General features: G+C 66.9%; 57 protein-coding genes (2 of these 57 only partly in view). 34 read left to right on the top strand and 23 right to left on the bottom strand.

Features of this window, described 5'->3' with window-relative positions; genetic code table 11:
• The 11 genes from TSB10GB4_RS11465 to TSB10GB4_RS11420 all read left to right on the top strand — a co-directional run.
• Positions 1–993, top strand: the final stretch of a protein-coding gene (locus tag TSB10GB4_RS11465) for a TonB-dependent receptor domain-containing protein (protein ID WP_186395852.1). Its footprint begins 1,065 nt before the window's first position; only the last 993 of its 2,058 coding nucleotides appear in the window; its start codon lies beyond the left edge, outside the window; it ends in the stop codon at positions 991–993.
• 18 nt (positions 994–1,011) lie between these two features.
• On the top strand, positions 1,012–1,467 hold the full coding sequence (locus tag TSB10GB4_RS11460; RefSeq protein ID WP_186395851.1) for a hypothetical protein: 456 nt from the start codon (positions 1,012–1,014) through the stop codon (positions 1,465–1,467).
• A gap of 18 nt (positions 1,468–1,485) precedes the next feature.
• The gene (locus TSB10GB4_RS11455) at positions 1,486–2,199 is read left to right on the top strand and encodes a MotA/TolQ/ExbB proton channel family protein (protein WP_186395850.1); all 714 of its coding nucleotides are present in this window, start codon (positions 1,486–1,488) and stop codon (positions 2,197–2,199) included.
• Positions 2,189–2,578, top strand: coding sequence for a biopolymer transporter ExbD (locus TSB10GB4_RS11450; protein WP_186395849.1), 390 nt, complete (start codon positions 2,189–2,191; stop codon positions 2,576–2,578). Before TSB10GB4_RS11455 ends, TSB10GB4_RS11450 begins: the two co-directional genes overlap by 11 nt.
• On the top strand, positions 2,575–2,994 hold the full coding sequence (locus TSB10GB4_RS11445; RefSeq protein ID WP_186395848.1) for a biopolymer transporter ExbD: 420 nt from the start codon (positions 2,575–2,577) through the stop codon (positions 2,992–2,994). Before TSB10GB4_RS11450 ends, TSB10GB4_RS11445 begins: the two co-directional genes overlap by 4 nt.
• Entirely contained in the window at positions 2,991–4,094 is a 1,104-nt protein-coding gene (locus TSB10GB4_RS11440) for an energy transducer TonB (RefSeq protein ID WP_186395847.1), read from the top strand. The genes TSB10GB4_RS11445 and TSB10GB4_RS11440 overlap by 4 nt, the downstream gene beginning before the upstream one ends.
• A gap of 344 nt (positions 4,095–4,438) precedes the next feature.
• The gene (locus TSB10GB4_RS11435; RefSeq protein WP_186395846.1) at positions 4,439–5,215 is read left to right on the top strand and encodes an extensin family protein; all 777 of its coding nucleotides are present in this window, start codon (positions 4,439–4,441) and stop codon (positions 5,213–5,215) included.
• Between the two features lie 253 nt (positions 5,216–5,468).
• Complete coding sequence (locus tag TSB10GB4_RS11430) at positions 5,469–7,253, top strand: alpha/beta hydrolase (RefSeq protein ID WP_186395845.1); 1,785 nt, start codon at positions 5,469–5,471, stop codon at positions 7,251–7,253.
• 126 nt (positions 7,254–7,379) lie between these two features.
• Entirely contained in the window at positions 7,380–8,396 is a 1,017-nt protein-coding gene (locus TSB10GB4_RS23820) for an ABC transporter substrate-binding protein (protein ID WP_244293194.1), read from the top strand.
• Positions 8,393–9,427, top strand: a complete 1,035-nt coding sequence (locus tag TSB10GB4_RS11425) for an iron ABC transporter permease (RefSeq protein ID WP_244293193.1) — start codon at positions 8,393–8,395, stop codon at positions 9,425–9,427. Before TSB10GB4_RS23820 ends, TSB10GB4_RS11425 begins: the two co-directional genes overlap by 4 nt.
• On the top strand, positions 9,424–10,182 hold the full coding sequence (locus TSB10GB4_RS11420) for an ABC transporter ATP-binding protein (RefSeq protein WP_186395844.1): 759 nt from the start codon (positions 9,424–9,426) through the stop codon (positions 10,180–10,182). The genes TSB10GB4_RS11425 and TSB10GB4_RS11420 overlap by 4 nt, the downstream gene beginning before the upstream one ends.
• A 65-nt stretch (positions 10,183–10,247) precedes the next feature.
• On the opposite strand, the gene TSB10GB4_RS11415 is transcribed toward TSB10GB4_RS11420, so the two are convergent.
• The 3 genes from TSB10GB4_RS11415 to TSB10GB4_RS11405 form a co-directional block, all read right to left on the bottom strand.
• On the bottom strand, positions 10,248–11,474 hold the full coding sequence (locus TSB10GB4_RS11415; RefSeq protein ID WP_186395843.1) for an MFS transporter: 1,227 nt from the start codon (positions 11,472–11,474) through the stop codon (positions 10,248–10,250).
• 183 nt (positions 11,475–11,657) lie between these two features.
• Complete coding sequence (locus TSB10GB4_RS11410) at positions 11,658–14,150, bottom strand: cadherin-like beta sandwich domain-containing protein (protein ID WP_186395842.1); 2,493 nt, start codon at positions 14,148–14,150, stop codon at positions 11,658–11,660.
• 835 nt (positions 14,151–14,985) lie between these two features.
• Positions 14,986–15,813, bottom strand: a complete 828-nt coding sequence (locus TSB10GB4_RS11405) for a phage tail protein (RefSeq protein ID WP_186395841.1) — start codon at positions 15,811–15,813, stop codon at positions 14,986–14,988.
• 377 nt (positions 15,814–16,190) lie between these two features.
• Between TSB10GB4_RS11405 and dusA the strand changes: the two genes are divergently transcribed.
• Positions 16,191–17,210, top strand: a complete 1,020-nt coding sequence (gene dusA / locus TSB10GB4_RS11400; protein ID WP_186395840.1) for a tRNA dihydrouridine(20/20a) synthase DusA — start codon at positions 16,191–16,193, stop codon at positions 17,208–17,210.
• Positions 17,211–17,278: 68 nt separating this feature from the next.
• Entirely contained in the window at positions 17,279–18,109 is an 831-nt protein-coding gene (locus TSB10GB4_RS11395) for a sulfite exporter TauE/SafE family protein (protein ID WP_186395839.1), read from the top strand.
• A gap of 4 nt (positions 18,110–18,113) precedes the next feature.
• On the opposite strand, the gene TSB10GB4_RS11390 is transcribed toward TSB10GB4_RS11395, so the two are convergent.
• From TSB10GB4_RS11390 to cobS, 4 genes are all read right to left on the bottom strand, one after another.
• A complete protein-coding gene (locus tag TSB10GB4_RS11390; RefSeq protein WP_186395838.1) occupies positions 18,114–18,830 on the bottom strand; it encodes a TIGR02281 family clan AA aspartic protease in 717 nt (238 codons plus the stop codon).
• Entirely contained in the window at positions 18,830–19,012 is a 183-nt protein-coding gene (locus tag TSB10GB4_RS11385; RefSeq protein WP_186389640.1) for a DUF1289 domain-containing protein, read from the bottom strand. The genes TSB10GB4_RS11390 and TSB10GB4_RS11385 overlap by 1 nt, the downstream gene beginning before the upstream one ends.
• A gap of 51 nt (positions 19,013–19,063) precedes the next feature.
• Positions 19,064–20,215, bottom strand: coding sequence for an alpha/beta hydrolase (locus tag TSB10GB4_RS11380; RefSeq protein ID WP_186395837.1), 1,152 nt, complete (start codon positions 20,213–20,215; stop codon positions 19,064–19,066).
• A 127-nt stretch (positions 20,216–20,342) separates the two neighbouring features.
• Positions 20,343–21,170 carry an adenosylcobinamide-GDP ribazoletransferase gene (cobS, locus tag TSB10GB4_RS11375; protein WP_186395836.1) on the bottom strand — a complete coding sequence of 276 codons (828 nt, stop codon included), beginning with the start codon at positions 21,168–21,170 and terminating at the stop codon, positions 20,343–20,345.
• A gap of 107 nt (positions 21,171–21,277) precedes the next feature.
• On the opposite strand from cobS, the gene cobT reads away from it, so the two are divergent.
• Positions 21,278–22,306, top strand: a complete 1,029-nt coding sequence (cobT, locus tag TSB10GB4_RS11370) for a nicotinate-nucleotide--dimethylbenzimidazole phosphoribosyltransferase (RefSeq protein ID WP_186395835.1) — start codon at positions 21,278–21,280, stop codon at positions 22,304–22,306.
• A gap of 13 nt (positions 22,307–22,319) precedes the next feature.
• On the opposite strand, the gene TSB10GB4_RS11365 is transcribed toward cobT, so the two are convergent.
• Positions 22,320–23,369, bottom strand: a complete 1,050-nt coding sequence (locus TSB10GB4_RS11365) for a helix-turn-helix domain-containing protein (protein ID WP_186395834.1) — start codon at positions 23,367–23,369, stop codon at positions 22,320–22,322.
• 148 nt (positions 23,370–23,517) lie between these two features.
• On the opposite strand from TSB10GB4_RS11365, the gene TSB10GB4_RS11360 reads away from it, so the two are divergent.
• On the top strand, positions 23,518–24,570 hold the full coding sequence (locus tag TSB10GB4_RS11360; protein ID WP_186395833.1) for a hypothetical protein: 1,053 nt from the start codon (positions 23,518–23,520) through the stop codon (positions 24,568–24,570).
• Positions 24,571–24,610: 40 nt separating this feature from the next.
• Here the strand turns inward: TSB10GB4_RS11360 and TSB10GB4_RS11355 are convergent, their stop codons facing one another.
• Positions 24,611–26,179 (bottom strand): HAMP domain-containing sensor histidine kinase, encoded by a 1,569-nt coding sequence (locus TSB10GB4_RS11355; RefSeq protein ID WP_186395832.1) that lies wholly within the window; start codon positions 26,177–26,179, stop codon positions 24,611–24,613.
• A 159-nt stretch (positions 26,180–26,338) separates the two neighbouring features.
• Here TSB10GB4_RS11355 and TSB10GB4_RS11350 point away from each other — a divergent pair, with 159 nt between their 5' ends.
• The 3 genes from TSB10GB4_RS11350 (at position 26,339) to TSB10GB4_RS11340 (ending at position 28,220) form a co-directional block, all read left to right on the top strand.
• Positions 26,339–26,977, top strand: a complete 639-nt coding sequence (locus tag TSB10GB4_RS11350; RefSeq protein WP_186395831.1) for a uracil-DNA glycosylase family protein — start codon at positions 26,339–26,341, stop codon at positions 26,975–26,977.
• A gap of 223 nt (positions 26,978–27,200) precedes the next feature.
• Positions 27,201–27,695 (top strand): Lrp/AsnC family transcriptional regulator, encoded by a 495-nt coding sequence (locus tag TSB10GB4_RS11345; protein ID WP_186390083.1) that lies wholly within the window; start codon positions 27,201–27,203, stop codon positions 27,693–27,695.
• Positions 27,696–27,719: 24 nt separating this feature from the next.
• Complete coding sequence (locus TSB10GB4_RS11340; RefSeq protein ID WP_186395830.1) at positions 27,720–28,220, top strand: DUF302 domain-containing protein; 501 nt, start codon at positions 27,720–27,722, stop codon at positions 28,218–28,220.
• Between the two features lie 61 nt (positions 28,221–28,281).
• On the opposite strand, the gene TSB10GB4_RS11335 is transcribed toward TSB10GB4_RS11340, so the two are convergent.
• The 4 genes from TSB10GB4_RS11335 to TSB10GB4_RS11320 all read right to left on the bottom strand — a co-directional run bounded on the left by TSB10GB4_RS11335 (position 28,282) and on the right by TSB10GB4_RS11320 (position 30,987).
• Entirely contained in the window at positions 28,282–28,701 is a 420-nt protein-coding gene (locus TSB10GB4_RS11335; protein WP_186395829.1) for a VOC family protein, read from the bottom strand.
• A gap of 71 nt (positions 28,702–28,772) precedes the next feature.
• Positions 28,773–29,624, bottom strand: coding sequence for an AraC family transcriptional regulator (locus tag TSB10GB4_RS11330; RefSeq protein ID WP_186395828.1), 852 nt, complete (start codon positions 29,622–29,624; stop codon positions 28,773–28,775).
• Between the two features lie 205 nt (positions 29,625–29,829).
• The gene (locus TSB10GB4_RS11325) at positions 29,830–30,714 is read right to left on the bottom strand and encodes an NAD(P)-dependent oxidoreductase (protein ID WP_186389631.1); all 885 of its coding nucleotides are present in this window, start codon (positions 30,712–30,714) and stop codon (positions 29,830–29,832) included.
• A gap of 129 nt (positions 30,715–30,843) precedes the next feature.
• Positions 30,844–30,987, bottom strand: coding sequence for a hypothetical protein (locus tag TSB10GB4_RS11320; protein WP_186395827.1), 144 nt, complete (start codon positions 30,985–30,987; stop codon positions 30,844–30,846).
• A 115-nt stretch (positions 30,988–31,102) separates the two neighbouring features.
• On the opposite strand from TSB10GB4_RS11320, the gene TSB10GB4_RS11315 reads away from it, so the two are divergent.
• Positions 31,103–31,978, top strand: a complete 876-nt coding sequence (locus tag TSB10GB4_RS11315; RefSeq protein WP_208984697.1) for a LysR family transcriptional regulator — start codon at positions 31,103–31,105, stop codon at positions 31,976–31,978.
• Here TSB10GB4_RS11315 and TSB10GB4_RS11310 read toward each other — a convergent pair.
• The 10 genes from TSB10GB4_RS11310 to TSB10GB4_RS11265 all read right to left on the bottom strand — a co-directional run bounded on the left by TSB10GB4_RS11310 (position 31,975) and on the right by TSB10GB4_RS11265 (position 40,359).
• A complete protein-coding gene (locus TSB10GB4_RS11310) occupies positions 31,975–33,138 on the bottom strand; it encodes a PLP-dependent aspartate aminotransferase family protein (protein WP_186395825.1) in 1,164 nt (387 codons plus the stop codon). The two genes, TSB10GB4_RS11315 and TSB10GB4_RS11310, sit on opposite strands and share 4 nt — an antisense overlap.
• 92 nt (positions 33,139–33,230) lie before the next feature.
• Positions 33,231–34,067 (bottom strand): ABC transporter permease, encoded by an 837-nt coding sequence (locus TSB10GB4_RS11305; protein WP_186395824.1) that lies wholly within the window; start codon positions 34,065–34,067, stop codon positions 33,231–33,233.
• Positions 34,064–34,777, bottom strand: coding sequence for an ABC transporter permease (locus TSB10GB4_RS11300; protein WP_186395823.1), 714 nt, complete (start codon positions 34,775–34,777; stop codon positions 34,064–34,066). The genes TSB10GB4_RS11305 and TSB10GB4_RS11300 overlap by 4 nt, the downstream gene beginning before the upstream one ends.
• Before the next feature lie 64 nt (positions 34,778–34,841).
• On the bottom strand, positions 34,842–35,618 hold the full coding sequence (locus TSB10GB4_RS11295) for an ABC transporter substrate-binding protein (protein WP_186389626.1): 777 nt from the start codon (positions 35,616–35,618) through the stop codon (positions 34,842–34,844).
• A 205-nt stretch (positions 35,619–35,823) separates the two neighbouring features.
• Positions 35,824–37,113, bottom strand: a complete 1,290-nt coding sequence (gene glp, locus TSB10GB4_RS11290) for a gephyrin-like molybdotransferase Glp (RefSeq protein ID WP_186395822.1) — start codon at positions 37,111–37,113, stop codon at positions 35,824–35,826.
• Positions 37,088–37,630 carry a molybdopterin-guanine dinucleotide biosynthesis protein B gene (gene mobB, locus TSB10GB4_RS11285; protein ID WP_186395873.1) on the bottom strand — a complete coding sequence of 181 codons (543 nt, stop codon included), beginning with the start codon at positions 37,628–37,630 and terminating at the stop codon, positions 37,088–37,090. Before mobB ends, glp begins: the two co-directional genes overlap by 26 nt.
• 5 nt (positions 37,631–37,635) lie before the next feature.
• Positions 37,636–38,262, bottom strand: coding sequence for a molybdenum cofactor guanylyltransferase MobA (gene mobA / locus TSB10GB4_RS11280; RefSeq protein WP_186395821.1), 627 nt, complete (start codon positions 38,260–38,262; stop codon positions 37,636–37,638).
• Positions 38,259–39,080 carry a formate dehydrogenase accessory sulfurtransferase FdhD gene (gene fdhD / locus TSB10GB4_RS11275; RefSeq protein ID WP_244570890.1) on the bottom strand — a complete coding sequence of 274 codons (822 nt, stop codon included), beginning with the start codon at positions 39,078–39,080 and terminating at the stop codon, positions 38,259–38,261. The genes mobA and fdhD overlap by 4 nt, the downstream gene beginning before the upstream one ends.
• Positions 39,081–39,320: 240 nt before the next feature.
• Positions 39,321–39,779 (bottom strand): BLUF domain-containing protein, encoded by a 459-nt coding sequence (locus tag TSB10GB4_RS11270; protein ID WP_186395819.1) that lies wholly within the window; start codon positions 39,777–39,779, stop codon positions 39,321–39,323.
• A 133-nt stretch (positions 39,780–39,912) separates the two neighbouring features.
• The gene (locus tag TSB10GB4_RS11265; protein ID WP_186395818.1) at positions 39,913–40,359 is read right to left on the bottom strand and encodes a BLUF domain-containing protein; all 447 of its coding nucleotides are present in this window, start codon (positions 40,357–40,359) and stop codon (positions 39,913–39,915) included.
• A gap of 260 nt (positions 40,360–40,619) precedes the next feature.
• On the opposite strand from TSB10GB4_RS11265, the gene TSB10GB4_RS11260 reads away from it, so the two are divergent.
• From TSB10GB4_RS11260 to TSB10GB4_RS11190, 15 genes are all read left to right on the top strand, one after another.
• On the top strand, positions 40,620–41,801 hold the full coding sequence (locus TSB10GB4_RS11260) for an Mrp/NBP35 family ATP-binding protein (RefSeq protein ID WP_186389619.1): 1,182 nt from the start codon (positions 40,620–40,622) through the stop codon (positions 41,799–41,801).
• Positions 41,802–42,282: 481 nt separating this feature from the next.
• Complete coding sequence (locus TSB10GB4_RS11255; RefSeq protein WP_208984695.1) at positions 42,283–42,957, top strand: molecular chaperone; 675 nt, start codon at positions 42,283–42,285, stop codon at positions 42,955–42,957.
• Positions 42,958–43,080: 123 nt separating this feature from the next.
• On the top strand, positions 43,081–43,272 hold the full coding sequence (locus TSB10GB4_RS11250) for a twin-arginine translocation signal domain-containing protein (RefSeq protein WP_186395817.1): 192 nt from the start codon (positions 43,081–43,083) through the stop codon (positions 43,270–43,272).
• 135 nt (positions 43,273–43,407) lie between these two features.
• Positions 43,408–46,305, top strand: a complete 2,898-nt coding sequence (locus TSB10GB4_RS11245; RefSeq protein ID WP_186395816.1) for a formate dehydrogenase subunit alpha — start codon at positions 43,408–43,410, stop codon at positions 46,303–46,305.
• 12 nt (positions 46,306–46,317) lie between these two features.
• Entirely contained in the window at positions 46,318–46,917 is a 600-nt protein-coding gene (fdh3B, locus tag TSB10GB4_RS11240) for a formate dehydrogenase FDH3 subunit beta (RefSeq protein WP_186389616.1), read from the top strand.
• A 263-nt stretch (positions 46,918–47,180) separates the two neighbouring features.
• A complete protein-coding gene (locus tag TSB10GB4_RS11235; RefSeq protein ID WP_186389615.1) occupies positions 47,181–47,378 on the top strand; it encodes a hypothetical protein in 198 nt (65 codons plus the stop codon).
• A 54-nt stretch (positions 47,379–47,432) separates the two neighbouring features.
• Positions 47,433–48,590, top strand: a complete 1,158-nt coding sequence (locus TSB10GB4_RS11230) for a formate dehydrogenase subunit gamma (protein ID WP_208984693.1) — start codon at positions 47,433–47,435, stop codon at positions 48,588–48,590.
• Between the two features lie 13 nt (positions 48,591–48,603).
• Positions 48,604–49,992: a c-type cytochrome gene (locus TSB10GB4_RS11225; RefSeq protein WP_208984691.1), complete on the top strand. Its 1,389-nt coding sequence runs from the start codon at positions 48,604–48,606 to the stop codon at positions 49,990–49,992.
• Positions 49,989–50,153, top strand: coding sequence for a hypothetical protein (locus TSB10GB4_RS11220; RefSeq protein WP_186395815.1), 165 nt, complete (start codon positions 49,989–49,991; stop codon positions 50,151–50,153). The genes TSB10GB4_RS11225 and TSB10GB4_RS11220 overlap by 4 nt, the downstream gene beginning before the upstream one ends.
• The gene (locus tag TSB10GB4_RS11215; RefSeq protein WP_186395814.1) at positions 50,150–51,103 is read left to right on the top strand and encodes a S1C family serine protease; all 954 of its coding nucleotides are present in this window, start codon (positions 50,150–50,152) and stop codon (positions 51,101–51,103) included. The genes TSB10GB4_RS11220 and TSB10GB4_RS11215 overlap by 4 nt, the downstream gene beginning before the upstream one ends.
• A gap of 115 nt (positions 51,104–51,218) precedes the next feature.
• Positions 51,219–51,410: a DUF6494 family protein gene (locus tag TSB10GB4_RS11210; RefSeq protein WP_186389612.1), complete on the top strand. Its 192-nt coding sequence runs from the start codon at positions 51,219–51,221 to the stop codon at positions 51,408–51,410.
• A gap of 58 nt (positions 51,411–51,468) precedes the next feature.
• Positions 51,469–52,290, top strand: a complete 822-nt coding sequence (locus TSB10GB4_RS11205) for a biotin/lipoate--protein ligase family protein (RefSeq protein WP_186395813.1) — start codon at positions 51,469–51,471, stop codon at positions 52,288–52,290.
• Positions 52,287–52,772, top strand: a complete 486-nt coding sequence (locus TSB10GB4_RS11200; protein WP_186395812.1) for a DUF6505 family protein — start codon at positions 52,287–52,289, stop codon at positions 52,770–52,772. The genes TSB10GB4_RS11205 and TSB10GB4_RS11200 overlap by 4 nt, the downstream gene beginning before the upstream one ends.
• Positions 52,772–53,788, top strand: coding sequence for a DUF6352 family protein (locus TSB10GB4_RS11195; RefSeq protein ID WP_186395811.1), 1,017 nt, complete (start codon positions 52,772–52,774; stop codon positions 53,786–53,788). Before TSB10GB4_RS11200 ends, TSB10GB4_RS11195 begins: the two co-directional genes overlap by 1 nt.
• Positions 53,789–53,835: 47 nt before the next feature.
• Positions 53,836–54,590, top strand: the 5' portion of a protein-coding gene (locus TSB10GB4_RS11190) for a DMT family transporter (protein WP_186395810.1). Its footprint extends 148 nt past the window's final position; 755 of the gene's 903 nt are visible here — the first part of the coding sequence; its start codon is at positions 53,836–53,838; its stop codon lies off the right edge, out of view.

Raw genomic sequence — 54,590 nt, 5'->3', positions numbered from 1 at the left:
TATTTCACCTTCGGCACCCAGGTCAGCTACCAGGAGCGCATCGCCACCACCCGCTTCGGCGACGTCACCTTCCATCCGGAAGGCACGGACACCAAGTTCGGCTTCTTCGCCCAGAACGAATTCGTCTGGAACGACCGGCTGACCCTCATTCCCGGCGTGCGCGTCGACTTCGTCCAGCTCGATCCGGCGGCCGCCGTCATCGGCGGCAGGAAGCAGAACGAGACCGCCTTCTCACCGAAGATCGCGGTGATGTACAAGCTGAACGACACGTTCTCGCTGTTCGGCTCGCTCGCCCATACCGAGCGCGTCCCGACGCTGGACGAGCTCTATTCGACCAATCCGGCGGACGGCAACTATCCGGGCGGGCGCACCGTCAGCCTCGGGCTGACCAAGGAGAGCTCGAACAGCGTCGAGGTCGGCTTCGCCGTGTCGACCTTCGACCTTTTCGCGAAGAACGACAGCCTGCAGATCAAGACCACGGGCTTCTACAACGATCTGAAGGACATGATCGTCGCCAACCCGGCGCGCGGCCTGCCGACGCCGGTCCCCTACTATACCAACGTCACCCATGCGGAGATCATGGGCGTCGAGGTCGAGGCGGCCTATGATTCGGAGTATGTCTTCGGCAGCCTCGCCTTCAGCCATGTCCACGGCACGAACAAGGACACCGGCGCGACGCTCAACACCATTCCGGCCGACACGCTGGCGGTGACGCTCGGCGGCCGACTGCCGGACTACGACCTGTCCTTCGGCTGGCGCGGCCTGTTCGCCGGGTCGATGAGCACCGGTGCCACCGCCAACCGCACCTATGGCGGCTATTCGGTGCACGGTCTCTTCGTCGACTGGAAGCCGGGCGAGGGGCAGTTGGCCGGGTTCGAGCTGCGCGGCTCGGTGGAGAACTTGTTCGACAAGCAATATCGTAACAACCTCGCCGGCGACGATGCCAAGGGGCGCACGTTCAAGTTGACGCTCGCCAAGACCCTCGGCTGGTAGGCTGATCGGGAGTAGCGAATGGGACTGAGACTTGAAATCGCGGCGGCGGCGGCCTTGACCGCCGTCGCCCTGTGGGGCGGCCCGGCACGGGCCGCCGGGGACGCTCCGGCTGACGGGGCGGCCCCGGCCGCGCTTCACATCGAGCTGAACCGCGCCGTCGACAACGGCGCGGGCGGGTGCCGGCTCACCTTCGTGGTGCGCAATGCGACCGGGGCCGAGCTGCCGCAGCCGCGATTCGAGTTCGTGCTGTTCGACAGCGACGGGCTGGTCGACCGGCTGACCACGTTCGACTTCGGCGCGCTGCCGGAGGACAAAACCTCGGTGCGCCAATTCGACCTGGCCGGCGCGCCCTGCGACAAGCTCGGCCGCCTGCTCGTCAACGGGCCGGCCCAGTGCGGCGAGGCGGGCGCGGCGGCGCATTGCCGGGCGGCGCTGTCGCTGTCGAGCCGCACCGAGATAGCTCTGATCCGATAACCCTGCTGGGAACCGACCATGTCCTTTGCCGATATCCTGCGCCCCGTCACCGACTTCCTGGAGCTTGGCGGCCCCGTCGTCGCCCTGCTCGCGGCGCTCTCCGTCGTCGCGCTGGCAGTGGTGATCCTCAAGCTCGCCCAGTTCTGGCTGGAGCGGGTCGGCCGGCCGGGCCGGGCCGAGGCCGCCGTGCGCCTGTGGGGTCATGGCCGCCACCGCGAGGCCTGGCAGGCGCTCGGCGACATCCGCAGTGCCTCCGAGGAGGCGGTCGCCATCGCCTTGCAGGCGGGCGAGGCCGGTACTGTCGACAAGGCGCTGGTCGAGGAGGAGATCGCCCGGGCGGCGACCCGCCGCCTGCACGGGTTCAATCGCGGTATGAAGGCGCTCGACGCCATCGCCCAGATCGCGCCGCTGCTCGGCCTGTTCGGCACCGTGCTCGGCATGATCGAGGCCTTCCAGAAGCTGCAGGAGGCCGGCAACGCCGTCGATCCGTCGCTGCTCGCCGGCGGCATCTGGGTGGCGCTGCTGACGACCGCCGCCGGTCTCGCCGTCGCCATGCCGGTCTCCCTCGTCGTCACCTTCCTGGAAAGCCGCATCGAGGACGAGAAGGTCGCCATCGAGACGCTGGCCTCGGCCGTGCTGCTGCAACAGGCGCGGGGCGCGCGCGCCGCCGCCGCCGACCCGCTCGCGGACACTGAGGCGGGGGGCTTTGAGCGGGTCGCCAATGCGCATTGACTTTGCCAGCCCGCGCCGCCGCCGCCTGTCGCTGACGTCGCTGATCGACGTCATCTTCCTGTTGCTGCTGTTCTTCATGCTGTCGTCGACCTTCACGCGCTTCGCGCAGGTCGATCTGGCGGCGCCGGGCGGCGGCACCGGCGGCGCGGCCGCGCGGCCGGACATCTTCGCCACGGTCGATGCGGACGGGCTCACCGTGAACGGCACCCTCATTGATCCGCGAGCGCCGGGCACCGCCATTTCCGCGCTGATCGAGGCTGGCGCGAAGACCGCGCTGCTGGTCCCGCGCGAGGGCGCGCGCGCCCAGGATCTGGTGAGCGCGCTGGAGCTGCTGCGCGGCGGCAACGCGCTCAAGGTGATCGTCGCGAGGCCGAAATGATCCGGATCCGGCAGAAACCGCCGAAGCGCCAGGCGGAGAGCACCATTTCCCTGATCAACATCGTCTTCCTGATGCTGATCTTCTTCCTCATCGCCGGCCAGCTCGCGCCGCCGGTCGAGCCGTCGGTGACGCTGGCCGAGACCGTCGAGGCGCCGCCGCTGGCCCCGCCCGACGCCCTGTTCGTCGACAAGGACGGCGCGCTCACCTATCGCGGCCAGCCGGCCGACATTGCCGCCTATCTTGCGGCATTGTCCGGGGGACGTGCGGGTGAGGGGAGTGACGACGAGGGCGGGCCGTCGGTCATGCTCGCCGTCGACCGCGACCTTGGCGCGGCCCGCGTCCTGGAAATCGCCGAGGACCTCTACCGGGCCGGTGCCGGCGGCGTGTCGCTCGTCACCAGCGGGGTGGAGCGATGAAGCTGCGACCGCATCATGTCGTCGCCGCCCTGGCGATTTCCACCGTGGTTCATGCCGCCGCCATCGCCGTGTTGGCGGGCGGCGAGCCGGGGCTGGAGCTGGAGGGCGGCAGCGCCTTTCTCTCAGCCGAACTGGGCCAGGGCTTTTATGACGCCTTGCAGGCCGGCAGCGAGGGCGAGATGACCGAGGCCGTCAGCGAGACCACCGAGGTGGTGACGCCGGTCGATGCCCCGGAAGGGGTGAAGGCGGTGGAGCATGCGACCGCGCTGGTGGAGAGCGTTAGCGAGGCGGAGGCGGCGCCCGAGGCGCCGACCAGCGAGGCGCTGCCGCCGGACGAGCTTGTCGAGGCGGTCGAGCCGCCGACGGAACCTGTGACGGCCGAGCCGGTCACGGCCGACGCCGTAACGCCCGAAGCCGTGACATCCGAGGCGGTGCCGATGGAGATCGCGGCGCTGGCGCCCGGCCTTGCCGCGACCGCCGTTCCCACCGCCGTCGAACGGCCGGACGAGACGCCGCCGGAGACCGCGCCCGTGACCGCGCCCGTGCAGGCCAGCGTCGCGCCGCAGGAGGCCGAGCCCGTGCCCTCGACAGAGCGGCTCGAGGCGACCGTCGCCGTACCGGTGCCGCAAGCCCGCCCAGCCGACCTCGAGGTCGCCGAGACCCGCCAGCCGGCGCCGGCCCGCAAGGCCGACACGGTCAAGCGGCAGACGGAGAAGCCGGCCCGCGCCCCGAAGGCGGCAAGCACCAGCGGCGCCGGCGGCCAGTCGAACGCCACCGCCAAGGCCGGCGGTTCCGAGCGGGTCGGCACGTCCAGCGAGTTCGGCAATGCCGAGGCTTCGAACTACATGGGCCAGATCTACCGCAAGGTGAACCGGGCGAAGCGGCGCGGCAGCGTCGGCCGCCAGCGCGGCGAGGCGCTGATCGCCTTCGTCGTCGCCAGCAATGGCAGCCTTTCTGGCGTGCGGGTGGCGCGCAGCTCCGGCAACGAGGCGATCGACCGGGAGGCGGTCAATACGGTGCAGCGGGCGCAGCCTTTCCCCCCGATCCCGCCGCAGGCCCGGCGCAACACCTGGACTTTCACGGTGCCGATCGCCTTTTGAGCGGGTTTGCGCGGCGAAACGCAATTTCGGGCCGATTTGAGAGGGAATTTTGCAAAATTCCTCTCAATTTTTTGCAAGCGTACCCGCGCGATTTTCCGGCCGGAAATCCCCGCGCGATGGTCGGCCCGCCATCCGGCGATCCGGCCCTCGGTTGCGCCTCCGGATCGCGCCCGCTGCGCGGCCGGCGTCTGCCCGGCGCGGGGAAAGCCCGCCGGTTGGCGGTCGGTTGGCGGCGGGAAAACCCTGTGCCGGGAGACAGATTGCCGAACGGGTGCCATGATTTGCGGCCAGTCTTGCGGGGAACGCCGGGCCGATCGCGCCGCAGGCGGAGCGTGGACAGGCCCTTGCACACCTCCTCATTCTCCAGGATCGCGTTTGCCGCGTGGCTCCGCCCGCCGCTCGTGCTCCTGACCGGTCTTGTCCTCGCGGGCACGGCGGTGGCGGCGCCGCCCCTGCCGCAACCGCGACCCGAGGTCGAGATCGCCTCGCGGCCGCAGGACGGTGGGGACAACCCGGTTTCGACGCCCCGCGCCAAGCCGCCGCTATCCCCGGTGGAGGCGCCGGCGGCCGCGGGGATCGCGCCTGCGGCCAGCCCCTGCGCGCAGGCTCTTTCCCGCCTCGGCGCTCGGTTCGAGCCGCTGCCGGAGATCGAGGCGCCCGGCGCCTGCGGCATCGAGGATCCGGTGTCGCTGTCGCGGGTGGGCGCCATGGCCCTGGTGCCGCCGGCCGTGCTGTCCTGCGACACGGCGCTGGTGGCGGCACGCTTCGCCGCCGGGGTGATCCACCCGCTCACCCGCTCCACCCTGGGTGCGGATGTGGCCGAAATCCGGGTCGCGGCCTCCTATCATTGCCGCGGGCGCAACCGGGTGGCCGGCGCAAGGCTCAGCGAACATTCCTTCGGCCGGGCGATAGATATCCGCGGGCTGGTGCTGGAGGACGGCCGGGAATTCGCCGTCGCCCCGCGCCCGACCGGCGACGAGCCCGCCGATTTTCTGCAAAAATCGCTGCGGACAGCCGCCTGCGGGCCATTTACCACCGTTCTCGGGCCCGGATCGGATGCCCATCACGACGATCATTTGCACCTCGATACCAAGCCGCGCCGCGCGCCCTGGTGCCAGTAGTGCTCCGGCCTCGGCACCTTTATTCCCGTTCCGCAGGGCTGAAAGGGTCGGAAGACTGACCCAGATCAAGGAAAGTCCGACCATCTTGCGGAATACTGTCCCCGTGGCCGTCTCCTCGACCTGTCCGTACCCCCCCCAACCGAACGCCGAGGCCGTCGTGACCAAGCGCCAGAAAACCAAAGCCGGACCGGGTTCCGGCACCGCCACTATTCCCGCCAGGGCCGCATCCGCGTCGTTGCCCGTGCCGGTCCCCATGCCCGCGCGCGTCCCGGCGCCGGCAAGCCCGGCCGAAAGCCGGGTTCCGAGCCCGCCGGAGCCTGCCCGCCACCTGCACGAGAACATGGACCGCAGCGTCCGCGCGGCGGTTGCCCGGCTGACCGGAGGCGTTTCTCCCCACGCCTTTCTCGGCGCCTGGGGCGACTGGATGCTGCATTTGTCCCGCGCGCCTGGACGCCAGCTCGATCTTGTCGAGCGAGCGCGCGACAATGCGATGAAGCTCGCCGCCTACACGCTGTCCGGCGACGGCGAGCAGGCGCCGGCGCCGTTTACCCCGAAGAGTTTCGATCACCGGTTCGGCCATCCCGGCTGGCAGAAGGCGCCCTATCGCATCTGGCAGCAGAGCTTTCTGGCGGTGCAGGACTGGTGGGATTACGCGACCGAACCGCTGCGCGGGCTGGAGCAGCAGGACGCGGATCGCACCCGCTTCATGGCGCGGCAGGCGCTCGACCTTGTCTCGCCGTCGAACTTCCCCTGGAGCAATCCCGAGATCCTGGAAGAGACCGCCCGTCAGGGCGGGCGCAACCTGATCGAGGGCGCCGCGCATTTCGCGGAGGACTTCATCAAGACCGTGACGCAGCGCCACGATCCGGCGCCGAAGGGCTATGAGATCGGCAAGGATCTTGCCTGCACGCCGGGAACGGTCGTCTATCGCAACGACATCTTCGAGCTGATCCAATATACACCGCAAACCGACAAGGTTCAGGCGGAGCCTATCCTGATCGTTCCGGCCTGGATCATGAAATACTACATTCTCGATCTGTCGCCGCACACGTCGATGGTGAAATATCTTGTCGACCAGGGCTTCACCGTCTTCATGATTTCCTGGGTGAACCCGACGGCGGAGCAGGCCGGACTGTCGCTGGAGGACTACCGCAAGCGCGGCGTGATGGCGGCCATGGACGCGGTGTCGGCCATCGTTCCGAACGAGCGCATCCATGCGGTGGGCTATTGCCTGGGCGGCACCATGCTGGCGATCGCGGCGGCGACGATGGCGCGCGATCATGACGACCGCCTGGCCTCGATCACGCTGATGGCGGCGCAGGTGGATTTCGTCGAGGCGGGGGAATTGCTGCTGTTCCTCGACGAGAGCCAGGTGGCGTTCCTGGAAGACATGATGTGGGACCAGGGCTATCTCGACCGGCCGCAGATGGCGCGCACCTTCGCCGCCATTCGCGCCGAGGACCTGATCTACAGCCGCGCCGTGCGCCGCTACATGCTCGGCCAGCAGGATCTGCCGACCGATATCGGCGTGTGGAACGGGGACACCACCCGGATGCCGGCGCGCATGCATTCGCAATACCTGCGCGGCCTGTTCCTGGAGAACCGCCTGACTGCCGGCCGATTCGCCGTCGAGGGGCGGGTGATCGCGCTGAAGGATATTTCCGCGCCGATGTTCGTCGTCGCCACGGAGACCGACCATATCGCGCCGTGGAAGTCAGTCTACAAGACCCAGCTTTTCACCGACAACGACCTGACCTTCGTGCTGACCAAGGGCGGCCACAATGGCGGCATCGTCAGCGAGCCCGGCCATCCCCGGCGCCACTACCGCCTGTCGCACCGCCCGGCCGGCGCCCACTATTCCGGTCCCGACGGCTGGCCGGAGCGGCATCCGGCCCGGCCCGGCTCGTGGTGGCCGGAATGGGCGGCCTGGCTGGCGGCCCGCAGCGGCGGCACCACGCCGCCGCCGCGGATCGGTGCCCCCGAGCAGGGCCTGCTGCCGCTTGGCCCAGCGCCGGGCAGCTATGTCCATCTGGTGTGAACCGGTGCCGGCGGGGGGAGGGGGAGAGATGTGGAAGGATAAAAACATGAGTGAAATACTCTTGAATTCGCGCCCCCTTCAGGGTAGCTCTCGCGCATCCTCCCTCAGATGCGCGGACAGGTTTCCATGTCTTCCAGGTTCCCCCTTGCCGTTGCCGCCCTTGCGCTGGCGACCGTCGCTCTTTCTCCGGCCCGAGCCGAGCCGACCAGCTACCCGCTGACCCTCGACAATTGCGGCGTCGAGGTCACCTTCACCGCCGCCCCCCAGCGCGCGGTGGCGCTCGGCCAGAACAGCGCCGAGATCCTGCTGCTGCTCGGGCTGGAGGATCGCCTTGCCGCCTCCGCCTTCTGGCCGACCAAGGTGCTGCCCGAACTCGCCGAGGCGAACGAGAAGGTGAAGCTGCTCACCGTCGAGCAGCCGACGCTGGAATCGATCCTGGCCGAGGAGCCCGATTTCGTCGTCGCGCAGCTTCCGCTGCTGCTCGGTGCCGACAGCAAGGTGGCCAAGCGTGAGGATTTCGCCGCACTCGGAATTCCGAGCTACTTGTCTCCGGGTATTTGTACCACGCGCAGGGACACCGGGGATATTTACGGCAGCCGCCAGCAGCTCTGGAACATGGATCTCCTGTTCCAGGAGATCGACGAACTCGCCCGCATCTTCGATGTGGCGGATCGCGGGGCGCAACTGATTGCCGACTTCAAGCGGCGCGAGGCCGACCTGCGCGCCCGCCTCGGCAGCAACCCGGATCTCAGCTTCCTGTTCTGGTTCTCCAGCCCGTCGGTCGCGGACGATGCCTATCTGGGGGGCAAGAACGGCGCCTCCGGCTTCATCGCCGACGTGCTGGGCGGGCGCAACGCCATCACCACCGAGGCCGAATGGCCGACGGTCGGCTGGGAAGGCATCATCGCCGCCGATCCGACCGTGATCGTCGCCGCCTCTCTCGACCGCAACCGCTGGGATCTCGACAAGGCCGAGAACAAGATCGCCTTCCTGAAGGGCGATCCGACCGTCAGCCAGATGGAGGCCGTGCGCCGCGGTTATATCGTGACGATGAACGGCGCGGCGATGAACCCGACCATCCGCACGATCTACGGCGCGGAGGAAGTGGCCGCGCAGCTCGAGGCTCTCGGACTGATCAAGTGAGGATAGCCCTCTCGCGGGCCACCGCGCGGTTCGCACTGCTGCTGTTGGCGTCGCTGGCCGTTCTGGTGCTGGCGGTCGCCACGGCGGTGGGGATCGGCGAGATGCGGATCCCGCTGCGCACCGTCGCGCTTGCCGTCACCAACCAGTTCGGCTGGACCTCGGCCGACATCAGCCGGATCCAGGCCAGCGTGATCTGGGACCTGCGGCTCAGCCGCGCGCTGGTCGCCGCCCTGTGCGGGGCGGGGCTCGCCATGTGCGGCGCCATCTTGCAGTCGCTGCTGCGCAATGCCCTTGCCGAACCCTATGTCCTCGGCATCTCCGCCGGCGCCTCGACCGGGGCCGTGGCGGTGATCATTCTCGGCGTCGGCGCGGGGGCGGTGTCGCTGTCCATGGGCGCCTTCGCCGGTGCGCTGGCCGCCTTTGTCTTCGTCGCGGTGTTGTCCGGCGGCGGGCGGGGCGGCGCCGACCGCACCATCCTGTCGGGGGTCGCCGCGGCACAGCTCTTCAACGCGCTGACCGCCTATGTGGTGACGACCTCCGGCAATGCCCAGCAGGCGCGGGACGTGATGTTCTGGCTGCTTGGCAGTTTCGGCGGCGTCCGCTGGCCGGAGTTCCAGCTTCTGGCCGTGGTTCTCGTGTTTGGCCTCGCGGTCTGCGTGTGGCATGCGCGCGCCCTCGATGCCTTCACCTTCGGCGACGATGCCGCCGCCTCGCTGGGCATCGCGGTCGAGCGGGTCAGGGTCATCCTCTTCGCCGTCACGGCGGTGATAACCGCGACCATCGTCAGCATGGTCGGCTCCATCGGCTTCGTCGGCCTCGTGGTGCCCCATGCCGTGCGCTTCCTCATCGGTCCCGGTCATATGCGGCTGCTGCCCGCCTGCATGATGGTCGGGGCCGTGTTCATGGTTCTCGCCGATATCGTCTCGCGCAGCGTGATGGCGCAGCAGACGCTGCCGATCGGCATCGTCACGGCGCTGGTCGGCGTGCCGTGCTTCTCCCTCATCCTCTACCGGGCGAGGCCGGCGGCATGAGCATACGGGCCGAGAACCTCGTCTGGCGGGTCGGGCGCAAGACCATCGTCGACAATGTCAGCCTGCGCGTCGAACAGGGCAGCGTGCTGGGCCTGCTCGGGCCGAACGGTTCGGGCAAATCCTCGCTGCTGCGGCTGCTGTCGGGGCTGCGCCGTCCCGCCTCCGGCCGGGTGACGCTGGACGACGCCGACATCGCCCACATGGGGCGCCGGCACCTGGCGCGCCGCGTGGCGCTGGTCCAGCAGCATGCCGCGACCGACGTCAACGTGACGGTGGAGGAGGTGGTGCGGCTCGGCCGCACCCCGCATCGCGGGCCCTTGGCGGCCTGGACACCGGCCGACACGCTGGCCGTCGAGACCGCGCTGCAGCAGGTCGACATGGTGGAGTTCCGCCGGGAGCGCTGGCAGAGCCTGTCCGGCGGCGAGCGCCAGCGTGTCCATATCGCCCGGGCGCTCGCGCAGCAGCCGCACGAACTGTTCCTCGACGAACCGACCAACCATCTCGACATCCAGCATCAGCTTGAGCTGATGCGGCTGATCGCCCGGCTCGGCCTGACCAGCATCGTCGCGCTGCACGATCTCAATCACGCAGCGATGTTCTGCGACCGGCTGCTGGTGCTGGACCGGGGCAGGGTGGTTGCCGACGGGACGCCGGCAGAGGTACTGACGCCCGAGCTTCTGAGCGGCGTCTTCAAGGTGGAATGCGATTTCCATCGCCCCGACCAGGAGACCTTGCACATTCTGTTCCGCAAGTAGCGCGCTGCTCCGCATGGAGCGCGGCGTCCGGCCGGGCCCGCATTGCTCCCGGCCCGGAGGGGGGCTCAGCCTTTGGCGGCGCGGACCCTGCCCGAACCGGCGAGGGCCAGGAAGGCGAAGACCAGCGGCACGAAGGACAGCCACAGGATGGCGTTCCAGCCATAGGCGGTCAGCAGGCCGCCGGACAGGAACGAACCGAAGGCCATGGTGCCGAAGACGATGAAGTCGTTCAGCGACTGCACCCGCGTCTTCTCCTCCGGCCGGTGGCACTCCAGCACCAGCGCGGAGGCGCCGACGAAGCCGAAGTTCCAGCCGACCCCGAGCAGGATCAGCGCCAGCCAGAACTGCGTCACCTCGAGGCCCGTCAGTCCGACGGCGGCCGAGGCGCCGATCAGCGCGAGACCGGCGGCGACGACGGCGGGGGCGCCGAACCGGGCGATCAGGCTGCCGGTGAAGAAGCTCGGGGCATACATGGCGATCACATGCCATTGCAGGCCGAGATTGGCCGATTCCTGCGACAGGCCGCAAAGCTGCATGGCGAGCGGGGCGGCGGTCATCAGGAAGTTCATCAGGAGGTAGGAGACGACGCCGCAGGTCACCGCGATCAGGAAGCGCGGCTGCCGGATGATCAGGGCGAGCGGCCGGCCGCCGCTCCGCTCCTCGGCCGTGGGCATGGGCAGGCGGATGCCGGCGAGGATAACCGCCGAGAGCGCCGCCACCGCCGCCTGCGCCAGGAAGGTCGCGGCGAACATGTAGGGCATCCACAGATACATCGTGTGGGTGACCAGTTGCGGCCCGATGACGCCGGCGAAGACGCCGCCGGCCATCACCAGCGACAGCGCGCGCGGCCGCTTGTCGGCCGGCACGCAGTCGGCGGCGGCGAAGCGGAAGGACAGCACGACGGCCCCATAGGCGCCGCCGAAGAAGGTCGCCGCGCAGAACAGCCAGAACGAGCCGATGATCACGGCGAGGGCCGCCAGCAGGCCGACCAGCACGCCGCAGACGGTTCCCAGCAGGAAAGTCGCCCGGCGCCCGTGGCGCTGTGCGATCACTCCGGCCGGCAGCGTGCAGGCAGCCATGCCGACGACGAAGATGGTGATCGGCAGTGTCGCCAGCGCCGGCGTCGGGGCCAGCATATGGCCGACGATCGCGCCGGTGGCGAAGACGACGACGGAGTTTGCGCCCGCCAGCGCCTGGGCGAGGGCAAGGCGGATGACGTTGGCGCGGCCATGCTCGTAAAGCGGGGGCGAATAGCGGGGGGAGGCGGGGAGAACCGCCGCGGCGTCGGACATGGGCGCGTCAACCTGACTGAAAGAGATCCGGCAAGAGGACGCGGCAGTGCCGCGTCGCCGGCTGCAAGGAGAGTGTCACCTATCGCATAACAGATCGCGAAAGCGAGGAACAGGGATCACGAGTCTAGCACGCGCCTGCCCGCTCGGGGACAAGCCCGCGAGCGGACCGGCCGACGGGCCCGCTCAGAAGCGGACGGCGACACCCACCCTGCCGCCGGCCGAGGACTGGCCGTCGCCCTCGATGTTGAAGCGCAGCGCCGCGTCGAGGCTCCAATGGCCGCCATTGCTGAGCGTCAGTCCGGCCCCGACCGAACCGAAGGGACCCGAGCCGCCGAGGCTGGAATAGCCGGCGGTAAGGGCGACGCTCGGGGTCAGCACCAGCGCATCGTCGAGAACGTATTGGCGGGCGAGTTCGGCTCCAAGGCTGACCCGCAACTGCTCGACCGTGAAGCCGTCCAGGCCGACGATATCGCCGGCCGCGTTGGTGACGCGGTAGTCGTCCACCTTCTCGGACAGATAGACGGCGCGCAGCTTCGGGGACAGCGTGGTCGTCTCGTCGAGATACCACTGGCCGGAGAGGGCGGTGTCGAACATCCAGCGGCGGGTGTTGAAGCGGCCGTCCCAGAAGGTGGTGTCGATGTCGTTGGAGGATCCGCCATACAGCAGGCTGGTGTCCCAGAAGACGCCGCGGCCGAGCTCGAACGAGGCATAGGGGCCGACAAGCCAGCCGTCGCCGCTCAGCCTCGAATTGTCGCGGGTCGGATCGCTCATCCGGTCATAGTGGAAGGAGAAGCCGATGAGCGCATTCTCCGTCACCAGATAGTCCGCGCCGGCCGAGAACAGCGCGAACGTGCCCCAGCGGTTGTCGTTCTGCTTGCGATTGTGCACGGCGAACGAGCCGTCGACCCAGACGTTGAACACCGAGGTGTCGACACCGAGGCTGCGCTCGATCGCATCGCTCGCCGCGGACATCTGTGCCAGGCTGGTGGCAAAGCCCAGGGTCATGCCGTGCGACGAGGGCTTCATGCGCATGCTGATGACTTCCCGCGCCGTCCGCATCTGCCGCCGCTCGCGCAGGCCCGGTATCCTGATCATGGTGCTGATCAGGTTCTGCCGTGTCTGCACGAAGCCGTAAACCAGACTGTGGATTTCCTTGGCGACGGCGACGGGACTGTAGCCGAGCGTGTAGAGCACGGTCCCAACGTTGGACGTGCCGAGCGAACTGGTCAGCGTGAAGCGGATCGTCACCTGGCCGGAATAGGTCGGATTGGGCGTGAACTTCAGGTAGAAGCCGATCGGGCCGGGGCCGACCTGGGCGAACTCGCCATGGACGATCTGCGCCGTGCCGGCCGTCGGCGGTTCGACGGCGACGATGGCGGCGGACTCGAACGGTCCGCCCGTCGCACCGCTCGCCAGATTGACGTTCGGCGGCGTCGACCCCGCCGGCACGGTCACCTCCTTGTCGGTGACCACGACCGTCTGCTCGGTCACGGTCAGCGTATAGGCCGCCGAACCCGTGACGTCGTAGCCATCGCTCGCCTGGATCGTGAAGCTGTAGTTGCCCTCGGTGTCGACGTTGAGGGGGCCGTTCAACTCGCCGGTCGAGACATTCAGCACCAGGCCGCCGGGCAGGGACCCCGCGATCACACTGTAGAGATAGGGACCGGTTCCGCCACTGGCTGTGATCGAGACGGTGTAGTCTTCGCCGGCCATTGCAGCGGGCAGGGCGCCTGCCGCCGGATCCAGGGTGATGGTGACCGGGGCGGCATCGATCTGCAGCGAATAGGCGGCCTCGCCCGTGTCGGAGTTGGCGTCCGTCGCGGTGATGGTGAAGCTCGCCGTGCCGGCGGTGGTCGGGGCTCCGGTGAGCGCGCCGTTGGCGGCAAGGGTGAGGCCCGCGGGCAGGGCGCCGGCGGTGACCGCATAGCTGTAGGGGCCCGTGCCGCCGGAGGCGGTGAAGCTCTGGCTATAGGCGGTGCCGACCTGACCGGTGGGGAGGGCGCCTGCCGCGGGATCCAGGGTGATGGTGACGGCCGGGGCGGTGCGGGTGACGTCGACCGTATAGGTCTCGGTCGTGCTGCCGTCCTCCGCGGTGACCTCGACGGTGATGATGTTGCTGCCGACATCGAGGGGGATGGGGCCCGAGGCATTGCCGGAGGCAACGGTGGCGGAGTTGACGGTGATGCTGGCATTGGCGTCGCTGGCCGTGGGGGTGACGGTGAGCGAGGTGACGGCGTTGCCGACGGAAGCGGTGTAGCTGGTGGTGCCGCTGGTGAAGCCCGGCGTCAGCGTGCCCTGCGACAGGGTGAGGCCCGCCAGGGTGGCATCGGTCGAGGCCGGGGCGGCGCGGGTGACGTCGACCGTATAGGTCTCGGTCGTGCTGCCGTCCTCCGCGGTGACCACGACGGTGATGATGTTGCTGCCGACATCGAGGGCGATGGGGCCCGAGGCATTGCCGGAGGCAACGGTGACGGAGTTGACGGTGATGCTGGCATTGGCGTCGCTGGCCGTGGGGGTGACGGTGAGCGAGGTGACGGCGTTGCCGACGGAAGCGGTGTAGCTGGTGGTGCCGCTGGTGAAGCCCGGCGTCAGCGTGCCCTGCGACAGGGTGAGGTTCGCCAGGGTGGCATCGGCCGAGGGGGGAGAGCCTTCCGAACAACTCGCCGTTACCGTCACCGTGGCAGGATCGTTTATATAAACAGGGTTGGACGATTTGTTTACAATCAGCTCGATCGAAACAAAGGTATTGCCGGGCGAAAACGTATGGGAGCCGCTGTCGGAGAAGCTGCCGGTCGCGTACGTTCCGGCGTCCTCATTCCAATCATCCCAGTTTCCGACGTAGAAACTGCTGTAGTTAGAGCTTTCCGCAACGCCGCTGCCAGTAGCCGACCAGGTCAGCATTTCTCCGTCGGCCAAATTATCATATTCCGTGTAGTGGTTATGAGTGCCCGTTGGGAGAGAGGCCGCGTCGAGCGTTACGCCGGCACTCCAATCGCTGTTGATCTGAGCGCAGTGGGCGGAGAGCGCGTTGGCGTCGGTCGTGCCGGCGCAAAGGGCGAACCACAGGGTGAGGACCAGGAGAGCGAACTGGCCAAGCCGATGGCCCGCAGCCCCGAGGGCGGCATAAACGGCCTGCGCGCCCTGACGGCTGCCCGACGACATCTCGGCACTCAGGGAAACGCGGAATGTCGCCGGCTTCCGCCCGCCTGCCGTGACCGTCACAGCTTCTGTGCCCCGCATGCCCTCTCCCTGCCGTTTCGAGGGATTGTCCCCCTGGATCTGCCCCCCGCCTGTGGAGCACACCCGCGCCGCTCAGTGCCTACCGAAATCTCTTGGCCTGCCGAAATCTCTTGCGCGATGTCGCTTCCGGACCGGCATCCACTGCCGGGCCGGGAGTCGTGAATCGCAAATCCGTCTACAACCTGTCGTTAAGTCAATTTCTTGCGATGTTTCGTTGGCGCGGTCAATGGGTTGCAACCACCGACCGCGCTGTTTTCCGGCGGGTGTGACACTACGGTCTGTCGGGGTAGAGGCCGTTGATCATGATGCAGTAGCTCATCGCCAGCGACGGCGACTGGTTGGAGAAGGCAACGCCATTGCCGGTATTGCCAGTCGTGACCACACCGCCGGTGATGCCGGACTGATACGTGAAGCTGATGGCACCGTGACCGGCTGTGCCGGTCAGTTGCACGTCGAGGCCGCCGAGCGCCACTTCGGTTCCCGGGGTGGCCGCCGGCACATAGATCGTTGCCGCTCCTCCTCCCGTCGATGCGCCCTTGCCGAGAGATGAACCGGTTGCAATATCGGCAATACCGATGGTGTCTTTGGCGGATAGCGTCGCAGTGACCCCAAGCGTGCCGGCATCTGCCGGGACATTGACTGTCTGCTGTCCGCCGCCGGTGCCGGTGAACGTTGCCGCGTGGTTGTGCGGCGGCAGGTTGGAGACGTTGAGGGTGGTGGTGGGCACGCCGGATTGCGTGGCAAAGACCTGATTGGGCAAACCGGGGCCCGCGCCGTAGTGGAGTATCGCTCGGCCGCGCAGATCGGGGAGACCGAACTGGCCGCTCTGCACGGAGCCGCCATACTGGGTGCCGATCAGGCTGTAGAGGGCCTGATTGCCGTTGATCGCGATCAGCCGTCCGTCGGCCGGCAGCCAGTTTCGTGGGCACCAGTTGAACGCAAAGGCGCAGACGCTGCCGATGTAGGATTCCATGTTGCAGGCCTGTGCCGGCGCCGTGCCCGCGACGAGCAGGCCGCCGCCCAGGCCGAGCGTTCCGGCGATGCTGAGGGCGGAGAGCCCCCGGGCAACGGTACGATGCAGGTGGAGTTTGCCCTTCATGCCAGTCTCCTTCCGATTGCGCGCGGCCCGAATCGTGTCCGCACGGTGCTATGCTGCGCATCAGATTATAGTTTTTCTATCTAAAGTTGGTAAATATCGAACATTATCTCAATAGTTGTAATACGTAGCGTAAGATTGCAAAGCGGGATGCCGCCCAGCGGAGCGGATTTCGGGCGGCATGCTCGCGTGCAAGGCGCTGTCATGCCGCGCCTCGCACCGGGGAGGAGCGGTTGCCAGCCCCTTGGACGCGCGTGCAGTCATGCTTGAGACGGTGCTTGAGGCGGGCGAGGTGTGCGACGGGATGTCGAAAGCTGGAGAATTCGAACGCAAAATCGAGTACACACTCCGTTCCCAGGATGTTCGATACGCGTAAAGTAATGAGATATCAGTCAAACAGACTGGCCGTGGCGCCGATGATGGAATGGACCGACCGCAACTGCCGGGCGTTTCATCGTCACCTGAGCGCCCATGCGCTGCTCTATACCGAGATGGTGGCGAGTGCCGCCGTCATTCATGGCGACCGGGAAAAACTGCTTGGCTTCGACGCCATGGAACATCCCGTCGCCTGCCAGCTCGGCGGGTCCGACCCGCGTGAGCTGGCCGAGGCCGCCCGCGTGGTCGAGGGTTTCGGCTATGACGAGGTGAACCTCAATGTCGGCTGTCCGTCCGACCGGGTGCAGTCGGGCCGCTTCGGCGCCTGTCTGATGCGCGAGCCGGAACTGGTCGCTGAAAGCGTTGCGGCGATGAAGGCGGCGGTCGCCATTCCCGTGACCGTCAAGTGCCGGATCGGCGTCGACGATCAGGACCCGGAAGAGGCGCTCGACCGGCTGGCCGACGCCGTGGTCGCGGCCGGGGTCGATGCGCTGTGGGTGCATGCCCGCAAGGCCTGGCTGAAGGGTCTGTCCCCTAAGGAAAACCGCGATATTCCGCCGCTCGACTACGACCGCGTCTACCGGCTGAAGCAGCGGCTGCCCGACCTTTACATCGGCATCAACGGCGGCATTGCCAACCTCGACGAGGCCGAGGGGCATCTGGAGCGCGTCGACGGGGTGATGCTCGGCCGCGCCGCCTATCACGACCCATGGCTGCTCGCCGATGTCGACCGGCGCCTGCACGGCGCGGCAAATCCCGTCGCCACCCGGGAGGAGGCGATCGCCGCCTTCCGGCCGTTCATTCTGGCGCGGCTCGCCGAAGGCAACCGTCCCAATCAGATCCTGCGGCACATGCTGGGGCTCTATCACGGCGTTGCCGGCGCGCGCGCCTGGCGCCGTCGGCTGACGGTCGATGCGGTGAAACCGGGGGCCGGCATCGAGGTGCTGGACGCGGCCCTTGCCAAGATTGCCGGGGCCGGACTGGACAAACCGGCCGCCGTGGGTCAGTTAGAAACCACGGGGTAGGCGACCGGCTGAGTCCGGCTTGGCCCGTCCTCTCATTCCTTCCCGCGCCGCAGCCAGTGGGGGTTTTCATGGATTTGTCGTCGATCAACGGCGAGGTCATCGGCCTCGCGCTCGCCCTTGTCGCGTCGGGCGCCGTCGCGGGGATTCTCGCCGGCGTGTTCGGCATTGGCGGCGGCGCGGTGCTGGTTCCGGTGCTCTACCAGTTCCTGACCTGGCTTGGCGTCGACGAGGCGGTGCGGATGCACATTTCGGTGGCGACCTCGCTCGGCATCATCGTGCCGACCTCGATCCGCTCCTTCCTGGCGCATAAGCAGCGCGGCGCGGCGGATCTCGACCTGCTGAAGAGCTGGCTGATTCCGGTGCCGGCCGGCGCGGTGGTGGCCAGCCTTGTCGCCGCCTATGTCTCCGGCGACGGGCTCAAGGGCATCTTCGCCGGCATCGCCGTCATCGTCGGCCTGCGCATGCTGTTCAACCGCGAGAGCTGGAAGATCGGCAACGACATTCCCGGCAACCCGGTGCGGGCGATCTGCGGCGCGTTGATCGGCTTCTTCTCGACCCTGATGGGCATCGGCGGCGGCGTCATGAACAACACATTCATGACCCTGTTCGGCCGGCCGATCCACCAGGCGGTGGCGACCTCCTCCGGCACCGGCGTGCTGATCTCGATTCCCGGCGTCATCGGCATGATGTGGGCCGGCTGGGGCGCGGCGGGCCTGCCGGCGTTCTCGCTCGGCTATGTCAACATCCTCGGCGTTGCGTTGATCATCCCGATCACTACGTTCGCCGCGCCCTTCGGCGTCAAGATCGCCCACGCGCTGCCGCGCCGCTATCTGGAAATCTTCTTCGGCCTGTTCCTGCTGTCGGTCGCCGCCCGCTTCGCCTGGAGCCTGTGGGGCTGACGCCTTACGGCTCCAGGATCAGCCGGTCGCCCTCGACGCGCCAGCTCCTCAGCCGGTCCATTGCCGACATGCCGAGCAGGCTCGTCTCCAGCGAGCCAGGGCGGGCGACGAAGGCGCGCAGGTCCGTCAAGGCGAAATCGGCGATCTCCAGCCGCTCGAGCCGGATGGTGGCGACCTCGGTACGGCCGTTCGCCGTCGACACCGGAACCGTGTAGGAGAGCGCTCCCGTGTCGATGCCGGCGGCGCGCGCGTCGGCGTCGGTCAGCGTCACCGCCGAGGCGCCGGTGTCGAACAGGAAGTCGACAGGGGCGCCGTTGACCCTGGCGGCAATGCGATAGTGGCTCGACCGGTCGCGGATGATGGTGATGGCCCCCGACTGCGGATCGGTGATCGCCATGCCGGGAACCAGCGTGCCGACGACCCGCCGTCCAACCACCTCAAGCTCGTCGCGCCAAGCATAGCCGGTGATCAGCAGGCCGGCGAGCGCGCCCCAGATCAGCAGGCTGCGCAACAGCGCCGGGACCTGGCGCGGCGAGGCGAGCATCGAGCCGCCGATCACGACAAGCAGGGCGAGCAGCGCCACGATGCGTGGCCCCGCATCCGAATGGCGGCCGTTGTTGCCCGGCATCTCGAAGCCGGCGAGATAGGCGATCACGGCGGCGATCATCACCGCGACAAGCAGGCCGATGACGACGAGACCGGCGGTTTTTCCGCGAAACATCAACTGACCTCCACAGGGCGCGGTGCACGGTCGGCGAGCACGGCATTGATCGCCCGGCGCTCGGCCTCGGAAAAGCTCGCCCAGCCGGCGATCTCGTCGAGGGTTCTGAGGCAGCCGGTGCACAGGCCGCTTGCCGGGTCGATCCGGCAGACGCGGATGCAGGGGCTGTCGCTGCCGGTCATGTCTCTCACTAGTCCTGTCGTTGCCGTGTCATTCGTCCCATGTGGGGGATTTCAGCGCTCGGACAAGACCGTGATCGGCATCGCCAGGATCTTCAGCGGGAAGGTCACGGCCGCCTTGGCGGTGTTGCCGACAATGTCGATGGGCGTTTCGGTCGGTCCCGATTTCTGCTTCAACTCGAGCGAACCCAAGGCTTTCTGCAGCTCTGGCGCCACCTGGGCGAGTTGCGCGAACTTGCCGTGATTGACCGGGTCGTCACCTTTCACATCGGTCAGGTCGATGACCACGGCGCCGAGCCTCGCCAGTTCCTCCTCGTCGCCATAGGCGCCGAGCCGCTCCCGCCCGCCGGCGATCAGCCTGGAGGCGGCGAGCGCCCGGTCGTCGCGCGAGACGAGGATGATATAGGGACGCTCGGGCTTGCCGGTGCGGCGCAACTGCGCCTTGAACACGTCTACATCGACATCCGGCGCCGCCATCGCCATCAGCCCGATCTTGTGGGCCGGCAGCGGCTTGCCGGAAATGCGGATCTGCCGCCCGGTCTCCATCAGCACCCAGTTGCCCATGGAATGGGCCAGCACGTTGATCTTTTCCGCGCTGGAGGAGGCCAGCAGCCTCAGGGTCTTCTCGAGACTGTCGCGGGCGATCGTGGCGCTGTTGGTGTCGTAGAGATAGCCGGTGACATCGCCGCTGGAGGCCCAGGTGAACAGCACCGGCACATGCGGCATACCGCTGTCATGCGCCAGTTGCACCGTCCGGTACAGCGCTTCGGGGAAGCGGGTGTTGTAGCCATGCACGAACAGGAAGACCTCGCGCTGGCCCTTGGGGCGTTTCGCCAGTTGGCGCTCCAGTTCGGCGCGGAAGCCGGCGTCGTCGATATAGCCGGCGGAGCGCAGGGTGAAGTCCTTGGCCGGATCCCCTGGCGGCGTGGTCGGCCACTCGATCGATCCCGGCTTGTGATCCGGCGGCACCGAGACCGTGGCAACCGCGTGGTCCAGCGCGTCCGCGCGCTCGCCGCTGAACAGGCTGCCGGGGGTCGTGTCACGGGCACGGGTGGTGGCGACGAGGATCTCGTGCGTCTTTGCGCCCGGCGCCGTGGCGTGGGTGGCCACCAGGCTGCCGGGTCCGGGACGACCGGCACAGGCGGCGAGCATGAGCGCGGTGATCAGGACGAGGACGAGGCGGCCGACAGGAGAAGGCTTGGGCATCGCCGGGGTCGTTCCGTCCCAGGTAAAAGCAACACTCGACACGCCGCAGACCTCACGCTTGCAACCGGGGGGCGGACCTGCCGCATGCCGGGAGGTCTTTCATAGCAGCTAATGCGGCGAGATGCAGTTACCGCGCAAGGCAGAAGCCGAGCAGCAGGGCAAGGAGCGCGACCTGCTGTGTCGCGCCGAGCACATCTCCCGTGTGGCCGCCGATGCGGGAACGGGCGAGCAATGCCATGCCGGCGGTCGACAGGAGGGCGAGCAGCAGGGCGGCGAGCAGGGCCGGCGCGGGGCGCACCGCCAGTCCGACAAGGAGCGCGGCAAGGCCGATGAGAGCTGCTGCGACGGCGGCGCGCCGGGAAGGCTGGCCGCTGGCAACGGCGAGTCCGTCGCGCCGGGCCGGGGCAAGCGCTGTCCACACGCCGACCATCACTGAGCGCGAGGCGGCTTCGGCAAGGATCAGCAGCAGGGCTGCGGCACCGGCACCGACCCGCTCCATCAGTGCGGCGAGAAGAACGCTGCGCAGGCCGACGGAGACGATCAGCGCCAGCGTGCCGAAGGCGCCGATGCGGCTGTCCTTCATGATCTCCAGCCGCCGCTCGCGCTGCTGCGCGCCGAAGAAACCGTCCGCGACATCGGCAAGGCCGTCTTCGTGCAGCGCGCCGGTAAGCATCATCGCGAAGGCGGCGGCTAGCAAGGCGGCAGCCAGCGCGGGGAGATCGGTCAGGCCGCAAAGCGCCAGCAGCACGGCCGGCGGCAGGGCGAGCAGGGCGCCGGCGACCGGCACCAGCCAGGCGGCGCGGGAGAAGGTGGGAAGCTGCGACGGATCGTCCAGCCGATTGACCGTCGGCACGGGCACGCGAGAGAAGAAGCGCAGGCAGGCCGCGAGGTCCGCGAGCGGCCGCAGCAGGACGGTGGCGATCCGGTCGTCCGGCACATCGGCCTCAGACTTCATTTTTCCCTCATCCGACTTTGCGAGCCCGCGCGTGCCGGTTTATAGATCGGCCCCCGCCCGCCGCCAAGATCGCGCGGAGCCCCGATTCCAGCCGGAGTTTCCAGCCCATGTCCCTTTCGCCCTCCGCGCTTCCCTTCGACGACATCCGCAACCTGGTGCGCCAGATGCCCGGACCCGATGAGGAAGCTGTCGCGGAAGTGCGCGCGCGCGACGCGCAACTGACCAAGCCCGCCGGTTCGCTCGGCAAGCTGGAAGAGCTCGCCGAATGGCTCGCCGGCTGGAGCGGCCGGGGCCGGCCGAAGGTGAGCCGGCCGGTGGTTGCGATCTTCGCGGCAAATCACGGTGTTGCCAACAGGGGCGTTTCGGCGTTTCCCGCCAGCGTCACCCGGCAGATGGTGGAGAATTTCGCGGCCGGTGGCGCCGCCATCAACCAGATCTGCATCGCCCACGATCTCGGCCTGAAGATCTTCGACCTGGCGCTCGACGTGCCGACCCCGGACATCGCCGAGGAGGATGCCTTCGACGAGGCGAACTGCGCCGCGACCATGGCCTTCGGCATGGAAGCGGTCGCCGGCGGCACGGATCTGCTGTGCATCGGCGAGATGGGCATCGCCAACACCACGGTCGCGGCGGCGGTGCTGGCCGGTCTCTTCGGCGGCGCGCCAGGCGACTGGGTGGGGCCGGGCACCGGTGTCGACGCCGAGGGCATGGCGCGCAAGCGCGCCGCCGTCGAGCAGGCCGTCGCCCGGATCGCCGGGACCAGCGATCCGCTAGAGGTGCTGCGCCGCCTCGGCGGGCGCGAGCTTGCCGCCATGGCCGGCGCCGTGCTGGCCGCGCGCCTGCAGCGCACGCCGGTGATCGTCGACGGCTTCGTCGCGACCGCCGCCGTCGCCGTGCTGCATGCGATGGATCCGCGCGCGCTCGATCATTGCCTGTTCGCCCATGTCTCCGCCGAACCGGCGCATCGCATGGCGCTGGAAAAGCTCGGCAAGACGCCGCTGCTCGATCTCGGCATGCGGCTCGGCGAAGGAACGGGCGCAGCGCTTGCCGCCGGTATCGTCCGCGCCGCCGCGCAGGTGCATGACGGCATGGCGACGTTCGCCGATGCCGGCGTCTCCGGCAAGAGCGAAGAGTGAGCACGAGCGGGCTTCAAAGGGGCGCGACGCGCGCCCGATAGGCGCTCGGCGTCTCGCCGGTGACGCGCAGGAATTCGCGGTTGAAGTTGGACTTGGTGTTGAAGCCGCTGGCCAGCATCGCGGTGGTGACGCTGTCGCCGGCCGCGAGCCGGACACAGGCGTGGCGGATGCGATAGCCGTTGACATGGCGCGACACGTTCTCGCCTTGCGTCCGATTGATCGCCGCGGAGAGCTGTTTCATCGGCACGTGCAGGCGGCGGGCGAGGCGGGCGAGCGTCAGGTCCGGATCGAGACAGGCGCCGCCGTCGTCAAGCAGCGTGTCGAGACGAGCCATCAACTCCCTGTCGGCCTCGGACTCCTGCAGCGGGTGGATCGGGCGCTCCGGCGGCGCGTCTTCCCCCGCGTCTTCCCCCGGGTCTTCGTCGTCTCCGGGGGCTGCCTCCGGGCGGGCGGCGAGAAGCGCCAGCAGCCCGACGGCGAGCAGCGCCACCGATGAGGTCAGGCTGACGACAACGGGCCGTACCCAGTCTGCGCCCGAAAGCAGCGCGGCGGCGATCGCCGTGTCGCTGGCCGCCGACAGCAGCAGCGAGGCGCCCACCGCCTGCCAGATCCGGCGGGGAAGCGGGCCGGCCTCGAACCGCGCCAGCGGCAGGTCCTTGCGGCCGCGCGCCTGCAGCAGGATCGCCAATCCATATCCGGCATAGAGGCCGACAAGGGCGGCGTCGGGAAGCCAGTGCAGCGCGCCATGACCAAGTGGAACCGAGAGGGCGGCGGCGAGCGGCGCCAACACATGCGGCAGATCGCGCGGCACGGCCGGCGCGCGGATCGCCGCCTGGTGGAAGGCGAGATAGGCGAGCGGCGGAACAAGGGACGCGGTGACCGGCAGCACCGGTTGCAGCGCGCCGATGCCGTAGTGCTGGACCAGAGAAATCAGGATGCCCTGCATCGCCGCCGACCCGAGCAGCAGCGGGAAGAGCGAAGGGCCGTCCCGCAGCAACACGAAGCGGCAGGCCAGGAATGCCAGCACGAGAGCGACGGCAAGGGGGATCGGCAGGACGAGCATGGAGGACCTTGAGGAACCGCAACAGGCGACGGACAGGCGCGTGTGTGGTGCACTATCCGGTTCCAGTCGTCCTCGATCCGGTTCGAGGACGCAAGAGCGGGCCGCCCGCGGCATTCGGGTCTCGTTGCCAACCCTTGGAGATCCCGCAATGAAACATCTCGTCCTCGCCGCCCTGCTTGCCGCTCTGGTGCCGGCGTCTCCCGTCGCGGCAGAATCGGCGGTGCTTGAACTTCCCGGCTTCGACCGGATGGACGTTCCGGCCCGCCACCGCGCCCTGCCGATCGCCGCATCGCTCTGGTATCCGGCCGGCCGCGCCACCTACCGGGCCGTCATCGGCGAGAATGCTCTCTTTACCGGGGTGCCGGCCTATGTCGGCGCGGCGGTAGCCGAGGGACGCTATCCGCTGATCCTGCTGTCGCATGGCTCCGGCGGGGCGATGGAGGGACTTGCCTGGCTGTCGGCGCGCCTTGCCGCGCAAGGTGCCATCGTGCTGGCGGTGAATCACCCCGGCACCACATCGGGCGATTCCTCGCCGCGCCGGACCATGCGGCTGACGCCGCGTGCCGCCGATCTGGGCGCCGCCCTGGAGGCCGTGCTCGGCGACCCGCAATTCGCGCCGCATATCGACCGGGAGCGCATCTCGGCCCTCGGCTTCTCGCTCGGCGGGACCACGGTCCTGGGTCTCGCCGGCATTCGCTTCGACGCCGAAGCCTTCGCCGACTATTGCCGCGAGGCCGGGGACGAGGCGGCCGGTTGCGACTTCCTGGCGAAGGGCGGCGTGCGGCTCGATGCGCTGCCCGAAGCGTTCTCGGCGGACATGCGGGACCTGCGCGTTTCCGCTGTTGTCTCGGTCGATCCCGGTTTCACCCATGCGGCGGTAGAGGGCAGTGTTGCCGGCGTCCGGGTTCCGCTGCTCTTCATCAATCTCGGCGAGGAGGACCGCTGGCCGGGGGTGGATGTCGGTCCGCAGGGCAGCGGCCTTGCTGAGCGAGTCGCGGATGCACGCCATGTCGCGGTAGCGCCGGCGTGGCACTTCAGCTTCCTCGGCCTGTGCAAGGACGGCGGGGCGGAACTGCTGAGAAAGTGGGAGGACGATCCGATCTGCGACGATCCGCGCGGGAGCGACCGGGCAACGGTGCATGAGGAGATCGTCGGGATCGTGGCGGACTTTCTCGGACTGTCCGGGGCGGCCGCCAAATAGAACGAAAGGGCTCGGCGAGGTGGCGGCGCGGGCTGCCGCCTCAGGAAGCCTTGCGCACCATCATGCGGCGGGCGGCGCTGCGGCGCGGGTCGGTGCCGCTGCCGGCCGCCTCTTCCAGCGCCGGCATGGCTTCGAGCACGCGTGAGGCGGGGAAGGTGACGATCACCTCCGTGCCCTCGCGCAGCTTCGAGCGCAGCTCGAACTTGCCGCCATGCATCTGCACCAGCGCCTGGACGATGGACAGGCCGAGGCCGGTGCCTTCCTCGGCGCTCTTGATGGCGATGGCGCCCTGACCGAAGGCCTGCATGACGACGGGGATCTCTTCCTCGGGAATGCCCGGGCCGTTGTCGCGGATCGAGATGTATTGCCCCCCGCCGGCGGTCCAGCCGGCCTTGATATGCACCTCGCCGCCCGAGGGCGTGAACTTCACCGCGTTTGACATCAGGTTGAGGATGACCTGGCGCACGGCCCGCTCGTCGATCCACAGCTTCGGCAGGTCGACCTCATAGGCTTCCGTGATGGTGATGTTCTTCTTGCGCGCGCGGATCGCCATCATGTGCTTGCAGTCGTCGAGGAGTTCGGCCAATGGCACGGCCTCCTCGCTGAGTTCGTAGCGACCTGCCTCGATGCGCGAGAGATCGAGGATTTCGTTGATCAGGTTCAGAAGGTGCTGGCCGGAATTGTGGATGTCGGACGCATACTCGCGATAGGTCTCGTTCTCCATCGGGCCGAGAAGCTGGTTCTTCATGACCTCGGAAAAGCCGAGAATGGCGTTGAGCGGCGTGCGCAGCTCGTGGCTCATCGTGGCAAGGAACCGCGACTTGGCGAGATTGGCTTCCTCGGCGCGCCGCCGCGCTTCGTCGGAAATGGCGTTGGCCTGTTCCAACTCGGAGATGAGGTGGTCCTTCTCGGCCCGGAAGGCCAGCATCGTCGCGGTGGAGACGTGGAGCTGGTTGCCGAGCATCAGGAAGAACCCTTGCGCGCCGATGGCCATCGCCATCATTGCGTAGTGGATCGCCGTCTGCTGGTTGAGAAAGGAGACGACGATCGCCAGCGTGATCGGCAGCGTGCCGGCAAGCAGGGCGCGCGGCAGACTCGCCGACAGCATGGTCAGCATGGCGATGACGATCAGCATCGTCGCAAACTGGAAGATCTCCGAGCCGTCATGGCCCGGCGCCGTCGACTGCAACAGGAAGAACCCCGCCCAGGACAGGCCGTAGAGCATGTCGCCGATGATCATCTGGCGGCGCCAGCGCGGCAGGTCCGCCTCCGCCGGCGCCTCGCGCTCGAAACGGCGGCAGGCCATCAGCAGCAGGACATGGGCGATGACGGTGAAAACCAGCCACCCGACCACGAGGTCGACCCGCATCCACAGCAGTGAGATGCCGCCGACGATCAACGCGAACAGCGGCAGCGCCAGGGCGGCGCTGAGCCGGTTCTTGGCGAAGGTGAGCAGCAGCTCGTATTCGAAGTTGGGGGCGGTGCCATCGGCGCTGGACAGCCGCTCGCGAACGCTGCGCACGGTCTTCGCCACGTCGCGCCGTCGCCGGGCGCGCTCGCTGTTGAGGGCCGTTTTCGCCTCGCTGCTGGTGGTGTCCTGCGCGGCCATGTGCTTCTGTGACCTGGTTGCCGGAAGCTTGTCCGGTTGGATCGAAACAGGGCCAGTGTGGTGACCAACCCTTAATATCCGCCTCAAGGATGTGGTTAACCAAACGTCACGGCCCTACATGGACAACGTCGAAACTGCCGGGGCGGGCAAGGAGAGCGGATGACGGCGGGAAGCGAACCATGGCTCGACGGGCTGGGGCGCGAAATCGGCGCCTGCCAGGCCTGCGTCAGCGCGCCGGTGGGACGGCCGCTGCCGCACGAGCCGAGGCCCGTCTGCGTGATGTCGTCGACCGCACGCATCGCCATCTGCGGCCAGGCGCCGGGCACGCGCGTGCATGCCAGTGGTCGCCCGTTCACCGACCCGAGCGGGGACCGGCTGCGCGAATGGATGGGCATTGGCGAGGACATTTTCTACGACGCCCGGCAGATCGCCATCGTGCCGATGGGCTTTTGTTTTCCCGGCCTCGACGACAAGGGCGGCGATTTGCCGCCGCGCCGCGAATGCCGGCGGATCTGGCACGACCGGGTGTTTGCCGCGATGCCGCAACTGCGGCTCAAGCTGGTGATCGGCAGCTATGCGCAGGCCTACCATCTCGGCCCTCACCGTCGCGGCTCGGTGCGCGAGACGGTCGCCGCGTGGCGGGAGATTCTGGAGGCAACGCGGGCCGAGGGCGTGGCGGCGCTGGCCCTGCCGCATCCGTCGTGGCGCAACAATGCCTGGTTGAAGCGCAATCCGTGGTTCGAAGAGGCGTGCCTGCCGGTGCTGAGGGCGGAGGTGACACGGTTTCTCGAGGGCTGAAAGGGCTCCCGCACCTGCCGGCCTGGCGACGGCAGGCGGCGCGTCGTCGAGGTGGGAGTTGACACTGGCGAGAAAACGCGGCAAGCGACGTGGGAATGAAAATTGGAAGAAAAATCCAATATTTCTCATAATCAGGCGATTTGAAGAAATTTCAGTTTATCTGATGTGAGATGTTGGAAAATTAATCCAAATAACCCTCAAGTCGACGAGCCAGGCCGCCATGATCGACCGTATCGACAGACGCATCCTTTCGATCCTCCAGGAGGATTGCACCATCCCGGTCGCCGAAATCGGTCGCCGCGTAGGGCTTTCCACGACGCCGTGCTGGCGTCGCATCCAGAAACTGGAGGAGGACGGGGTCATCCAGCGCCGGGTGGCGATCCTCGATCCGAAGAAGATCAACGTGAAGGTCACGGCCTTCGTGGCGATCACCACCTCGCGGCACAATGACGACTGGCTGCGCAAGTTCGCCGACGTCATCTCCGAGTTTCCCGAAGTGGTCGAGTTCTACCGGATGGCCGGACAGGTCGATTACCTGTTGCGGGTGGCGGTGCCCGACATTGAGGCCTACGATGCCTTCTACAAGCGGTTGATCGCCAAGATCGACATTTCCGATGTCTCCACCTCTTTCGCGATGGAGCAGATCAAGTCGACGAGCCAGCTTCCGCTCAGCTATGTCCAGACGGAGAAGCCGCGCGCCGAGCGGGACGAGCAATAGGTGCGCCAGCACGGGAGGCGACGCATGGGACCGCAATCGCAAGGACAGGGGCCGGCATGGCGATGGCGGCTGGCTGCCGGCCTGATGGCGTGCGCCATCTCTGCCCCGGCGATGGCGGCCGACGGGCCGCAGATCCGTCAGGTCGAGCGAGCATACGAAGATGTCCGCTTCGACCTGGAGAACGCGATCATCAATCGGGGCCTTGTCATCGACCATGTCTCCAATGTCGGCGAGATGCTCGCTCGCACCGGCGCCGACGTGGGATCGCAGACGGAGGTCTTCGTGAGTGCCGAAGCGATGCTGTTCTGCTCCGCCCGCCTGTCGCGCGCGGCGATGGAGGCGGCGCCGGAAAACGTCGCCTTCTGCCCTTATTCGGTGTTCCTCTATGAGACGCCGGATGCGCCCGGAAAGGTCTCCGTCGGTTATCGCCCGCTTCCTGAAGCGGGCAGCGAGGCATCGCGGGCGGCCATCGCCGAGGTGAACGCGCTGCTCGCCGGCATCGTCGAGGAAGCAAGCGGCGAGTGAGCCGTCTGGCGCGGGCGCCAAGCATGGCTCCCCAATTGGTCCTGTCTCGTCTGACCCTGTCTTAGCTGCTCTCGCCGACCTTCGGCCAATAGGTGCCGAAGCACCAGACATTGTCCTCCGGGTCGCGGCAGATGAACTCGCGGCTGCCGTAATCGCGGGTGACGATGGGCTCGACAATGACGGCGCCTGCAGCTTCGGCGCGGGCGAAGGCCGCATCGATGTCCTCGACCGCGATGTAGAGGGTCTTTCCGGCCGGTCCGTCCGGCTGGCCGACGATCTGCGCGAAATCGTCGTCGCGGGCCTGCCCCAGCATCAGGATGGAACTGCCGAGCGCGAGTTCGGCATGGGCGATCGTGCCGTCCGGTGCCTCGTGACAGGCGTGGACGGTAAAGCCGAAAGCCTCTTGCAGCCACTCGACCATCTGGCGGGCGTTGCCGAAGCGAAGGGCAGGGAAGATGCAGGGGGCAGGGCGCGTTGTCATGGATCACCTTTGTCCTCGTTGCAGAGCGGGACAGCGATAGCGGCTCTGCCCCGCCGGCGATTGAACAAATGTCACCTGACCGGCAGGTCCTCCCAGGTTGCGGCGCCGAACTCGTCAAGGCTCCGCCACCAGGCGCGCGGTGTAAGCCCCGCGAAGTCCTCGAACTCGCGGATCATGTGGGCCTGATCGGCATAGCCGCCGGAGAAGGCGATATCGGCCCAGTCGGGCCGTTGCGTCGCACGCGCGAGCGCCTGGACGCGATTGAAGCGGGCGATGCGGGCAACGGTCTTCGGCGAAAGGCCGATTTCACGGGAGAAGCGCTGCGACAGATGCTTGCGGCTCCAGCCGATCCTGGCGGCGAGGTCGGCGACGCGGTGTACCGCACCCGCGGCGAGCAGGCCGTAGGCGGCCTCCACCAGCGGAACCGTCGCCTCTCCGGCGGCTCCCCCAAGGCGGGCGGCAAGGAAGGCCTGTGCGCAGTCGAGCCGGGCGCACCAGTCGTCAAGATCCTCCAGTCTGCGGAGGAGTTCGCCGACCTCGCGATGGGCAAGGTCGGACAGGGGCACCATGCGCCCCGCAAACTCGGCAGCCGGAACGCCCAGCAGGCGCTGCGCCCCGACCGGCGTCAGGTTGATCTGAAGGCATGCGGACCGACCGTTGGAGGCGATGAAGACGCGAGCCGTATCAAGACCGGCGATAAAGCTCGGTCGCTCGTCATCCGAGCCAGGTGCTCGGCCGAGGCCGATGCGGAACGGGTCGCGGAAGCTGATAATCAGCGGCACGGCGAGCGAGGCGGTTTCGATCTGCCGAACGGCGCGACCGGCCGTCTCCTCATAGGCGGCAATGTCCGTGTAGAAGGCGCGCAGATGCAGCGGCGCTTGCCGGCGCATGAAGACGACGCCGCAATCGACGGGGGCTGTCATGCCAGGGGTATGCGGATCGGGACCATCCGTCTGTGCCGGGCCCGCGAACTGACGCCTCTTGTTTCGCTCGCTCATGCCGCAGGCGCTCCCGTTCTCGCTACGCGCCGCCTTCCCGTCAGAGTGACAAGGTGACGAGAGCGGGGACGTGGCGCACCCCGCCCGCTCCGGCAGCCTGGCGGCCAACGGAGCGGAGAGGGCGTAAAGGCTACTTGCCCTTGCCGGCGTTTTCGAGGCGGGCGATCAGGCTGGACGTGTCCCAGCGGTTGCCACCCATCGCCTGGACTTCCGCATAGAACTGATCGACCAGCGCGGTGACCGGCAGGCGGGCGCCCGTTTCGTTGGCCGTCTTCAGGCAGATGCCGAGGTCCTTGCGCATCCAGTCGACGGCGAAGCCGAACTCGAACGTGCCGTCACGCATGGTCTGCCAGCGGTTTTCCATCTGCCAGGACTGGGCCGCGCCCTTGGAGATGACCTCGATCACCTTGGCGACGTCGAGATCCGCCGTCTTGGCGAAGTGGATTGCCTCCGACAGACCCTGCACCAGGCCGGCGATGCAGATCTGGTTGACCATCTTGGTGAGCTGACCGGCTCCGGCCGGGCCCATGTGCCCGACCATCTTGGCGAAACACTCGATGACGGGACGGGCGGTCTCGTAGGTGTCGGCATCGCCGCCGACCATCACGGTCAGCGCGCCGTTTTCCGCGCCCGCCTGGCCGCCGGACACCGGCGCGTCGAGGAAGCTGCAGCCCTTTGCCTTGGCCGCCTCGTAGAGTTCGCGGGCGACCTCCGCCGAGGCGGTGGTGTTGTCGACGAAGATCGCGCCCTTCTTCATGCCGTGGAAAGCGCCGTCAGGGCCGGTCGTGATCGAACGCAGGTCGTCGTCGTTGCCGACGCAGGAGAAGATGAAATCGCACCCCTCCGCCGCCGCAGCAGGGGTCGCGGCGTGGGTGCCGCCATGCTGCGCCGCCCATTTCTCGGCCTTGGCCGCGGTGCGGTTGTAGACGGTGACCTCATGGCCGCCGCGCGACCTGAGATATCCGGCCATCGGATAGCCCATGACACCGAGACCGATGAATGCAACCTTCGCCATTGCGCCCCTCCGCTTGAATTTGCTGGCTGAACCGCCCCGGACGAGGCGGTGTGCAAATGCTGTCGGACCCTGTTTAGCGCATCGCGAGGCCAGAGTCAGGGGGAGGGGCGCAGGCGCTGCGGCCGCCCGTCACTCGCCGTCGTGCGACAGGATCGGCGCAAGGGCGCGGCGGGGCGCGGGTCGGCGGATCCGGCGCGGCGCGTCAACGGGAGGCGAGATCCGGTCCTCGGCGCGCAGGGCGATCAGGTAGGTTCGTGCAAGCAGGTCAATCATGTTCCGCTCCGCGGCAAGAGTGTTGATCGCGGAAAGAATTGCGGTTTTCTCCCGTTCATGCGACTCAGGAAAAACGTCTGAATGTAAGTGAGGCTTACAGATGGATTGGAGCCGAATGCCTTCGCTTGCCGGCCTGCGCGCCTTCGCCGCTGTCGCCGAGGCCGGCACGCTGGCCGGGGCGGGACGGACGCTGAATGTCAGCCATGCGGCGATCAGCCAGCAGGTGCGGGCGCTGGAGGCATTTCTCGGCGCCGAACTGGTGGTCCGGCAGGGGCGGGGAATCGTCCTGACACAGGAAGGACGCGCTCTCGCCGGGCATATCGAGGACGCCTTCTCGCGGATGCACCGCGCGGTCGCGGAACTGACCGACGCGGACCGCACCCGCCCGCTGCAGGTGACCATGACGCCGGCCTTCGCGGTGAGCTGGCTGATGCCACGCATCTCGGAATTCCGCCATCGGCATCCGGACATCGAGTTGATGTTGAACCCAACCGCTCAGGTCGTGGACCTGGAACCGGGCGGTGTCGATCTCGCCATCCGTTTCGGCAATGGTCGGTGGCGGGGGCTCGTATCGGAGCCGCTGCTGCTGACCGGTTTCGTGGTGGTGGCGGCACGCTCGCTCGTCGGCGACACGGATTTCTCGGACCTGACGCGGCTGCGGGACTATCCCTGGCTGCAGGAACTCGGCACCAACGAGAGCGCCAACTGGTGGCAGCGGCAGGGCATCGCCCCGGCAAAGGGCATCAACCTGCATCTGCCGGGCTACATGATGCTGGAGAGCCTGCGGCGCGGCGACGGGGTGACCGCGGCCGCGCGCGCCTTTATCGAGCCGGAGATCCGCTCGGGCCAGTTGCGGGTCCTGTTCGAGGACCAGGAGCGCGGCAACGGCTATCATCTGGTCACGCGGCCCGGGGTGCAGCGGCCGCCGCTCAAGGCCTTCATCGCCTGGCTGCGGAGCCACCGCGATCGGCAGGGGGACGCGTCGGATTAACGGGCAAGCGGCGCAAGGGCGGAGGAAAGATCCGCGATCAGGTCCTCCGCATCCTCGATACCGATGGACAGGCGCAGCAGGTTGACCGGGATGCCGGTGGCGTCCCCTTCGATCGTGTGGCGATGCTCGACAAGGCTCTCGACGCCGCCGAGCGACGTCGCCCGCTTGATCAGTGTCAGCCGCCCGGCGACGGCCAGAGCTTCCGCGGCGCCGCCCTTGACGAGGCAGGACATCAGATAGCCGCCCTTGGTCATCTGCCGGCGCGCGGCCTCATGGCTCGCATGGCCCGCAAGCCCGGGATAGAACACCGCTTCGATGGCGGGATGCGCGGCGAGCATCTCGGCGACGGCCTGTGCATTGGCGCACATCCGCTCCATGCGCAGGGACAGGGTGCGCAAGCCCCGCAGCAGCAGATAGGCCTCGAAGGGGCCGAGCACCGCACCGGAATCGTGCCGCTCCTCGCGGATGAAGCGCCAGACGTCGCTGTCGGCGTCGCGGCAGGTGACGATGCCGGCCAGCACGTCGGAATGGCCGTTCAGCGCCTTGGTCGCCGAATGCAGGACGAGGTCGGCGCCAAGATCGAGCGGTCGCATGAGCAGGGGCGTTGCGGCGGTGGCATCGACGACGAGAACCGCCTTCAGGCCATGCGCCGTCTCGGCGATCGGGGCAATGTCGGCGACCGTCAGCCAGGGGTTCGACGGCACTTCGAGCAGGACGAGATTCGGGCCGGTTTCGCGCAGCGTTTCGCAGAACCGGGCGGTGTCGCTCGCGTCCGCCTCGATCAGGGCGATGCCGGCATGGGCGCAGTGCTTGCGCAGCCAGGATGTGGTGCCCCAGTAGATGCCGGCCTGCGCGACGATGGTGCCGCCCGGCCGGACGCTGCGCAGCACTGCGGCGACCGCCGCCATGCCGGAGGCGAAGACGCGGCTGTCCGCGCCGTTCTCCAGGCGCGCCATCAGGCTTTCGATCTGGCGCGGCAGGTCGCTGTCGTCCCGCGAATAAAGGTGCGCGGCACTGGTCAGCCGGTAGTCCGCGTCGCGGGCGAAGGTCGTCGCGGTGTGGATCGGCGGGACCACCGCGCCGGTCGCCGGATCGACGCCGCCGCCGCCATGGGCGAGGAGCGAGGCGGGAGAAAGGCGGCGGTCGGACGTGTCGGCCATGGAAAGACTCCGGTGGGAAAGGTGTCCGGCAGGGGTAAACGCGCAACGCCTTTCCCGCAATGGGGCAGGTTGCACCAGCCGATGAGAAGGGCTCAACTGCGCCGCAGATGGCGGGTCAGGCGCAGTTCGATCTCGTCCCAGATCCGCCGCAAGGTCTCCACCACGATCAGGTAGAGCACGGCGGCCCAGATATAGGCCTGGAAGTCGAAGGTCCGGGAATAGGCGCGGCGTGTCTCGCCCATCAGGTCGAAGATCGTCACCAGAGAGACGATGGCGGATCCCTTGATCATCAGGATCAGTTCGTTGCCGTAGGGGCGCAGCGCCACGATCAGCGCCTGCGGCAGGATCACCTTCCAGAAGGTGACGCCTTTACGCAGCCCCAGCGCGGCCGCCGCCTCCCATTGCCCCTTGTCGACGTTCCTCACCGCCCCGCGCAGGATCTCCGCCTGGTAGGCGGCGGTGTTGAGCGTGAAGGCGAAGACCGCGCAATACCAGGCGTCCCGGAAGAACCACCACAGGCCGATATCGCTGAGGAAGGGGCGGAAGCTGCCGGCGCCATAATAGATCAGGAAGGTCTGCGCGAGCAGCGGCGTGCCCCGGAAGAAGTAGACATAGGCATAGGCGATGCCCGAGAGGACCGGGTTCCGCGAGGCGCGGGCCAGCGCCACGGGCAGCGACAGTGCGGCACCCGCCACCATCGACAGGCCGACCAGTTGCAGGGTCACCACGATGCCGTCGAGGTATTTCTCCCAGTAGTTGCGGACAAAGTCCGACATCACGTTTTCGGCAAGGTAGTAGAGCAGGCTGGCGCCGGCGACGATCCATAGCGCCATGAGCAGGTGGCCGGCGACGCGGGTACCGCTCCAGCCTCGTGAAGGAACCGGCGGGGCCGGGCGGGCCGGGATGGTCTCGCGGCTGATCCAGCTCATCGCGATGCCTCCCCACGGCGGGTCCAGGTCTCGATCCGCGACAGGCCGATGGAGGAGATCATCGCCAGCATGAGATAGATGAGGCAGGCCCCGCCGAAGAACAGGAACGGCTCCTTGGTCACCCGCGCGGCAATGCCGGCCCATCGCAGCAGGTCATCAAGGCCGATGGCCGAGACGAGCGCGGTTTCCTTCAGGAGGATCAGCCAGAGATTGCCGAGCGCGGGCAGGGCGAGGCGGATCAATTGGGGCAGGATGACGAGGCGCATCGTCTGGGGACGGCTGAGGCCAAGTGCATAGCCTCCCTCGTATTGCCCCTGCTTGATGCCGCGAAAGGCGGAGAGGAAGGCCTCCGAGGCATAGGAGGAGAAGACCAGCGACAACGCCACCATTCCGGCGACGAAGGAGTTGACGTTGACCGTGGCGCCGGGAACGAAGAGCCGCGCGACCTCGTTCAGCAGCATCTGCACGCCGTAATAGACGAGGAACAGCGTCAGCAGTTCGGGCAGGCCACGGAAGATCGTGGTGTAGATATTGGCGGCGGATCGTAGCGAAGGCTCACCGGAATTCTTGGCAAGCGCGATCAGGAAACCGAGAACGAGGCCGAACGGCAACGATGACAGGGCCAGAGCGACGGTGACGAGCACGCCACGCGCGATCTCATCGCCCCAGCCGTCCGGGCCGAACGATATCAGAGTGAGGATGTCGGTCATGCGCCGGAACCGCTGGTCTTGGCGGGGCGGCAGCAGACTGCCGCCCCGCGTATGTCAACGGTCGTCAGCCGCCATAGACGTCGAAGTCGAAATACTTCGACTGGATCTCTTCATAGGTGCCATTGGCGCGGATCGCCTCGATGGCCTTGTTGAAAAGTTCCTTCAGCTCCGGCTCGTTCTTGCGAATGGCGATACCGGCGCCTTCGCCATTGATGACCGGATCCGGAGTCAGGGTACCGAGCAGCTTGCAGCAGGCGCCGTCGTCGGTGCCGAGCCACTCGGACAGGACCACTACGTCGTCGATCACCGCGTCGATGCGGCCCGAGGCGATGTCCAGCTTGTACTCGTCCGGGGTCGGATAGAGCTTCAGTTGCGCATCGCCGAGCTTGGCCTCGGCATAGTTGGAGTGGGTGGTGGACGACTGCGCTCCGAGCAGCTTGCCGGCAAGCGCTTCCTTGGTGGCTTCCGAGATGTCGCTGTCCTTCGGGACGGCGATCGCCGGCGGCGTGTTGTAGTACTTGTTGGTGAAGTCGACGCTCTGCAGGCGCTCCTCGGTGATCGACATGGAGGCGATCACAGCGTCGAACTTGCCGGCCTGCAGGGCCGGAATCATCCCGTCCCAGTCCTGAACGACGAACTCGCATTCCACCTTCATCTCGGCGCAGAGCGCCTTGGCGATGTCGATGTCGAAGCCGACGAGCTGGCCGTCGGAGGTCAGATTGTTGAAGGGAGGATAGGCGCCTTCGGTGCCGATCAGCACCTTGCTCCAGTCCTTGGCCTCGGCGGCGCCGACGGTAACAATCGCGAGAGCGGCGGCAGCCGCGATCTTCATGAAACGCATCATGTATCCCCTGCGGTACTGTTTTTGCCCGCGTCCTTGTTGTCGGCGCGGGATCAGATTTCATACTCCCACCAAAATTGTCCGGAGTTCAACCGCTTTACGCTGCGTTGTCCCCATCGGTCATGCGGAATAGGAACATTGTCCCGCAACCGTCACCAGTATTGGAAGGGTGTCGTAAGGGAATGGGCAAGGACTGTCGGGGGCTTCACCGTGCAGCGAGGCCATAGTCGCCGAAACTGATGAAATCGACAGGCTGCCCTTCGGTCACCGCTGTGACCTCCTCGGGGATCTCGATCAGGCCGTCGGCCTCACGCAGGGAGGTGATGAGGCCGGAGCCGTCGCGGGCGAACTTGCGCACAACCGTGCGCCCGCTCGCATCGCGGTCGAGACTGCCGCGATAGAACTCGCGGCGGTCGGGTTTCTTCTTCGGCACGCTGAACGCAGCCGGGATCTGGTAGCGCACCGGCTCGAAGAAGGTGCCGCCGCCAAGCGCCGACAGGACGGGCAGGACGTAGAGAAGCCCGCAGACCATCGCGGCGACGGGATTGCCCGGCAGGCCGAGGGTGACGCAGGTGCCGATGCGGCCGAAATTCATCGGCCGCCCCGGCTTGATGGCGAGTTGCCACATGTGCCGGCTGCCGAGAGCGTCGATGGCGCTGACCAGATGGTCCTCTTCGCCGCGGGACGCGCCGCCGGTGGTGACGATGACGTCGTGATCGGTGGCGGCCGCCGTCAGGGCGTCGCGCACGGCATCGGCGCGGTCCGGCAGGATGCCGAGGTCGGTGATCTCGACACCGCTCGCGGCAACCAGTCCGGAGAGGAGAAAATGGTTGCTGTCGTAGACACCGCCGATGGGGAGCGGCTCGCCGGGACGGCGCAACTCGTCGCCGCTGGAGACCAGTGCCACGCGAAGCCGGCGGAACACCTCGACGCGATCGGTGCCGGTGGAGGCGATCGCGGCGATGTCTTGCGGCCGCAGTCGGGCGCCGGATCGCACCAGGACATCGCCAGCGGCGAGGTCTTCGCCGGCCCTGCGCCGGTTGGCGCCCGGCTTGAGGCCGGGGGGAATGCGAACGAAGGTTCGGCCGCCGCGTTCCGTTGCCTCGCAATCCTCCTGCATGGCGACCGTATCGGCGCCGTCCGGCATCACTGCGCCAGTGAAGATGCGTGCCACGCTGCCGGGGGCAAGCGGCGCGTCCGGTGCGTGGCCGGCCGCGATGCGGGCGGAGAGAGGCAGAAGTCCATCGGTGGCGGCTGCATGGTCCGCATGACGGAAGGCATAGCCGTCGACGGCGGAATTGTCGAAAAGCGGCACGTTCTGAGGGGCCGAGACGGATTGTGCCAGGATGCGGGCATGGGCGTCGCCGAGCGCAATGTTCTCGCACTCGGCGACGGGCGCGATCCGCTCGCGCAGGATCGCCAGCGCCTCGCCGTGGCGCAGCCGGTCGCGGTCGTGCAGGAAGCAGTCGTCAAGCAGTGGTCTGATCGAAGCCATGTCGCGTCCCGGAAAGACCGCATATGCTCAGGATGAAGCCGGCGATGCCGTCGATATCGTCCAGATGGTAGACCGGCAGGGCCGTCTCCGCCACGGCGCCGTCCGAGGCGATGGCGACCACATGCGGATCGCCAGGCGACAACGGCTCGCCGCGCGTAGCGGCAGCGCGGCGCAGTTCCAGCTTCGGCAGGGCCGCGCGCTTGTAGCCCTCGACCAGCACAAGATCGCAGGGCGACAAGCGCGCAAGGATCTGGTCCAGAGACGGCTCGGCCTCGCCGCGCAACTCGTGCATCAGGGCCCAGCGACGCCCCGACACCAGCGCGGTCTCAACGGCACCGGCCGCGCGATGGCGATGGCTGTCGGTGCCCTCCTGGTCGATGTCGACGGCATGATGCGCGTGCTTGACGGTGGCGACGCGAAAGCCCCGCGCCGTGATCGTGGCAACCAGCCTTTCGGTCATCGTCGTCTTGCCGCTGTTCTTCCATCCGGCGATGCCGAAGACGGGGGGCTTGTGCATGTCTCTCATGCGCCTGCCTTCACAAGGTCTTCCGCTGCCTTGAGGTCCTCGGGCGTGTTGACGTTGAAGAAGGGATCGGGCGCGCCTGGCGGCGGCGTGAAGTCGGCGCTGGCATTGGGATGGATGTCGACGAAGGCGAGCACTTTTCGCGTGGTTCCCTCGCGCAGGAAGGTTTCGAGCGAATCGGCGACGCAGACCGGCCAGTAGCCGAAAACAGGATGCATGTGGCCGTCGGACCGGGCGAGCACGATGCGGCCCGGCTCCACCCCGCGCGCGGCGAGGAGCCGGGCGGCAAGGTCCTCGGGAAAGAACGGCGTGTCGCCTGCAACGGAGACGATCCCCTCGGCCTCTGGCGCATGCGCCTGCGCCCAGCGAAGGCCGGCGAGAACTCCCGCCAGCGGCCCGGCGAACCCTTCGACCGGATCCGGGACGACCGGAAGGCCGAAGCCGGCGAAGCGCCCGGCCTCACCATTGGCGTTGAGCACGAGAGGGCCGACCTGCGGCCGAAGCCGCGCGATGACGCGGGCGAGCATCGTCTCGCCGGCAAGCGGCAGCAGCGGCTTGTCGCCGCCACCCATGCGGCGGGCAAGGCCGCCGGCGAGAACGCATCCAGCGAGACCTGCAGTGCTCATGCGGCGTCGTCCTCGCGGCGCGAGCCCTTGCGGGCATGGCGCGGGTCCTCGCGGTCACCGGTCTCCGGCAGAGCGTCGTACTCGACCCGCTCAGGCCCCGACAGCACGACGAAGCGCTGGCCGCGCGCCCGGCCGACCAGCGTCAGCCCGACCCGTCGGGCAAGCTCGACGCCCCAGGCGGTGAAGCCGGAGCGGGAGACGAGAATGGGGATGCCCATCATTGCGGTCTTGATGACCATCTCAGAGGTCAGCCGGCCGGTCGTGTAGAAGATCTTGTCCTGTGACGGAATGTCGTTCAGCCACATCCAGCCGGCGATCTTGTCGACGGCGTTGTGTCGGCCGACGTCTTCCATATAGGCGACTGCCCGGTCTTCCTGGCACAGCACGCAGCCATGGATTGCCCCGGCCTCCAGGTAGAGCGACGGCTGGGTGTTGATCTTGCGGGTGAGGGCGTGGAGCCAGGAGGTGCGAAGGCGGGCGGCCGGATCGAGCGAGATCTCGTCGAAACGCTCCATCACATCGCCGAAGACGGTGCCTTGCGCGCAGCCGGAGGTGCGCACCTTCTTCTTCATCTTCTCCTCGTAGTCGGTCGCGCGCTCGGTGCGCACGACCACGACGTCGAGATCCTCGTCATGATCGATGCCGGTGATGCGGTCGTCCGGCCGCAGCATGTTCTGGTTGAGCAGATAGCCGACCGCCAGCAGATCCGGCTGGTCGCCGATCGTCATCATCGTGACGATCTCCTGCGCGTTGAGATAGAGCGTCAACGCGCGCTCGCTAACGACGCGAATCTCGACCTCGCGGCCGTTCTGGTCCACGCCCGTGACGGGCGAGGACAGGCGCGCGTCCTGCGGATCGGGGCGGACGACAAAGTCGGGGAGCCTCGCCGAAAGGGGGGCTTTTGAGCGATCTGACTCGGGGTCTTTCCGGGGGTCTTGCAAGGCATCCTCCCTGCCACGCCTGCCGAACGCCGCCCGGGCGGGGCGCTGCTGCGGCGCGGCTGCGTTGCCGCACAGGTTAGGGAAGGAGAGGCAAGGCTGGCAAGGGCGCCGATGCGATCAGGCGGACAGCGCGCGCGGCTGTCTGTCTTGGCGCACTTGCCGGGCCGCGCTGAAGATGATCGCCGAGACGAGATCGTCGTAGCTCGCAAGGTCCGGCGCCTGGCAGATCGGAATGTAGAGGCTCGACAGAACGCCCTCATGCGAATCGAGAGCATCTGCGAAGAACAGCGGCAGGTCGGGCAGCAGGCGCGAAGTATCTCTGCGCCTGTCGAGCACCAGGCAACCGCCGTGGCGCGCGTCGTCGACGATCCGTGCATAGGTACTCTCCACCGCGTCGCCGTCGCCCTCCAGGATCTGGAAGAACGTGTTGCCGGCCAGCAGCAGTGCGCCTGTGAGCCCGTCGCGGGCATTGTTGCGGCGGGCGACCGCGAGCAGGCGGTCGACTTCTTCGTCGAGCGACAGTGTCATCTCGCTGAAGTTGATCCTGCTCCGGTAGCTCAGCCGGGTAATGGTCATGGACTGCCTCGATGCGTCGTTCATGCCAGACAGTCTAGTAACAACCCCTTCGCGTTCGGTAAGCGGAATTCCGAATTGTTGCGTGTGATCATTAACTTGCCGGCAAGCAAGCGGTTTGCGGGGGAAGGTCCCGTCAAACCAGCATCGCAGCGCGGGTGTAGCGGCACCCGTCCAGCCGCTCGGCGACGCAAAGCATGGCCTTGCGGGCCTGGTCGAGCGAGACGGGGGCCGGCTGCTCCAGCAGTTCGGCAACTCCTGCGGGAACCTCGACCCGGCTGTCGGCGAGACAGAGCCAGCAATGCGGGAACAGGCGGGTAGCCAGCGGACCGCTGCACAGCGGACCGGTTCCGCCAAGACGCAGATCGTCGACAATGCTGGACCGGCTGTCGGTCAGGCCCGAGGCTTCGCCTTCGAGCCAAACGACGACCTGATCGCCATGGAGCAGGATCGCCCCGGTGACGCCATTGAGGCGGTTGAGATGGCGGAAACGGTCAAGCAGACGGTCGATGTCCGCGCCGGACAGTCCGTCGAGCAGGCTGCCGCGAAGAGGGGCCCTATAACAGATCGCACTCAGTACCATGTTCTCGATCCTTGCACGTCAAGGCACCCCAGCCATGTCAGCAGTTTGCCGCGCAAGGTCTCCATCAATGGTTAAGAAGCCGCTGACGTGACCTTGAAATCTTGCGGAAAACGGCGATTTCGCAAGGGAACAGCCGGTTGGGCGGGCACGCCGGGCGGCTGCGGCGGGAAAGCAATTGACCTTTGCGGGCGCAGCCTTACGTTCCGCCCATGTGAACGGGCACGGAAGTCATGATGTTCTGGAAGAAAAAGAGGGATGCAATGCCAACGCGCGAAGAGGTCCTTGCCGAGCTCTCCAAGGTCAAGGGGCCGGATCTCGAGGGGGACATCGTGTCGCTTGGCCTTGTCTCGGATATTTTCATCTCCGAGGGGCGGGTGATCTTCTCGATCACCGTCCCGGCGGAGCGCGCCGAGGAACTGGAGCCCATGCGCCAGGCCGCCGAAAAGGTGGTCGGCAAGCTGGCGGGCGTGGAAAAGGTGCTGGCCGCGCTCACGTCCGAACGGCGGCCCGGCGCGGGGGGGAGCGCACCAGCCGTGAGACCCGCGCCGGCCGCCCGCGACGCCGGCAACGTGCCGCCGCCGATGCAGCGCCGTGCGGCGCCTGCAGCGCCTGAGCAGGGGGCAAAGCCGGGTGTGCCGGGCGTGAAGGCGATCATCGCGGTGGCCTCCGGCAAGGGCGGCGTCGGCAAATCGACGACGACCTGCAACCTGGCCCTGGCGTTGCAGGCGAACGGGCTCAAGGTCGGCGTGCTCGACGCGGACATCTACGGCCCGTCGATCCCGCGGCTCTTTCGTGTTTCCGGCCGGCCGGAACCGGTGTCGGGCCGCATCCTCAAGCCGCTGGAAGGCTACGGCATCAAGGTGATGTCGATGGGCTTCCTGGTGGACGAGGAGACCCCGATGATCTGGCGTGGGCCGATGGTGATCTCGGCCATCACCCAGATGTTGCGCGAGGTGGCCTGGGGCGAACTCGACGTGCTGGTGGTCGACATGCCCCCCGGCACGGGCGATGCGCAACTGACCATGGCGCAGAACGTGCCGCTGGCCGGCGCGGTGATCGTGTCGACGCCGCAGGATCTGGCGCTGATCGACGCGCGCAAGGGGCTCAACATGTTCCGCCGGGTCGACGTGCCGCTGCTCGGCATCGTCGAGAACATGAGCTATTTCCTGTGCCCCGACTGCGGCGGACGACATGACATCTTCGGCCATGGCGGCGCGCGCGCCGAGGCCGAGAAGCTGGGCGTTCCGTTCCTCGGCGAGGTGCCGCTCGACATGGCCATCCGCATCAACTCCGACGCGGGAACGCCGGTGACGGTGACCGATCCGGAGGGGGCCCATGCCGCGATCTATCGCGAGATCGCGGCGAAGGTCTGGGCCGAGATCGAGCGCAATCGCGAGGACGGGCAGCGCGCCGCACCGCGCATCGTCATCGAGAGCCAGTGAAGCGGGTTTGACAGATGTGGCCCGTTTCGCGGACGGGCCCGCGCTCAAGCGGCGGGTTCAGGGATCCGACAGATCATCTGCTGATCTGGTTTTCCTGCGGCTTCTGACATGATTCAGAGCCTGCTGAAGATGCGCAGGTCGGACTGAACCCGGGCCGGCTTCGCCTGTGATGTGGTCTTGCGAGGGCCTCGCGGTCGATCCGCGAGGCCTTTTGCGTGCTCGCGGCGGATTCGCCTTTTCCGGAACCGGACTCGCCGACGCTCTTTTCAGGTCGGACGCCAAATCTCCGGAAGCCGTTTGTGCAGAGCACAACCGCATGGCCGTCGACGGCGGTGTATTTTGTGTCATTTTACGTCTTTTTGTCCCGAAAAATTCCGTCAACCTCATGAAATACATGAGAAAGACATGTGCGTTGCAAAATCGAAAGCGTTTGCACCTGCCCGGTCAAAATGACACTCTGCAATAGAGGGAGAGCCATTGGATGACCAGCAGACCGGGTGCCGGGACTGCCGTCGAGGCGAGTACCGTAGCGACGGACAGCAGCAACGTCGACGGAAGGATGAGCATCGTTGCCGAGGATCGGGAGCGGGCTATTCTCTACGGCATATTGGCGAGCGGCCTCGAGGGTCCTGTCGATCACGGCTGGTTGAACGCGGTGGCCGGCCTGCCGCGGCTGGAGGGCGACATCGGGGCCTGCCTGGCGGATCTCTCCCGCTCGGCGTCTCAAGCTGACCCGTTGGCGCTAAGGCGCGATTACCACGATCTCTTCATCGGCGTCGGGCGAGGCGAACTCGTCCCCTATGCATCCTATTACCTGACCGGTTTTCTAAATGAGAAGCCGCTGGCATTGCTGCGGCAGGACATGCGCCGCCTCGGGATCGAGCGCGATCCCGATGTGCACGAGCCGGAAGACCACATCGCCGCGCTGTGCGCCGTGATGGCCGGGCTCATTGATGGCAGCTTCGGCGTCGATCAGGATGCGGAAAGCAGCTTCTTCCGCACGCATCTGGCGACCTGGGCGCCGTATTTCTTCAAGGATCTGGCGACGATCGCCATCGGAGACCTCTACCCGGCGCTCGGGCGGCTGGGGCAGGCGTTCATCGCCCTGGAGATCGAGGCCGACAGGCTGTTTGGAGAGCGCCGCAAGGCGGGCTGAGGATCGTGCCCGGGAATCGCCGGGCGAACCGGCGGCGGCCACAGAGCGCCGCTCAAGACAGATGACTGGACGAGACTAAACTAAACGAGGCGAGACTGGGCAAGACTGGACCAAGAGGGTGCCATGAGACGCAAGGATACAGCGATCGAGGCGGATCGCCGGAGTTTTCTGAAACTGGCCGGACTTGGCGCGGTGGCCGGAACGGCCACGCTCGTGGCGGGCGAGGCCGGGGCCGAAGAGGCGGCCAAGACCGCTGGCAGCGGCTATCGGGAAACCGAGCATGTGAAGACCTTCTACGACACGGCGCGGTTCTGAGCTCGAAAGAGCCGTGAGGCAGACTGAAGCCGCAGTCGCCGCAGGTGCAAACAAGGACCCGCGCCACCCGCGTCAGGGCCCAGGCGCAGCAGACATCGCCTTGGCGCGAGGCTGCGCAACCGAGGGAGAAACGTGATGCTGAGGAAGAAGACGAGCGGGACGGCACGTCGGTCCAGCCTGGCTTCCGCCATCGAGGCAATCGGTGCGAGTGCGATGGACCGCCGCATGTTCCTGCGTCGATCGGGCCTCGCCGCGGGCGGGCTGGCCGCCGCCGGAGCCCTGACCGGCACCATGGTGCGCAAGGCGGAGGCGGCCGGGCCGACCAGGGCACGGGTCGATATCAAGAAGTCCATCTGCACCCATTGCTCGGTCGGCTGCACGGTGTTGGCGGAGGTTCAGGACGGCGTTTGGACCGGTCAGGAACCGGGCTTCGACAGCCCGTTCAATCTCGGCTCGCACTGCGCCAAGGGCGCGGCCGTGCGCGAACACGCCCATGGCGAGCGGCGGCTCAAGTACCCCACCAAGCTGGTCAACGGAAAGTGGGAGCGGATCTCCTGGGAACAGGCGATCGACGAGATCGGCGACCAGATGCTGAAGATCCGCGACGAAAGCGGACCCGACAGCGTCTACTGGCTCGGCTCGGCCAAGCACAACAACGAGCAGGCCTATCTGGTGCGCAAGTTCGCCGCGTTCTGGGGCACGAACAACGTCGATCACCAGGCGCGGATCTGTCACTCGACCACAGTCGCAGGTGTTGCCAACACCTGGGGCTACGGCGCGATGACAAACTCCTACAACGACATGCACAAGTCCAAGGCGATGCTCCTGATCGGCAGCAATCCCGCCGAGGCGCATCCCGTTTCCCTGCTGCACATCCTCAAGGCCAAGGAGGAGAACGCTGCGCCGCTGATCGTCTGTGATCCGCGGTTTACCCGCACGGCGGCTCACGCGAGCGAATATGTCCGCTTCCGTCCGGGCACGGACGTGGCCCTCGTCTGGGGGATTCTCTGGCACATCTTCCAGAATGGCTGGGAGGACAAGGAGTACATCCGCCAGCGCGTCTGGGGCATGGATCAGATTCGCGCCGAAGTGGCCAAGTGGACACCCGAGGAAACGGAGCGCGTCACGGGCGTTCCCGGTTCGCAGTTGCGCCGCGTTGCCCGTACGCTTGCCAACAACCGCCCCGGTACGCTGGTCTGGTGCATGGGCGGAACCCAGCATACCAACGGCAACAACAACACGCGTGCCTATTGTGCCTTGCAATTGGCGCTCGGCAATATCGGCATGTCGGGTGGCGGCGCCAACATCTTCCGTGGCCATGACAACGTCCAGGGCGCGACGGACTTCGGCGTCGTCGCCGACTCCCTTCCCGGATACTATGGTCTTGCCGAGGGGGCCTGGCGTCACTGGGCGCGGGTGTGGGATGTCGACTACGACTATCTGGCGGGCCGTTTCGCCACCATGAAGGGCGCCGACGGCAAGGATCGCCCGATGATGTTCGAGTCCGGCATCACGGTGTCGCGCTGGATCGACGGCGTGTTGGAGGACAAGGACAATCTGGTCCAGCCCGACAACACGCGGGCGATGGTGTTCTGGGGGCATGCGCCGAATTCGCAGACCCGCCTGCCCGAGATGAAGCGGGCAATGGAGAAGCTCGACCTGCTGGTGATCATCGACCCGTTCCCGACCATGTCGGCGGTGCTGAGCGATCGCAAGGACGGCGTCTATCTGCTGCCGGCAACGACCCAGTTTGAAACCTACGGGTCTGTGACGGCGTCGAACCGCTCGCTGCAGTGGCGCGAGAAGGTGATGGAACCGCTGTTCGAGTCCAAGCCCGACCACGTCATCACCTATCTGCTGGCGAAAAAGTTCGGCTTCGCGGAAGGAATGTTCAAGAACATCGAAGTGAACGGCGAGGAACCGCTCATCGAGGACCTGACGCGCGAGTTCAATCGCGGCATGTGGACCATCGGTTATACCGGCCAGTCGCCGGAGCGGTTGAAGCTGCACATGGCCAACCAGCATACGTTCGACCGCACGACGCTGCGCGCCAATGGCGGCCCGGCCGACGGCGATTACTACGGCTTGCCATGGCCGTGCTGGGGTACGCCGGAGATGAAGCATCCGGGCTCGGCCGTCCTTTATGACACGTCCATTCCGGTGGCGGAGGGCGGCATGGGCTTCCGTGCCCGCTTCGGCGTCGAGAGGAACGGCGACAACCTGCTCGCGGAAGGGTCCTGGCCGGTCGGCTCGGAGATCGAGGACGGCTATCCCGAGTTCACCATGGCCATGCTGCAGAAGCTTGGCTGGGATGTCGACCTGACCGACGAGGAGCGGGCCGAAATCGAGGCCGCCGGCGGCGAGAATGCCAACTGGAAGACCGACCTGTCCGGCGGCATCCAGCGCGTGGCGATCAAGCACGGCTGTGCCCCCTATGGCAATGCAAAGGCCCGCACCGTGGTGTGGACCTTCCCGGATCCGGTGCCGCTGCACCGCGAACCGCTCTACACCAATCGCCGCGACCTGCTCGACAAGTACGCGACCTACGAGGACAAGACCTTCTGGCGCGTACCAACGCGCTACAAGTCGATCCAGGAGAACGACTATTCCAAGGACTTCCCAATCATCCTGACGTCGGGACGTCTGGTGGAATACGAGGGCGGCGGCGACGAGACCCGCTCGAACCCGTGGCTGGCCGAGTTGCAGCAGGACATGTTCGTCGAGATCAATCCGCGCGATGCCAACGATCTGGGCATTCGTGACAGGGAAATGGTGTGGGTGCACGGCCCGGAAGGCGGCAAGGTCAAGGTGATGGCGATGGTGACCGAGCGCGTCGGCGTCGGCGTCGCTTTCATGCCGTTTCACTTCGGCGGCCACTACCAGGGCGAAGATCTCCGGAGCAAGTATCCGGTCGGGTCCGACCCCTACGTGCTGGGCGAGGCAACCAACACTGCACAAACCTATGGCTACGACAGCGTCACCCAGATGCAGGAAACCAAGGCCACGCTGTGCCGCATCGAGCGTGTGGCGTAAGGGGGAGAGATCATGGCACGAATGAAATTCCTCTGCGACGCCGAGCGCTGCATCGAGTGCAATGCCTGCGTCACCGCCTGCAAGAACGAGCATGAAGTGCCTTGGGGCATCAATCGCCGCCGCGTGGTGACCCTGCAGGACGGCAAGCCGGGCGAGCGCTCCATTTCGGTCGCTTGCATGCACTGCTCGGATGCGCCCTGCATGGCAGTCTGTCCGGTCGATTGCTTCTATCAGACCGACGAGGGGGTGGTTCTCCATTCCAAGGACCTGTGTATCGGCTGCGGCTATTGCTTCTACGCCTGTCCCTTCGGCGCGCCGCAATATCCGCAGGCCGGCAACTTCGGCTCGCGCGGCAAGATGGACAAGTGCACCTTCTGCGCCGGCGGTCCTGAAGCCGACAACTCCTCGGTCGAATATGCCAAATATGGCCGCAACCGCCTGGCGGAGGGCAAACTGCCGCTTTGCGCGGAAATGTGTTCGACCAAGGCGCTGCTGGCCGGCGACGGCGATGTGGTCTCGGCGATCTATCGCGAGCGTGTCGTCGCGCGCGGCTTCGGCGCGGGAGCCTGGGGATGGGGCACCGCCTACGAGCAGAAGGCCGGAAGCTTCTGACCGGATGTGCCGGTTGATCGTGAAAAAGGGCAGGGGCGGCCGGTGGCCGCCCAAACTGCTGACAAACCTCGGAGGCACTCCGAAACGCCTGAGATTCACGGAACGTCACAGATTCAGACCGTGAACATATCGGAATCAAAACCCCTCGTTTTCGAGTCTCATGAAAAAACGAGGGGTTTGTAAGCAAACTGGGGCGGCCGGTGGCCGCCTTTGTTCGTCGCTGGACCTTGATCCTTCCGCAGCCTGAGCAAGGAGAGCTTGACGTGAAATCGGGACCAGCCGCCTGGGGCATGATGATCGTCGCGGCCACGCTGCTCGCGTTCGTGCCGGGATGCCGGGAGGACGAGCAGAACCGGCCGCTGCATCTGGAGAAGGGGGTCTATCAGGGAGCGGACGACGCGCCGCTCACCGCGGAGGAGCGCCGTGCTCTGCAGGAGCGTGCCAACAGGCAGCGGTTCTGAAGGGCGGCAGGAGACTGGCGATCGAGCGTCCGGACGAGCAAGGGAGGGATTGGGATGAACCACACGGGAACCATTCGCCACGCCGGCTGGCCGCACGCACTTGCGCTGCGTCTCCATGCGGTTGTTCTTGCTGCGGTCGCGGTGGTCTTCCTGGCGCTGACCATGCAGGCGCCGGCCCTGGCGCAGCAGCCTATACTCGACCCGGCGCCTGAGTCGCCGGTGCAGGGCCAGGTTCCCGGAAACACGCGCGGCACCGTTTCCGACAGCGACCTGTGGCGCGCCGTACGACAGGGTGTTGCCGGCAGCGTGTCGATCCCCGACAGGAACGCTGCGACCCTGGTGCAGTCGGAGGGCGAACTCTGGCGCTCGATCCGCAATGGTCCGCTCGCCCTCTATGGCAGTTGGGCGCTGCTGGCGACGGTCGTGGCGCTGAGCCTTTTCTTCGCCATTCGCGGACGCATTCGCATCGAGCACGGGCGATCCGACCGGACCATTACCCGTTTCGTCGCTGTCGAGCGCTTCGGCCACTGGCTGCTGGCAATCTCCTTCATCGTGCTGGCGCTGACCGGCCTCAATGTCATGTATGGCCGCTACGTGCTGCTGCCTCTGATCGGGCCGGAGGCCTTCGGCGCGATCACCATGTTCGGCAAGTACCTGCACAACTACCTTGCCTTCGCCTTCATGGCCGGCCTGGTCATCGTGTTCCTGATGTGGGTGCGGCACAATCTTCCGGACCGAACCGATATCAAATGGGTGCTGCAGGGAGGCGGTGTTCTCTCTCGCCGGCTCCATCCTCCGGCGAAGAAGTTCAATGCCGGGCAGAAGGTGATCTTCTGGCTGACGATCCTGTGCGGCGTGTCGATCTCCCTGTCCGGCTGGACATTGCTGTTTCCCTACACGACGCACTTCTTCTCCGGCACGTTCGAAGTGGTCAACACGGTGTTCGGGAGCGAGCTCCCGACCGCTCTGACACCGTTGCAGGAGCAGCAACTCGCTTCGCTCTGGCATTCGATCATGAGCGTCTTCCTGATCTGCGTGATCCTTGCGCATATCTATATCGGCACGATCGGCATGGAGGGCGCCTTCGATGCGATGGGATCGGGCGAGGTCGATCTCAACTGGGCGAAGGAACATCATTCCCTGTGGGTGGATGAGGTGATGGCCCGCGAGGGAGAACAGAACGGCGGGGCGAAGGTGCAGCCCGCCGAATAGCCGGGAGCGCGACGTGTCGGCAGCACTCAAGACCTGCGTGATATCGGCGGTTCTGGCACTGGCTGCTGCCAGTGCCAGAACCGCCGCAGGCGAGGAGACAGGGTCATGGCCCGGGCGGCTGCAGGGGCATGGCGGGCCAGTGAGGTCGGTCACGGTCGATCCGGAGGATGCGCAAGTGCTCACCGCGTCCTTCGACTATTCGGTCATCCTTTGGGACATCAGCGCGGGCGAGGCGAGGATCCTGCATCGCATGATCGGCCACGAGGCCGCCGCCAATGATGCGGCCTTCGCCGGTGCGGGCCGTGCGGTGTCGGTCGGGGACGATGGGGCGGTGATCCTCTGGGACCTTGATACGGGGACGATGCTCGACCGGACCGATACCGGCGACGACAAGATGCTGGCGGTCGCCGTCAGCCCGGATGGCCGCTTCGCGGCGACCGCGTCCTGGGACTGGACGGCCAGGATTTACACTCTGGAGAGCGACCGGCTGACCGAGCGCGCCGTGCTGCGCGGCCACCGCGGCACCGTCAATGCCGTCGCCTTCTCCGAAGACGGAGCCCGCGTCTATACGGCCTCCTATGACGGCGCGATCCGGCTCTTCGACCGGGAGAGCGGCGAGTTCCTGCAAGAGGTCTACTCGCATGGCTGGGCCATCAATGCGATGCGCCTGCTGCCCGGTGGGCAGCACCTTGTCTTTGGCGCCGCCGACGGTGAGGTGGCGGTGGTCGACATCGCGCAAGGCGCGGTCTTCAAGCAGCTCGCCAGCCACGAGCGGCCCGTCCTGTCGCTGGCGCTGTCGGGTGATGGGCACCGCCTTGCCAGTGGCGGTGGCGACGGACGCATCCGCGTCTATGCAACGGACGGATGGGAGAGGCTGGAGGAGTTCGAGAACCCTTACGGTCCGATCTGGGGCACGGCCCTGCCGGGCGACGGTTCGGTAGCCCTGTATGCCGGCCTCGACGACCATGTGAATGTCTGGCAGGTGGCTCCCCGCAAGGCCTTCGAGCCGGTCGAGAGCGCCTTTCCGCGCCGCTTCCAGGTGGCCGAGGACGAGGATCCGGGACGACGGCAATTCGCGCGAAAATGTTCCGTCTGCCACACGCTGACGCCGGATGACGGCAACCGCGCCGGCCCGACGCTCTACGGCGTCTTCGGACGACGGGTCGGAACACTGCCGGGCTATCCCTATTCGGAAGCGCTGCGCCGTCTCGACTTCATCTGGACCGAGCAGACGATCTCCGATCTCTTCGACCATGGCCCGGATATCGTGACGCCGGGGTCCAAGATGCCGCTTCAGCGCCTGACGAACGACGAGGAGCGTAACGCGCTGGTGGCCTATCTCAAACGAGCGACCGCGCCCGATGCCGGCGGGGTCGGCAGCGAGGGAGAACGGAAACGATGAAGGCGTTCGTGAGCGCACTTGTTGCGCTCGTCGTGATCGGGACGGGGGCGTGGGCCTATCTCACCCGCGAACTGGATTACTCGTCGGCCTCTGTCTACACATCGCAGACTGCGGGTGCGGTGCGACTTTCGCCGGACAGCGGCAGGCGACCGGGCGAATGAGCGTGCACGTCCGCCCAGGCATCTTGCGCGCGCTTTTTTGTGCCGCGCCACTGGCGATCTTCGCGGATGCGGGCGCATCTGCCCAGCCGGCGCCGGCGGACCTGCTGGAGCGCGCACGGGCCGCAGTCGTTGCGGTACTGCCGGACTGGCCCGAAGGCCGTGCCAATGCGGAAGAACCGGAAGGCTCGGCCGTGGCGATCGGCGACGGCACCATGCTGCTCACCGCCGATCACGTGCTTGGTCAGGCCCGGGGTGTTCGCCTGCGCTTTTCCGACGGCCGCGTTCTTCCGGCGGAAATCATCTTCCGGGATGCCGAGACCGACCTCGCCATTCTGCGCGCGCCCGAGGCCCTGCCGCCGCTCGTCTTTGCGCCGCAGCCCGGCCTGGGTGCCCCGGTATGCGCGCTCGGCAATGGCTTTGGCCTTGGGATCTCGTTGAGTTGCGGCGTGGTATCGGCAACGGCGAGGGGCGGTGTCGGGTTCAATGCGGTCGAGGACTTCATCCAGACCGACGCGGCGGTCAATCCGGGCGCGTCGGGCGGCGCTCTGATTGATAGCGAAGGGAGGATCGTGGGCATTCTCTCGGCGATCTTCACCAAGTCCGGAGACGGCGATATCGGAGTGAACTTCGCTGTCTCGGCGGCGCTCGCTGAGCATGTGATCGAGGCCGCGATCACGTTCGCCAGCCCGCGTCGCAGTCTCGGCGCGCAGGTGCGGCCAACGCGGCCCGGTCCCAACAAGGCGGGTCTCGAAGTGATTTCCGTTGATGAGGACGGAGCCGCACACCGGGCCGGCCTTGCGCCGGGTGACGTCATCCTCTCGATCGACGGCGTATCCGTCAGCAAGCTGGCGGCGTTTCGCGGGCGCCTGGAGCGCCGCGATGCGCGCGGCCGGCTGATCGTCCGCCGGGCAGACTCAGAACTTCAAGTGGATCTGAAAGTTGCAGACTGATCAATAGCTTGCTCGACTGCGCGGACTCTTCATCGCAGATTGGTGATTCACAATCTCAACGGGAGGCGGGCGAAAGGTTTCGCCTTTGCCCCGCCCCAGGCATCAGGAGAAAATCATGAACGACGAGACCTTCAACATGTCTCTGAGGAAGTTCCTCAAGCAGGTCGGCGTCACCTCGCAACAGGCGCTGGAGACTCATGTTCGCGAGGCCGGCCTGACGACGGGCACGTTGTCCGCCCGGGTGGTGCTGACACTGGATGGACAGGAGTTCGAGCATGTTGTGACAGGTCAGATCGATCTCGGCTGAGACCTTGCCGGACCTGTCGGGAGGCTGCGGAATCATTTTTTGAAGGAATTCCTGCATCGTGCCGGAACAAAAGGACAAAGCGCCTTCCGACCCACGCCTGCCGCCCTTGCTGGCCGGGCACAGGAGGCCAGCTTGCGAGCACCCTTTCGACGCAGCGGTCGCCGGCGCGGAAGCCGGCCGCTACTCCGCCGGCGACCTGCTGTGGTCCGAGAGCCGGAGCCACTTGCGGATCGCCCTTGTGCTGGAACCTGATGTGCCGCCCACGCGCTGCGCCGAGATGCTGTTTCTTGCCATGGTCGCGAGCACAGATGCGATCGGCACGCTCATCCCGCCGGAAGTTGCCCTGACCTATGTCTGGCCAGCCACGCTGCGTGCGAACGGAGCGCGGGTCGGACGGGCCCGGTTCCGGCAGTCGACAGATCTGGACGAGGAGGGTGCGCCGCTGTGGCTGGTGGTCGGCATCGAGATGCGCCTCGCTCCGGTTGGCGGAGACGTGGAGCCCGGAGAGATCCCGCATCTGACCAGCCTTTCCGACGAGGGGGCGGCGGATCTCGATGGCACGCTCGCGGTGGAGGCCCTGGCGCGCCATCTGATGACTTGGCTCCACACCTGGGAGGTCGAGGGGTTCGGCCCGGTCGTTGAGAACTGGCTGTTTCGGGCAGATGGCTATAAGGGTGAGGTCGTTCTGCCCGACCCGCACGGCGATCTGCGCGGCACGTTCCTGGGGCTCGACGAAGCCGGAAACCTGCTCCTCAGGCCAATGGACGCAGAACCGGTGACGGTGGTGGCGGTGCCGCTCGATCGGCACCTGGATCAACTTGACCGGCTCGACAGCCTGGATGCCGCGCTGGCGCTCCACAGTGAGGTAACTGACCGATGACACGGCTGCTGAAGGCGATCCAGCTCGATGTGTCGGACACGAAAGTGTTCCCGCAGGCGGCGGAGGCGGGCGACTGGGTGATTCCCGGAACATTCGCGTTCCGCGCCTATACGGATGAGGGGCTGACCGGGAAACTGCGCCAGGCCTTCGTTTCCGGGTTCCTGTCTCTGGAAAATTTTGGCTGGGCGACGCTGGCGACCCCGGCCGACCTGCCAGACGGGGAGCGCGAGCGACTGATCGAGCGACTTTCGGAGCATTTCGTCGCCGAACATGGCGCTCCGTCTCTGGAGGCCGCGCGGTCGGTGGCCGAGGCAGAACTGGACGACGCCGCCGAAATTGCCGCGGAACTGGACCTCGATGCGCTGCTGGCGATCAGCCGCGAGATCGACGAGGACGGATCGATCCGCGAGAGCCTGCACCTGTTGGAGCGCGCGGGCGACGGGTCCCATGCCCGGATCTGGGACGTGTCCGAGGACGAGTGATGCCGCAATTCTGGAAGTCCTCGGGGATGCATCTCCTGACGCGTGACGCGCATGGCTATCTCGCCGTGACGCCGGATTTCCTGCGCGCCTATTACACGCGGCCCGAACTCCACCCGGTGGAAGACTCCTGCGCTGCCGAGCACCGCCTGTTCGAGAGGCTGATGGCGGACCCTTTCGCTCCCGTCGGCGAACAGGACCTTGCGGCCATCGCGGACCCGGACGCGGCGGACAACTATCGCATCGTGTTGCGGTTCCGGGATCACCTGCTGGCGCATGGCAGCATCGAAAGCGGCTATGCCGCCCTGTTCCAGGCGGGCAACGGCATCGCGATTCCGCCGATGTTCATCGATCAGTTGGTGCACCTCATCGCCCACAATATCCTGCGCAAGGTCGCCGATCCTCTGCGTTTGCGCGCCGGCGAACTGCTGTTCCGCGAGCAGGCGGCAACCACGGCGGACGGGCAACTCATGCTGGCGGATGCCGAAACTGTCGAGACCTATTCGCGCACCGGCGGTCTGGGAGGCCTGGGGGCATTGCTGGCCGAAGCCGGCACGCCGCTGCCCTCCGTCTCGCTCGATGTCCTGACCGAAGACAATGCCTCGATCTACTGGGACCGTTCGGACCGCTTCGATACCGCCATCGACGTCCGGTTCACTGAACCGGCCCTCGATGCCTTCGCGAGGGTTCTGGAAAGCTGGATCGCCCATTTCCATGGCGTTTCGGTCCGCATCCAGCCGCAGCAATCGATCCGCGACGAGCGCTGGTCCTGGCATGTCGGACTGGACGCCGAGGCGACCCGCATCCTCAATGCCCTTTATGAGGGAAAACCGGTCGGGGATGAAGATCTCGGTCGGATCGTCGCCCTGTTCCGTCTGGACTTCGACAGCCGGGGCGATGCCATCGACAGCATGCGCGGCAAGCCGGTCTGGATGGGGCTGGCAATGGGAGCGGACAATATCGTGCGCATGAAGCCGCAGAACCTATTGACAAACCTGCCAGTTCGGCGCCGAAACTGACTGCCCCGCCCGCGGTCGTTACGCCCGCAAGCCACCGGACCCCTGCCATGATCGCCTCGGAAAACGGCCGTGCCATCCTGTTCATGATGCTTGCCATGGCCGGGTTCATCGTGAACGACAGTTTCGTGAAGCTGGTCTCCGAGCGTTTGCCGCTTGGCGAGATCATGTTCGTGCGCGGAATGATGGCGCTGGTCCTGGTTCTTGCCCTTGCCATTTTCAACGGCGAGGTCCGGCGGTTTTCTCTGCTGGTGAACCGGACTGTCGGCCTGCGGGTGTTTGCCGAGGTGACGGCGACTGTCCTCTATCTTACGGCGCTCTTCAACATGGAGATCGCCAACGCAACGGCCATCCTTCAGGCGCTGCCGCTGCTGGTCACGGCGGGCGCTGCCGTGTTCCTGGGAGCGCCGGTCGGCTGGCGACGCTGGACCGCGATCGCAGTCGGTTTTTGCGGCGTGCTGCTGATCGTGCGTCCGGGCATGGAGGGGTTCAACGCATGGGCCCTGATTGCGCTCGCCAGCGTGCTCTTCATGGCGCTGCGCGACCTCGCAACCAACGTTCTGCCGAAGAGCGTGCCGACACTCGGCGTCACTTTCGCGACCCTGGTCGGCGTCACGGTGACCGGGATGGCGCTGTCGCTGGGCGAGACATGGGTCATGCCGACCCTGCTGGACCTGACATTCCTGGCGGCGGCCGCTCTGTTCATTCTCATCGGATTTGTCGCCATCATCAACGCGATGCGCATCGGCGACATCTCGCTGGTCGCTCCGTTCCGCTATTCGATCATCGTCTGGGCGATCATCAT

The organism is Stappia sp. TSB10GB4 (assembly GCF_900185745.1).
Lineage (GTDB): Bacteria > Pseudomonadota > Alphaproteobacteria > Rhizobiales > Stappiaceae > Stappia.
This window is presented reverse-complemented; position numbering and strand designations above follow the sequence as displayed.

What these genes read in the sequence shown, in the direction of transcription:
- TSB10GB4_RS11460 (WP_186395851.1), top strand. Translation starts at nt 1,012, where the DNA reads ATGGGACTGAGACTTGAAATCGCGGCGGCGGCGGCCTTGACCGCCGTC.
- TSB10GB4_RS11455 (WP_186395850.1), top strand. Translation starts at nt 1,486, where the DNA reads ATGTCCTTTGCCGATATCCTGCGCCCCGTCACCGACTTCCTGGAGCTT.
- TSB10GB4_RS11450 (WP_186395849.1), top strand. Translation starts at nt 2,189, where the DNA reads ATGCGCATTGACTTTGCCAGCCCGCGCCGCCGCCGCCTGTCGCTGACG.
- TSB10GB4_RS11445 (WP_186395848.1), top strand. Translation starts at nt 2,575, where the DNA reads ATGATCCGGATCCGGCAGAAACCGCCGAAGCGCCAGGCGGAGAGCACC.
- TSB10GB4_RS11440 (WP_186395847.1), top strand. Translation starts at nt 2,991, where the DNA reads ATGAAGCTGCGACCGCATCATGTCGTCGCCGCCCTGGCGATTTCCACC.
- TSB10GB4_RS11430 (WP_186395845.1), top strand. Translation starts at nt 5,469, where the DNA reads ATGCCCGCGCGCGTCCCGGCGCCGGCAAGCCCGGCCGAAAGCCGGGTT.
- TSB10GB4_RS23820 (WP_244293194.1), top strand. Translation starts at nt 7,380, where the DNA reads ATGTCTTCCAGGTTCCCCCTTGCCGTTGCCGCCCTTGCGCTGGCGACC.
- TSB10GB4_RS11420 (WP_186395844.1), top strand. Translation starts at nt 9,424, where the DNA reads ATGAGCATACGGGCCGAGAACCTCGTCTGGCGGGTCGGGCGCAAGACC.
- TSB10GB4_RS11415 (WP_186395843.1), bottom strand. Translation starts at nt 11,474, where the DNA reads ATGTCCGACGCCGCGGCGGTTCTCCCCGCCTCCCCCCGCTATTCGCCC.
- TSB10GB4_RS11405 (WP_186395841.1), bottom strand. Translation starts at nt 15,813, where the DNA reads ATGAAGGGCAAACTCCACCTGCATCGTACCGTTGCCCGGGGGCTCTCC.
- dusA (WP_186395840.1), top strand. Translation starts at nt 16,191, where the DNA reads ATGAGATATCAGTCAAACAGACTGGCCGTGGCGCCGATGATGGAATGG.
- TSB10GB4_RS11395 (WP_186395839.1), top strand. Translation starts at nt 17,279, where the DNA reads ATGGATTTGTCGTCGATCAACGGCGAGGTCATCGGCCTCGCGCTCGCC.
- TSB10GB4_RS11390 (WP_186395838.1), bottom strand. Translation starts at nt 18,830, where the DNA reads ATGTTTCGCGGAAAAACCGCCGGTCTCGTCGTCATCGGCCTGCTTGTC.
- TSB10GB4_RS11385 (WP_186389640.1), bottom strand. Translation starts at nt 19,012, where the DNA reads ATGACCGGCAGCGACAGCCCCTGCATCCGCGTCTGCCGGATCGACCCG.
- TSB10GB4_RS11380 (WP_186395837.1), bottom strand. Translation starts at nt 20,215, where the DNA reads ATGCCCAAGCCTTCTCCTGTCGGCCGCCTCGTCCTCGTCCTGATCACC.
- cobS (WP_186395836.1), bottom strand. Translation starts at nt 21,170, where the DNA reads ATGAAGTCTGAGGCCGATGTGCCGGACGACCGGATCGCCACCGTCCTG.
- cobT (WP_186395835.1), top strand. Translation starts at nt 21,278, where the DNA reads ATGTCCCTTTCGCCCTCCGCGCTTCCCTTCGACGACATCCGCAACCTG.
- TSB10GB4_RS11365 (WP_186395834.1), bottom strand. Translation starts at nt 23,369, where the DNA reads ATGCTCGTCCTGCCGATCCCCCTTGCCGTCGCTCTCGTGCTGGCATTC.
- TSB10GB4_RS11360 (WP_186395833.1), top strand. Translation starts at nt 23,518, where the DNA reads ATGAAACATCTCGTCCTCGCCGCCCTGCTTGCCGCTCTGGTGCCGGCG.
- TSB10GB4_RS11355 (WP_186395832.1), bottom strand. Translation starts at nt 26,179, where the DNA reads ATGGCCGCGCAGGACACCACCAGCAGCGAGGCGAAAACGGCCCTCAAC.
- TSB10GB4_RS11350 (WP_186395831.1), top strand. Translation starts at nt 26,339, where the DNA reads ATGACGGCGGGAAGCGAACCATGGCTCGACGGGCTGGGGCGCGAAATC.
- TSB10GB4_RS11340 (WP_186395830.1), top strand. Translation starts at nt 27,720, where the DNA reads ATGGGACCGCAATCGCAAGGACAGGGGCCGGCATGGCGATGGCGGCTG.
- TSB10GB4_RS11335 (WP_186395829.1), bottom strand. Translation starts at nt 28,701, where the DNA reads ATGACAACGCGCCCTGCCCCCTGCATCTTCCCTGCCCTTCGCTTCGGC.
- TSB10GB4_RS11330 (WP_186395828.1), bottom strand. Translation starts at nt 29,624, where the DNA reads ATGACAGCCCCCGTCGATTGCGGCGTCGTCTTCATGCGCCGGCAAGCG.
- TSB10GB4_RS11325 (WP_186389631.1), bottom strand. Translation starts at nt 30,714, where the DNA reads ATGGCGAAGGTTGCATTCATCGGTCTCGGTGTCATGGGCTATCCGATG.
- TSB10GB4_RS11320 (WP_186395827.1), bottom strand. Translation starts at nt 30,987, where the DNA reads ATGATTGACCTGCTTGCACGAACCTACCTGATCGCCCTGCGCGCCGAG.
- TSB10GB4_RS11315 (WP_208984697.1), top strand. Translation starts at nt 31,103, where the DNA reads ATGCCTTCGCTTGCCGGCCTGCGCGCCTTCGCCGCTGTCGCCGAGGCC.
- TSB10GB4_RS11310 (WP_186395825.1), bottom strand. Translation starts at nt 33,138, where the DNA reads ATGGCCGACACGTCCGACCGCCGCCTTTCTCCCGCCTCGCTCCTCGCC.
- TSB10GB4_RS11305 (WP_186395824.1), bottom strand. Translation starts at nt 34,067, where the DNA reads ATGAGCTGGATCAGCCGCGAGACCATCCCGGCCCGCCCGGCCCCGCCG.
- TSB10GB4_RS11300 (WP_186395823.1), bottom strand. Translation starts at nt 34,777, where the DNA reads ATGACCGACATCCTCACTCTGATATCGTTCGGCCCGGACGGCTGGGGC.
- TSB10GB4_RS11295 (WP_186389626.1), bottom strand. Translation starts at nt 35,618, where the DNA reads ATGCGTTTCATGAAGATCGCGGCTGCCGCCGCTCTCGCGATTGTTACC.
- glp (WP_186395822.1), bottom strand. Translation starts at nt 37,113, where the DNA reads ATGGCTTCGATCAGACCACTGCTTGACGACTGCTTCCTGCACGACCGC.
- mobB (WP_186395873.1), bottom strand. Translation starts at nt 37,630, where the DNA reads ATGCACAAGCCCCCCGTCTTCGGCATCGCCGGATGGAAGAACAGCGGC.
- mobA (WP_186395821.1), bottom strand. Translation starts at nt 38,262, where the DNA reads ATGAGCACTGCAGGTCTCGCTGGATGCGTTCTCGCCGGCGGCCTTGCC.
- TSB10GB4_RS11270 (WP_186395819.1), bottom strand. Translation starts at nt 39,779, where the DNA reads ATGACCATTACCCGGCTGAGCTACCGGAGCAGGATCAACTTCAGCGAG.
- TSB10GB4_RS11265 (WP_186395818.1), bottom strand. Translation starts at nt 40,359, where the DNA reads ATGGTACTGAGTGCGATCTGTTATAGGGCCCCTCTTCGCGGCAGCCTG.
- TSB10GB4_RS11260 (WP_186389619.1), top strand. Translation starts at nt 40,620, where the DNA reads ATGCCAACGCGCGAAGAGGTCCTTGCCGAGCTCTCCAAGGTCAAGGGG.
- TSB10GB4_RS11255 (WP_208984695.1), top strand. Translation starts at nt 42,283, where the DNA reads ATGACCAGCAGACCGGGTGCCGGGACTGCCGTCGAGGCGAGTACCGTA.
- TSB10GB4_RS11250 (WP_186395817.1), top strand. Translation starts at nt 43,081, where the DNA reads ATGAGACGCAAGGATACAGCGATCGAGGCGGATCGCCGGAGTTTTCTG.
- TSB10GB4_RS11245 (WP_186395816.1), top strand. Translation starts at nt 43,408, where the DNA reads ATGCTGAGGAAGAAGACGAGCGGGACGGCACGTCGGTCCAGCCTGGCT.
- fdh3B (WP_186389616.1), top strand. Translation starts at nt 46,318, where the DNA reads ATGGCACGAATGAAATTCCTCTGCGACGCCGAGCGCTGCATCGAGTGC.
- TSB10GB4_RS11230 (WP_208984693.1), top strand. Translation starts at nt 47,433, where the DNA reads ATGAACCACACGGGAACCATTCGCCACGCCGGCTGGCCGCACGCACTT.
- TSB10GB4_RS11220 (WP_186395815.1), top strand. Translation starts at nt 49,989, where the DNA reads ATGAAGGCGTTCGTGAGCGCACTTGTTGCGCTCGTCGTGATCGGGACG.
- TSB10GB4_RS11215 (WP_186395814.1), top strand. Translation starts at nt 50,150, where the DNA reads ATGAGCGTGCACGTCCGCCCAGGCATCTTGCGCGCGCTTTTTTGTGCC.
- TSB10GB4_RS11210 (WP_186389612.1), top strand. Translation starts at nt 51,219, where the DNA reads ATGAACGACGAGACCTTCAACATGTCTCTGAGGAAGTTCCTCAAGCAG.
- TSB10GB4_RS11200 (WP_186395812.1), top strand. Translation starts at nt 52,287, where the DNA reads ATGACACGGCTGCTGAAGGCGATCCAGCTCGATGTGTCGGACACGAAA.
- TSB10GB4_RS11195 (WP_186395811.1), top strand. Translation starts at nt 52,772, where the DNA reads ATGCCGCAATTCTGGAAGTCCTCGGGGATGCATCTCCTGACGCGTGAC.